The sequence below is a fragment of the Kitasatospora sp. NPDC089913 genome, from assembly GCF_044748625.1.
Classification (GTDB): domain Bacteria; phylum Actinomycetota; class Actinomycetes; order Streptomycetales; family Streptomycetaceae; genus Kitasatospora.
Window position 1 is genome coordinate 57,672 of record NZ_JBIVGI010000004.1, and the last position, 54,786, is coordinate 112,457.

The window sequence follows — 54,786 nt, forward strand, 5'->3', positions numbered from 1 at the left end:
GTCCTGGCGACCGTGGTGCTCCGGGTGCTCCGCCGGGGCGACCGGGACCGGCCGTGGGAGGGCGCGCTGCTCGTGACGGGCACGGCGCTGCTGCTGGTCGCGCCCGGGTACCCGTGGTACGGGCTGCTGTTGGTCGCGCTGGTCGCCCTCGACGGCCGCTGGGAGTGGCTGGCCGTGCCGGCCGCCGGGCAGGCCCTGTACCTGACCGGAGGGCAGACCGCCCAGCAACTCGCCTACGGGACGGCGCTGTGCGTCGTCCTCGTGGTCCCGCTGCTGCGCCAGTACCTCGAGGAGCGGGCGGTCGTGGCGGTGGGCGGCCAGAAATGACGGAAGTCTGACGGCGCGGGGCGGACCCTGGCCCTTCGGCCTTCCGACTGGTCGGATCGGCCGTGTGAGCGAACAGGACGAAGAGGGCCGGGGCACGCCGGTCGGCCGACGCGTGGTGCTCGGGATGCTCGGGCTCGGCGCGGCGGGAGTCGTGGCCGGTCCGTACCTGCAACGCGCCCAGGACGCGGTGGCCGGCAAGGACCCGACGGGTCTCACCGGCCTGCTGCCGGGCGGAGGCGGCTTCCGGTACTACTCGGTGGTCGCCTCGGTCCCGGCCCGGGGCGAGGACACCTACAGCCTGACGGTGGACGGGCTGGTGGAACGGCCCGGCCGCTACCGACTGGCCGACCTGCGGGTGATGCCGCAGCGCCGGATCGTGCGGGACGTGCAGTGCGTGACCGGCTGGCGGGTACCGGGCACCCCCTTCGAGGGCGTGCCGCTGGCCCACCTGCTCGACGCCGCCGGCGTGACGGCGGGCGCCCGGGCGGTGCGGTTCAGCTGCTTCGACGGCGAGTACACCGAGAGCCTCACCCTGGAGCAGGCCCGGCGGGACGACGTCCTGGTCGCGCTCAAGCTCCAGGACGCCCCGATCTCCCACTCCCACGGCGGTCCGGTGCGGCTGTACGTGGCCCCGATGTACTTCTACAAGTCGGCCAAGTGGCTGTCCGGGATCACCGTCACCGATGCGGTGCGGCCGGGCTACTGGGAGGAACTCGGCTACGACACCGACGCCTGGGTCGGCCGCTCGAACGGACGCGACGATGCGCCGACCACCTGAGCTCCTGCTGCGCTTCACCCGGGCCGAGCGCCTGGTGCACCGCGCCACCGCCGCGCTGATGCTGACCTGCCTGGCCACCGCCGCCTGCCTCTACCTGCCGCCGCTGGCCGAACTGGTCGGCCGCCGAAGGCTGGTGGTCACCGTGCACGTGTGGTGCGGCCTCGCGCTGCCGGTGCCGCCGCTGCTCGGACTGGCGTTCCGCGCGGTGCGCGCGGACGTCTCCCGGCTGAGCCGCTTCGGCCCCGCGGACCGGGCCTGGCTGCGGGCGGTACGGGCGCGCGCGGCGCACCGTCCGGCGGGAAAGTTCAACGCCGGGCAGAAGCTGTACGCCCAGTGGACGCTCGGGTCGATGCTGGTGATCGTCGGCACGGGCCTGATGATGTGGCTGGTCCACCTGACGCCACCGGGCTGGCGGACCGGCGCGACCTTCGTCCACGACTGGCTCGCGGCGGCGATCGCCGTGGTGACCGCCGGGCACGTGCGGATGGCGGTCCGCGATCCCGAGGCCCGGCTCGGGATGCGGACCGGCCTGGTGGACCGGCGCTGGGCCGAGCGCGAGCACCCGCACTGGGTGCCCGCGCCGGCCGCGGACCGGGCGGACCCCGTCCGCGGCGGCGGACCCCCTCCGTGAGCCGCCCTGCGGTGCGGTCCCCGGGTGCGGAGGGGGACGGCCTCAGCGGGCGGGTCCGGCGCGCCCGCGCAGGGCGAGGAAGTGGCGGCCGTGCGAGGTCCACCGCTCCGCCTCGACCAGCCCGGCGCCGCGGGCCCGCCGGACGGCGGCCGCTGCGCCGAGGCGCGCCCAGGCGAACGGCGGCCCGAGCCGGCCGTCCGGGCCCTCGACCCGGACGGTGACCCGCTCGTCCACCTCCCGCGGTTCCACCTCCACCAGCAGCAGACCGTCCGGGGCGACCAGTTCGGCGGCGCGCCGCAGCAGGGCCTGCGGGTTGCCGCCGATGCCGAGGTTGCCGTCCGCCAGCAGGGCCGCGCCCCAGCGGCCCTCGGCCGGCAGCCGGTCGAACACCGAACGGCAGAGCGCCGCGCCGCCCAGGCCCAGGGTGCGGCTGACGGCGGCCGGTGTCACGTCGACACCGAGCGCCGGGACGCCGAGGGCGAGCAGCGCGGCGACCAGCCGGCCGGGTCCGCAGCCGAGGTCCACGACCGGCCCGGACAGGTCGAAGCAGCGCAGCAGCAGGCTGTGGTCACCGCCGGCGGCGGGCGCGCACCAGCGTTCGATGTCGAGCGGGATCCGGTGGCCGTCCTCGTCCCGCAGCCAGAGCGGGCCGCGTCCGGTGCGGACGGCCTCGGCGAACGGGTCGTCGATCCAGGCCGTGGCCGTGCCGCTCAACCCGCCACCTCGGGGGCGGTCGGGAGCGCCGACCCGGGGGCGCCCTGGATCGAGTGGAGGAGCGCGGCGAACCGGCTGCGCGGTGCCTGGGCGGCGACCAGCCGGGCGTCCTCGACGGTGTCGACATCGGTGGCCCCGGGCAGCCGGCGGACCACCAGATCCGCCGCGGCGAGCCGGTCGAGCAGCATCCGCCCGGTGTCCGGGGTCGACATCGGCACCCCCAGGAGGAGCCGGCGGGCGAGGTCCTCGGTCGGCCGGGCCAGCCCGAGGGCCCAGAAGCCGCCGTCGGACGCGGGCCCGTACCAGGCGTCCGCCCCGGCCCGGCCCACCGGCGAGAGCGGCTCGGCCAGGGTGGCCGCGGTCACCTGCGGAGTGTCCATGCCGACCAGCAGGGCGGGCGCGTGCGGGGCGAGCCGGGCCGCGTGGCCGAAGGCCGCCGCGAGCCGTGCGTCCAGCCCGCCGCCGCTCTGCGGAACCACCTGCCAGCCCGGCGGGAGCCAGCGGCCCGGTTCGCCGTCGAGGACCAGCAGGCGCCGCCCGGCGGGCACGGTCGCCAGGGTGTGCAGGGTGTCCACGAGTGCGGCCTCGGCCAGCGCCGCCGCCTGCTCGGGCGTGCAGGCCGGGGTGAGCCGGGTCTTCACCCGGCCCGGCACGGGAGCCTTGGCGATGACCAGCAGGGTGGGCGGCGGGGCGGCCAGGACGGCCCCCATGTCGCGGACCGCCTGCCGGGTGCCGCGCAGCGTGCCGGTGACCTTCGACCGGCCGGCGCGCGGCAGGTAGTCGACGGAGGTCTCGGTGATCCGCATGCCGGCGGCCGAGGCGGCGAGCACCATCTCCAGCGGGTAGCCGGAGCGGCGGTCGCCCAGCCCGAGCGCGAGCAGCCGTTCCCGCCGCGCGGCCCGCATCGGCCCCAGGTCGTGCAGCGGGGCGCCGGTGCGGGCCCGCAGGCGGTGCGCCAGCACGGTGTTGGCGAGCCGGGCGTGCACGGGCCAGGCGTTCACGGTCACCGGCCGGCGGCGGCCGAGCACGAGGTCGGCGCTGCCGTCGGCCACCGGAGCGGTGACCCGGGGCAGCTGGGCGGGGTCGAGGGAGCCGTCGCAGTCCAGGAAGCAGACCAGCTCGGCGGTGGCGGCCAGGAGCCCGGCATGGCAGGCGGCACCGAATCCGCGCCGGGACTCCTCGACCACGGTCGCCCCGAGGGACCGGGCCAGCTCGGCCGAGCCGTCGCGCGAACCGTTGTCCACGACGACGGCCCGCCAGCCGGGCGGGATCCGCCCGAGGACCCAGGGCAGGGCCGCCGCCTCGTCGAGGCAGGGCAGGACGACATCGACGCCGGGGGAGAGCGGGGTTACGGAGGTCACGCCGGTCACGCTAGGGGCCGTCCGGCCCCGTGCGGCGGTGCCGCAGCCTTACGGAAGTCGAACGTCGCGCCGACGGCCCACCGGGGCGCCGTCGCGACGGAGTTCCGGATCTTACGGAGGTCGAACGGAAGCCGGCCGCGGCCCCCGCACCGGTGCGGGGGCACCTATCCTCGGCGGGGTGAACGAGCCCTCCGCCACCACCGGACCACCGGCCGCCGGCCGCGTCCTGGTGATCGACGACGACCCGACCGTGGCCGAGGTCGTCGCCGGTTACCTCGCCCGAGCCGGCCACCACGTCGACCACGCCGCCGACGGCCCGCAGGGGCTCGCCCTGGCCCGCGCCCACCGTCCCGACCTGGTGGTCCTCGACCTGATGCTCCCGGGCATCGACGGCCTCGAGGTGCTGCGGCGCCTGCGCGGCCAGGACACCGGCGCGCAACTGCCCGTCGTGATGCTCACCGCCAAAGGCGACGAGGGCGACCGCATCCTCGGCCTGGAGCTGGGCGCCGACGACTACGTCACCAAGCCGTTCAGCCCGCGCGAGCTCGTCCTGCGGGTCCAGTCGGTGCTGCGCCGCTCGCGGGCGGGGGCGCCGGCGCCCGGCGGCTCGGCCGGTCCGGTCCGCTCCGGGGACATCGGCCTCGACGGGCCGGCCCGTCGCGCCCACCGGGCGGGGAACGAACTGTCGCTCACCGCACGGGAGTTCGACCTGCTGGCGTTCCTCCTGCGGCACCCGGGGACAGTGTTCTCCCGGCAGGAGCTGATGGCCCGCGTCTGGGGCTGGGACTTCGGCGACCTCTCCACCGTGACCGTCCATGTGCGGCGCCTGCGCGAGAAGATCGAGGACGACCCCGCCGCACCCCGGCTGATCAGCACGGTGTGGGGCGTCGGCTACCGCTACGACCCGGCGCCGGGCGCCGAGGAGGACCGCTCGTGAAGGACCTGCTGCTGATCGCCCTGTTCGCCGCCCTCGGCGCCGGCGGAGCGGGCCTGCTCGGCTGGCCCGCCGTCCGGCTGCTGCGCCGGCGCTCGATGGCGCTCTCGCTGTTCTGCGTCGCCGTCGTCACCGTGCTCGCCGTCACCTCCGGGACCTTCGCCGTCGCGCAGGCCATGTTCCTCTCCGCCCACGACCTCGGCGTCGTGATAACGGTGCTCGCCATGGCCGCCGTCGTGTCCCTGTGCACGGCCGCGCTGCTGGGACGGCAGGTGGTCGCCGGCAGCCGGGCGCTGACCGCGGCCGCCAGGACCGTCGGCAGCGACACCGGCTTCACCGCGCCCGCCCACCCGCTGGGCCGCGAGCTCGCCCAGCTCAGCGGGGAGCTCGCCGCGACCAGCGCCCGGCTCGCCGAGTCCCGGGCCCGCGAGCAGGCCCTCGAACAGTCCCGGCGGGAGCTGGTCGCCTGGATCTCGCACGACCTGCGCACCCCGCTGGCCGGGCTGCGGGCGATGGCCGAGGCGCTGGAGGACGGTGTCGCCGAGGAGCCCGAGCGCTACCTCCGGCGGATCCGGACCGAGGTCGAGCGGCTCACCGGCATGGTGGACGATCTGTTCGAACTCTCCCGGATCCAGGCCGGCACCCTCTCCCTCTCGCTCTCCCGGGTCTCCGTCTATGACCTGGTCGACGACGCCCTGGCCGGTGCCCACGCGCTGGCCCGTCAGCGCGGAGTCCGGCTCGAGGGCCGGCAGGTGGAGCCCGAACCGGTCGAGGTGGACAGCCGGGAGATCACCCGGGTGCTGGGCAACCTCCTGGTCAACGCGATCCGTTCGACGCCCCAGGACGGTGTGGTCGCGGTGTCCGCGCGGCGGGAGGCGGACGAGGTACTGCTGTCCGTCACCGACGGCTGCGGCGGCATCCCCGCCCAGGACCTGCCCCGGGTCTTCGAGACCGGCTGGCGCGGCACCGCGGCCCGCACGCCCAGACCGGCCGATCCGGGCGAGCGGTCCGACCGGCCCGGGGCCGGTGGCAGCGGGGCCGGTGGCAGCGGGGCCGGTCTGGGCCTCGCCATCGTCCGTGGCATCGTCGAGGCCCACGCCGGGCGCGCCCGGGTCCACAACGTCGCCGGCGGCTGCTGTTTCGAGATCGCGCTGCCCTCCGCCCGGGGCTGATCCCACCAACCCGGGCCGCCCGCGGAAGCCGCGGGCCCGCGGAGACCACGGGCCCGCAGGGCCTCAGACCTGCAGGACCTCAGACCCGCAGCGGTGCGGCGGCGAACTCCGTCATGCCCCGCTCGAACGGAACCCGCGGCCGCCAGCCCAGTTCGGCCCGCAGCCGGGTCGAGTCGGCGGTGACGTGGCGCACGTCGCCGAGCCGGTACTCGCCCGTCACCACCGGAGCCGGGCCGCCGTGGGCCGCGGCCAGCGCGTCCGCCATCTCCCCGACGGTGCGCACCTCGCCGCTGCCCACGTTGTACGCCCGGGCGCTGCCCGGCGGCCGGTCTCCCACGGCCACCAGCGCCGCCAGGTTGGCGGCCGCGACGTCCTCGACGTGGACGAAGTCCCGGCGCTGGCCGCCGTCCTCGAAGACCCGGGGCGCCTCGCCCCGGGCGAGGGCGGACCGGAAGAGCGAGGCCACCCCCGCGTACGGGGTGTCGCGCGGCATGCCGGGGCCGTACACGTTGTGGTAGCGCAGCGTCAGGACGGCTCCGCCGCAGGCCCGAGCCCAGGCGGCGGCCAGCTGCTCCTGGGCCAGCTTGGTCACCGCGTAGACGTTGCGGGGGTCGGCGGGCGCGCTCTCCGCGACCAGGTCCGGCCGCAGCGGAGCGCCGCAGACCGGGCAGGGCGGCTCGAACCGGCCGGCGTCCAGATCGGCGGGCCGCCTCGGCCCCGGTGCCACCCCGCCGTGCCGCGCGCAGCGGTAGCGCCCCTCGCCGTAGACCACCATGGATCCGGCCAGGACCAGCCGGCGCACGCCTGTCCGCGCCATGGCGGCCAGCAGCACGGCGGTGCCGAGGTCGTTGCAGCCGACGTACTGCGGTGCGTCGTCCAGGTCCAGTCCCAGCCCGACCATCGCCGCCTGGTGGCAGACCGCGTCCACCCCGGCGACCGCGTCCTCGACGGCCGCGGCGTCCCGGACGTCCGCGTGCCGGAACTCGACGCCCGGCGGCAGCGCGGGTGCCCTCCCGGACGGATGGACCGCCGGCAGCAGGGCGTCCAGGACCCGCACCGCGTGCCCGGCCGCGACCAGGCCGCGCACCACGGACACGCCGATGAAACCGGCACCGCCGGTGACCAGGATTCTCATGCCGTCGACGCTAGCCGCCGCCCGGGTCGGCGGTGCTCCGACACGGGGCGGCGTCAGGGAACGGTAAGACGTGGGTGCCGCCCCGCAGCGGTACGGACGTCAGTAGCCGTAGACCATCCGGTAGGCGACCTCGGGCAGGAACTGGCCGCCGGTCGAGCCCGTGCCGACGCCGCAGTTGCCGTCGGACTCGCCGGGCACCTTGATCCACAGCAGCAGCTCGGCGCCGCCGCCCGTCTGCGGGCGCCGGCCGATCCGCCGTCCCGCCGGGTTGCACCACGTGCCGTCCGAGCCGTTCCCGTTGCGGCTGGTGTCGACGACGTACGGCTTGCTGAAGCCCTTCGTCGCCCTCAGGGCGGCGTTGACGGCGTTGCCGTAGGCGGTGTTCTCCGCGGTGGTGAAGTAGTTCGACACGTTCAGGGAGAAGCCGTGGGCGCCGGCCACCCCCGCCGCGGCCAGATGCCGGGCCATGGTGTCGGCGCCCAGCCAGCCGGGGTTGCCGGCGTCCAGGTAGACCCAGGCGTTCGGCGCCTTGGCCCTGAACTGCGCGAGGGCGTCGTTCAACAGCCCGTTGCGGGCGGCGATCTGGGCCGGGGACATGCAGCTCTCGTCGCCGAGCGAGTCGGGTTCGAGGACGACCAGCGCGGGCCGGCTGCCGATCCCGGCGGCGAACGCGCCGATCCAGCTCCGGTACTCGGCGGCGCTGCCCGCCCCGCCGCCGGACTGTCCCGCGCAGATGTCCCGGTCGGGGATGTTGTAGGCGACCAGGACCGGCCGTTTCCCGGCGGCGGCGGCCGCGCGGGTGTAGGCCGCGGTGGCCGTGCCGACGGCGCCGCTCCAGTTGCCGAACCAGCGTGCCATCGGCACGTCGGCGATCGAGGACTGGATCGCGGGGGCGCGCCCGTCGCCGCGGTTGGCGTTGACCCACAACTGCGGTCCGGAGCCGGGGTCGACGTAGAAGTCGTCGGCGAGGGGAGCGGGGCCGACGGCGTGGGCGGGCCCGGGGACGAGCGCGAGCAGGACGGCGGTCAGGGCCGGTGCCACGAGCAGGGACGTCCTGCGGTTCGATCGGCGCATGGGGGAGCTCCTCCGTGACGGGGCGGGGCGCGGGTACGAGCTCGGCGGGTCTTCGTCGCACACCCTGCCCCTGCCCCTGTCACCGAGTATGTCGAGCAGGTGGCCGCATGCTGCGGGAAACCTAGGGCTGTCCTGACTGTTCGTCAAGTGATTCGTCAAGTGATCCGACCGGGTGGAGCCGACCCTCGTGGCGGCGTCGAACGGACGGCGTGGCCGGTGGTGCCGGTCCGGTCGGCGGCGGTGCCCCGGCGGCGGTTCAGCGGTTCACCGCGCGCATCCCGTCCTCGTCGTAGCGCTCGCCCTCGACCTCGGGCAGCTCGGCGTCGATGCGGGCCAGGTCCTCGGCGGTCAGCTCGACGTCGACCGCACCGGCGTTCTGCTCCAGATAGCTGCGGCGCTTGGTGCCCGGGATCGGCACGAGGTCCTCGCCGCGGGCCAGGACCCAGGCGATGGCCAGCTGGGCCGGGGTGACGTCCTTCTCGGCTGCGATCTCCTTCACCTTCGCGGCGAGCCGGAGGTTGGCGGCGAGGTTGGCGTCGGTGAAGCGCGGGTTGGTGCGGCGGAAGTCGTCCTGGTCGAGCTCCTCGGGGGAGCTGAAACGGCCCGCGAGGAAGCCCCGGCCGAGCGGGGAGTACGGCACGAAGCCGATTCCGAGCTCCCGGCACGCCGGGAGCACCTCGGCCTCCACGTCCCGGGTCCAGAGCGAGTACTCGCTCTGGACGGCGGTCACCGGGTGGACGGCGTGGGCGCGGCGGATGGTCTCGGCGCTCGCCTCGCTCAGCCCGATGTGGCGCACCTTGCCCTCGGCGACCAGTTCGCCGAGCGCGCCGACGGTCTCCTCGATCGGCACGGTCGGGTCGACCCGGTGCTGGTAGTACAGGTCGATGCGGTCGGTCCCGAGCCGGGCGAGCGAACCGTGGACGGAGCTGCGGACGTGCTCGGCCGAGCCGTCCTGGCGGCCCACCGTCGACATGTCGCCCGGAACGGCCTCGTCCATCCGGTAGTTGAACTTGGTGGCGATCACGTACTCGTCACGGTGGCCCCGGACGGCCTCGCCGACCAGGGACTCGTTGGTGAGCGGCCCGTAGACCTGCGCCGTGTCGAGGAAGGTGATCCCGAGGTCCAGCGCCCGCCGGACGGTCGCGATGCCCTCGTCCTGGTCGGCCGTGCCGTAGAAGGCGGACATCCCCATGCAGCCGAGGCCGATGGCCGAAACCTGGAGATCCCGCAGACTGCGCTGTCGCATGTGGCGTGCCGGTCCTTCGTCTCGTTCGTGCCGTGTGCTCTTGATCGTGCGTTCCCGACGTGGCCCGACGCCCTCCGGGCGCCCCGTCCGGTCGACCCCGTTCGGCCACGTCCCCCGGAGACCTTACGGGGTGCTCCGCCGAAGGGAACTGACCGGGCGTCGGTTCGGCGTGCCGCCCGCAGCCCGGCTAGCCTGGAGTCGTGGTTGCCGTCTACCAGGAAGAAGTGGCCATGAGCGAAGCGGAGTTCATCAGCGCCCCCGCCCTCGTCCTGCGGTCCCTCGCCCGGGACCCCGACCGGCCGGCGGTCACCACCGCCGACGGTGCCACCCTCACCGCCGGAGAGTTCGCCGCCACCGCCTACCGGCTCGCCCACGAGCTGGTCGCCCGCGGCGTCACCCGGGGCGACACCGTCGCCCTCCTCACCGGCAACACCGCCGAGGCACTCGCCGCCCGTTACGCCGTCGGCGTCGCCGGTGCCCGGGTGGTCAACCTCTACGACGGGATGAGCACCGCCGTCCTCGCCGGGATCGTGGCCGGCGTCGACACCGCCGTCCTCCTCGTGGATTCCGAACGGTACGCGGAAGTGGCGGAGTTGACGGCTCTGGTCGACGTGCCGACGGTGCTCGCCCTGGGGCCGGGCCCGGCCGGGGTCGGCGAGGACGCGATCGCGGCCTCGGCCCACCGGCCGGCCGAACCCCCGGCCGTGCCGATCGGCCCGCAGGACCACCTGGGCATCCGCCACACCGGCGGCACCACCGGCATCCCCAAGGGCATCCTCAGCCTGCACGGCCCCTACCGCCGGGTGTTCGACGTCCCGTTCGGCCCGGACGGGACGGCTCCCCGGTTCCTCGCGGCCACCTCGATCGCCCATCTCGCCGGTGTGCTAAGCGATCTGACGCTCCACCACGGTGGAGCGGTGATCCTCCAGCGCTCCTTCGAGCCCGGCGAGGTACTGGCCGCCGTCGAACGCGAGCGCATCACCGACCTGTGGGTCCTGCCGCCGCTGCTCCACCGCCTGCTGGACCACCCGTCGATCTCCACTGCCGACCTCTCCAGCCTGCACCGCGTCAGTTACGGCGGCTGCGTCGCCTCCCCGGCCCGGGTCCGCGAGGCCATCAAGGCGTTCGGCCCGATCCTGACCGGCGGTTACGGGATGTCGGAGGCGCAGAACATCGCCGTGCTCGCCCCGCAGGACCACGACCGGACCGGGCCCGGCGGACAGCTCTCGGTCGGCCGGCCCCTCCCGGGAGTCGAGGTGGAGATCCGTTCCGCCGACGGTACCCGGCTGCCGAGCGGGGAGCAGGGCGACATCCACGTCCGCTCGCGCTCCCTGATGGCCGGGTACTGGAAGCGCCCCGAACTGACCGCCGAGGTGCTGCGCGACGGCTGGCTGCACACCGGTGACATCGGCCACCTCGACCAGGACGGCTACCTCTACCTGGCCGACCGGCGCACGGACCGGATCATCGTGGTCGGCGGCCACGTCTACCCGTCCGAGGTGGAGGAACTGCTGCTCACCCACCCGGACGTGGCCCAGTGCGCGGTCCTCGGCGTGCGGGACGCGCAGCAGACCGAGCACGTCCACGCCGTGGTGGTCCCCGCGCCCGGGAGGCGACCGGACCTCGGGGAGGTGCGCGCCTTCGTCAGCACCCGCAAGGGCCGTATCTACGCTCCCGAGGCGCTGCACCTGGTACCCGAGATCCCGCTCACCTCGGCGGGCAAGCCGGACAAGAAGCGCCTGCGGGAGACGCTCGCTCCCGTCGCGCGGTAGCCGGGGTCCGCTTCCCCGCCGGGGTCCTGACGCTCTCTCGGCGGTCCGGCGGTCCGGCGGTCGGCAGCGGGGCGGGGTGCGAAAACGACTTGTCCGCCTCGCGAGGCCTGTGCCACTGTTCCGACTCGATCAACAGTGGATCACTGCCGACTGCCGACCGGCGGCTGCCGGGCGCCCCGGCGTCCGCCGGGTCATGGATGGGGAAATATGAGCCTTGGCGCGATGGACCAGCAGTACGCGGACGAGTGTCGGCGGTCCTTGGCCACGGAGCAAGCGCGGAGCCTCTCGGAGACGGACAACTGGGGGCATGTGGACAAGGAGCAGGTCCATCGGGACTGGGGCGTCCTCTACACCGAGGTCGCGGCCCGGCTGGAGGGATCCCTCCCGGAGGACGAGCACATCCAGGAGTTCGTCCGCAGGCACTTCGCGATCATCTGCCGCTTCTACACCCCTACCAGGCAGGCGTACATCGGCATGGCTCTCCTGTACGCGGAGGACGACGCGATGAGGGAGTACCACAACTCCTTCCACCCGCGGATGGTCGAGTTCCTGGGCGACGCGATGAAGGTCCACGCCGAACAGGGCGCCGGCTTCCCCGCGTAGCGACCGGGCCCGCCCGCGCGCAGCGGCCGCCGCGCGGGCGGGCGACCACCACCGCCAGGCAGGGCGTCCCGTCTCACAGCGGGGCGAGGACGTCCTGGGGGGCTCCGTCGAGGACGAGGCCGTTGTCCCAGCGGACCCGGACCGTCACCCGGTCGCCCCGCTCGCGGTGGGCGGCCCATTCCGGCTCCAGCGTGGCGATCTCGGCCTCCAGCCGCTCCCGGCTGCCCGTCGGCATGGTGTGCCCGTAGTCCTCGAACAGCGCCTTGAGCCGCTGGTACTCGCGTACCTCGTGGCTCTCCGGGAGGACGCCGTCCACCCGCTCGACGGTGCCCTCGATCCCGGCGCCCAGCGAGAGGAACCCGGCCGGGGCCCCGGACTCCCCGGCGAACGCCTCGCCGATCCCGAGGTCCTCCGTCAACCGGACCCGCCGGCCCTCCTCCAGGGTCATCCGTCCGCTGCCTCTCCGTCGTTCTCCGGTGCCGCCGTCGGCCCGGCGGGCCCGCGACCCGGTCATTATCCGCCCCCGCGAGCCCCGCTCCCGTCCGGGCTCCGTGCCTGTCCTGGCTCTGTCCGGGCTCCGTCCCGGTCCGGATCCTTCGCCGGGCCGGGACGACGTACGACCGGCCGTCACGCGAAATTCACAAACCGGCATCTACTCGCATAGACCGGCGATGGGCCATCCTGGTGCGGCATTCGCGGTCGAGTCCGAGGTCCACCACATCCTCACCAGGAGTAGCCGATGAAGCCGATGAAGCCACGTACCGCCGCCACCGCGGCCACCGTCCTGGCCCTGGCCCTGGCCGGCCTCGCCGTCTCGGCGCCCACGGCCGGTGCCAGCGGCACCAAGCTGTCGCAGGCGACGGCGGCCGGTCAGTTCCGGAGCGCCGGCATCACCTGGAGCTCCAGTGGCGGCTGCACCACCCGCTCCAACTCCACCTGCACCTCGTTCGAGCAGATCAACTCGGGCACGGTGAGCACGATCATCACCCTCAAGCAGTCCAGCGGCTGCGCGATCAACATCACGGGCGGGACCGAGGTGGGCCACGCCTCCGGCACCTACAGCCACTACAACGGCTACAAGGTCGACATCTCCCGCAGCTCCTGCATCGACGGCTACATCCAGAACAGCTTCACGTACATCGGCCTGCGCGGCGACGGCTACCCGCAGTGGAAGGCCGCCTCCGGCAACCTCTACTGCAACGAGGGCAACCACTGGGACATCACGGTCTACTGACACCGCGCCGGTCCACCGGCACCGCTCCACGGGGCCGGTCCACGGGGCCGGCCCCTCCGGCGGGCCGATCACTCGCCCTCGGTGAACGCCTCCCGCAGCCGGGCCTCCTCCTCCGCCGAGAGGTTCGTCTCCAGGAGCTCGGCCTGCCGGCCGGTGAACTCCGCCCGCACCCGGTCCACCACCGCGTCCGAGCTGAGCACGAACAGCGCCGAGGTGCCCGGGGTGACCTTCTCCCGCACCTGCCGCACGAAGTCGTCGTCGATACCGACGTGCGCGAGGTGTCCCCCGAGCGCACCTCCGGCCGCGCCCAGCGCCGCGCCGAGCAGCGGGACGAAGAAGATCAGCCCGAGGATGAAGCCCCAGAACGCGCCGCCCACGGCGCCCATTCCGACGAGGTCGCCCAGGTGGCGGGTCCGGGGCTTCCTGGCGCCGTCCGGCCAGCTGACCACGGCGCCGTCCTCGACCTTGATCAGTTCCTGCCGCTGGAGCTTCTGCAGGGTGTCGAGGGCTTCGTCCGCCCCGGTCGCGGTGGGAAAACGCCAGACCGTCAGGGTCGCCATCATGGTCTCCGATCGCACGGGAATGTCCGAAGCCCCATCGTCGTCCCGGGCACCGGCCGCCGCCACGCACGGCCGTCGGACGGGCGACCGGGGCGGCCCGGACCACCGGAACCGGCCCCTGCGGCCCTCCGGGCCCCGACTACCGGCGGCAGCCCGCCCCGGACGGCCGAGGACGGATTGACGCGGCCACCGGGCGGCCGCAGCGTGGCAGACGGCACTCCCTCCACGGACGGGGCTCCGGCCCCCGCCGGCCCCCGCCTGCCGTCCGGGCCCACCCGGCCGTGCGGACGGAGCGACCGGCGGACTGCGAAAGGAACCGGTGCGGGCGATGTCGGAGGGACGTGCGGCCGAACGCGTCGCGGAGTTCATCGAGCCACTGCGGGTGAAGCCGGGGTCGACGGTGGACCTCACGGAGGACTTCGACCCCCGGTACAAGGCGGGCCTGAAGAAGAGCGAGAGCGTCGAACTGCTCCGCACCGGGGTGTCGCTGCTGGCCGACCACCAGGCGCGACTGGCCGCCCAGGACACCTACGGCGTGCTGTTCTGCCTCCAGGCGATCGACGCCGGCGGCAAGGACGGGACGATCCGCCACGTCATGAGCGGCGTGAACCCGCAGGGTGTCCGGGTGAGCAGCTTCAAGGTGCCGTCCGCCGAGGAACTCGACCACGACTACCTGTGGCGGTACGCGCGGCGGCTGCCGGCGCGCGGCGAGATCGGCGTCTTCAACCGCTCGCACTACGAGGAGGTCCTCGTCGTGCGGGTCCATCCGGAGAACCTCGACCGGCAGAAGCTGCCGGGGGAAGCGAAGGGCCCGGACGTGTGGCAGCGCCGCTACCGGGAGATCAACGACTGGGAGCGCTACCTCACCGACAACGGCATCAAGGTGGTGAAGGTCTTCCTGAACCTCTCCAAGGAGGAACAGCGCCTGCGTTTCCTGAAGCGGATCGACCGGCCGGAGAAGAACTGGAAGTTCTCCGCGGCCGACGTCCGTGAGCGCGAGCACTGGGACGACTACCAGGAGGCCTTCTCGGAGATGCTGTCGGCCACCAGTACGCCGTGGGCGCCCTGGTACGTGGTGCCGGCCGACCGCAAGTGGTTCGCCCGCATCTGCGCGGCCGCCGTGCTCGCACACACGCTGATCGGGATCGACCCGCGGTACCCCTCGCTCGACGCGCAGGCGCGCGAGGAACTCCTCGCCGCCCGGCGCAGGCTGGAGGCGGAGGCCCCCTGACCGGAGGGTCGGAGCGACCGGCGCGTCGGCCGCGGCGGCCTCCCGGCCTGAGCGGCCGGGAGGCCGCCCGGGCCGGGCGTCAGTGCTCGGGGGATCCGGTGTGCCACGTCAGTTCGACCTCCAGCTCGACCTTGCCGTCCTCCAGCTCGACCTCGATCTCGACGGCGAGCTCGTCGGGGATCCGCAGGGTGAGCCGGCCCGGTCCGAGTTCCAGCTCGGCCTGGCCGCCGCGCCTGAGCGCGGCCGCGAGGGCCTCCAGCTGATCGGCGGCCTCGGCGCGCGACAGGGTGCGCTTCTGGGTGAACTCGAGATCCTTCACGGGTGCCTCCTGCTCCCGGCGGAATCGGCGGCCACACCCCATTCTGGTTCCGTTTCTCCCGGTCGGCCCGGTGGGAGGAGCAGGAGCAGGAGCAGGAGCAGGAGCAGGAGCAGCGGAGCAGGGGGCGGGAGCGCGGACGGGCCGGGAGGGAGGGAGCGTGCCAGACTCGCAGTACCGGGCCCGGTCCACGGTCCGGTGGCGGGCCGGGGAGGCTGGTCCGGCCGGGGCCCGCCGGGTGCGACGGGAGGTACGGCGTCATGTCCTTCGAGGGCGCGATCCCGGATGTCTACGAGCGGTACCTGGTCCCGCTGTTGTTCCGCCCCTATGCCCGGGACCTGGCGCGGCGCCTGGCCGGGCGACGGCCCCGGGACGTGATCGAGACCGCCGCCGGAACCGGTGCGGTCACCCGGGAGCTGGCCGCGGAGCTGCCCCCGGAGACTTCGATCACGGCGACCGACCTCAGCGGGCCGATGCTCGACCGCGCCCGGGCAGTGGTGCCCGACCGCCCGGTGCGCTGGGTCGAGGCGGACGCGACGGCGCTGCCGTTCCCGGACGGTTCCTGCGACGCGGTGGTGTGCCAGTTCGGGGTGATGTTCTTCCCCGACCGGCCGCGTGCCTTCGGCGAGGCGCTCCGGGTGCTGCGGCCCGGCGGCGTCCTGCTGTTCAACGTCTGGGACGCCATCGGGGCGAACGGGTTCACCGCCGTCGCGGAGGCCGCGGTCGCGGAGGTCTTCCCCGCGGACCCGCCGGACTTCATGAGCCGGGTCCCGTTCGCCTACCACGATGCCGCCGTGATCGCGCGCGACCTCGCGGCCGGAGGGTTCACGACCCCGCCGCAGATCGAGACCGTCGCCGAGCGAAGCCGTGCCGGGGCGGCCCGGGACGCGGCGGTGGCCCTCTGTCAGGGCACCCCGCTGCGCACCGAGATCGAGGCGCGGCCCGGGCGCTCCCTGGACGAGGTGACCGGGGCGGTCGAGGCGGCGCTCGCCGACCGTTTCGGCACCGGGCCGATCGAGGGCCCGCTGAGCGCCCTGGTGGTGACCGTCACCCGCTGAGCGGGCGGGGGAGGGGAGGGCCGGGGAGGGGAGGACGGGGGGAGGGCGGGGGGAGGGCGGGGCACCCGTCGTGGTCGGGCGGTGGCGCTCCGGCACGCTCGCGGTGATACGCCCGGACCTGCCGTACCCGCCTGTCCGGGTGGGGAGTTGCGCCGGTCGGGGTGACGGTTCGGGCCCGGCGTCACGGTGCTCCGGAAGTTGAGGACTTGGTTCCATTCAACGTCTTCCGCCGCAATGTGAAGTATGCCATTGTACATGCCACACTCCACCGCACCGATGGTGTGCCGATCCCCGCGGCCTGCCCTTCGACGGTCCCCACCCATGCCCGGTCGTGACCCCACGACGTCCGGGTACAGCTCGGAGGCCCCCACTTGAGCCCCACCCGCATACCCGGCCTGCCACAACTGGCAAGGCTGCTGACCCTCCTTCTGGCACTGTGCACCGTGCTCGCCGTGTTCGCCCCCGGCAGCCACGCCGCCCCGTCGGCCACCCCCACGGCCCCGGCCGGCGCCGGCACCCCGGCACCCCAGCCCGCCGCCGGAACCTCCCCGTACACCGGCGAGGCCGACCGGGGCACGCCCGTCCCGGCCAGGAACCGGGCACCGTTCAACGCCCCGCTGGACGCGGTGGCTTCGGCCCAGTCCCTCGGCCTGAACACCAGTACCACCGGCCGCTCCCCGTCCTCCGGGACCGCCGCGAAGTCAGTCGGCAGCGCCGCGCCCTCGGCCACCGCGGCCGCCGAAGTCGCCTGCAACGCCTCGGACTTCACCTCCCGCACCGGCGGCGCCCTGGTCCAGGCGGTCAAGGCCGCCACCAGCGACTGCGTCAACCAGCTGTTCAACCTCACCGGCAACGACGCCTACTGGGCCTTCCGCGAGGCCCAGATGGTGAGTGTCGCCGACGCGCTGCGCTCCTCGGCGTCGGCCTACCCGGGCGACAACAGCACCTCCGTCGCGCAGTTGGTGCTCTACCTGCGGGCCGGCTACTTCGTGCAGTGGTACCACGCGTCCGATGTCGGCACCTACGGCACCGCCCTGCAGAGCTCGATCCGCGGCGCGCTGGACTCCTTCTTCAACAGCGCCCGTTCGCGCGACCTGACCGCCGCCAACGCCGCGATCCTCGGCGAGACGGTCACCCTGATCGACAGCGCGCAGGAGAACACCCGCTACCTGCCGGTGATCAAGAGGCTCCTGACCGACTACGACCCCGCCACCCACAACGGTGTCAAGGGCATGGCCGGAGCGGTCAACAACGTCTTCAACGTGCTGTTCCGCGGCCACCAGCTGGCGAACTTCCAGACGGCCGTGGCGGCCGACCCGTCGCTGCTCGACACCCTCTACAACTTCGCCGCCGTCAACAGCTCCCTGTACGGAACCGACTTCGGCTACCTGCCCTACAACGCGACCCGCGAGCTCGGCCGTTTCGTCCAGTACGCCGCGCTGCAGCCCAAGGTCCGCCCGCTGCTCAAGGGCCTGGCCCAGCAGAGCTCCCCGAGCGGACGGACGGCCTACCAGTGGGCCGCCGTCGCGGAGATGGCCGCCGAGTACGACGCCGCGAACAGCGCCTACTACGGCACCACCGACGCGGCCGCGCGCCTGCGGTCCGGCCTCCTGGCCACCACCTCCACCTGCTCCCCGAGCATCCGGATCATCGCCCAGCAGGCGACCACCGACAACCTGAACGCCGCCTGCCGCAGCCTCACCGCCCAGGACGCGTACTTCCACGCGGTGGCCAAGGACAACGGTCCGGTCGCGGACGACCGGAACACCACCATCGAGGTCGTCGTCTTCGACAGCCCCTTCGACTACCAGGTGTTCGCCGCCTCGATCTACGGCATCAACACCGACAACGGCGGCATGTACCTGGAGGGCAAGCCGAACGTCGCGGGCAACCAGCCGCGCTTCCTCGCCTACGAGGCGCCGTTCGCCAAGCCCGCGTTCGAGGTGTGGAACCTCAACCACGAGTACACCCACTACCTCGACGGCCGCTTCGACATGTACGGCGACTTCGACTCGGGCGTGACCACCCCCACCATCTGGTGGATCGAGGGCTTCGCCGAGTACGTCTCCTACTCCTACCGCAAGCTGAACTACGACGCGGCGATCACCGCGGCGGGCCTGCACACCTACAAGCTCTCCACCCTCTTCGACACCACCTACGAGAACACCAACACCGAGCGCACCTACCGCTGGGGCTACCTCGCCGTGCGCTACATGCTGGAGCAGCACCGGGGCGACGTCGACGCCGTGCTCGCCAAGTACCGCACCGGTGACTGGAACGGCGCCCGCGGCATCCTGAAGAGCACCATCGGCACCCGCTACGACGCCGACTTCGACACCTGGCTCACCGCCTGCGCCGCCGGCGCCTGCGCCAACACCACCCCGCCCGCCAACCGGCCCCCGACCGCGGCCTTCACCGCCTCGGTCAACGGCAGCAGCGTCAACCTGACCGACCTGTCCACCGACCCGGACGGCACCGTCGTCGGCCGGACCTGGAGCTTCGGCGACGGCACCGGGTCCACCGCCGCCAACCCCTACAAGACCTACCAGAGCCCCGGCACCTACACCGTCACCCTGACCGTCGTCGACGACAAGGGCGCCAAGGCGAGCACCAGCCGCAGCCTGGTGATCACCGCCGCGAGCGAGTGCGCCAACCCGGACGTCCGCGTCCTCGACCGCAACTGCGCCCGTAGCAACGTCTCCGCGACCACCGGGAACTACGCCCACTTCTACCTCTACGTGCCGGCCGGCACGCAGAACATCACCGTCAGCACCAGCGGCGGAACCGGCAACGCCGACCTCTACTACGACTGGGGCAGCTGGGCGACCAGGAACAGCTACGTCACCCGGTCGGCCAAGGCCGGCAACACCGAGTCGCTGACCATCACCAACCCCCCGACCGGCTACGTCTACTTCAGCCTCCTCGCGGAGGAGGGCTTCAACGGAGTGACCGTCACTTCCCGCTACTGACCCCCGGCCCCCCGGCACCGGCCCCTTGACGCCGGTCCCTCGACGCGGGTCCCGTGACCCGGGCCACGCAGGTCCACCCCTTCCCCGGCAGGCGGCCGGGGAACGGGCCCCCGGGACACCACCGGCCGCCCGCCCCTCCCCGGGGCCGGGCGGCCGGTGCCGTGCGCTCCCGGGTACGGGCCGTCAGACGCGGGCGGTGAGGATCGCGACCCGCACGTGTTCGGTGAACGTCTCCCGGTCGGCGGGCAGGCACCGCCGGACGTACTCCGCGAACGCGGGCCGGTCCGCGGGCGCGGGCAACCGGTCGGCGGGCACGGCGGAGCAGACGCCGCCGACGATCTGCTCCGGGGTGAGTTCGTCGGTGTACTCGACGACGGTCTCCCGGATCTCGGTGAGGCCGGCCGCGCGCAAGGCCTGCCGGTACCGGTCGCGGTCCTGGGCCAGAGTGCCGCACGACGCCGCCAGGGTGGTGCCGAAGTGGCGTTCCAGACCTGCCCGGAGCGGCGGCGACCAGCTGTTCTCCTGGAGCCAGAGCGGGGTGCCGTTGGCCACCACGGCGATCCCGCCGCCGGGCCGCAGGAGCGGGACGAGCGCGTGGAACAGTTCCTCGTGCCGCATCCAGTGGATCGCGTTGCCGATCACGGTCATCGCCAGTGAGTCCTGGCCGAGCAGGGTCCGGAGGGCGGGGACGTCGCGGTCGCCGCCGAGTATCCAGGTCGCGTTGTCGACGCCCTGCGCGGCCGCCGCGGCGCCCGCGAGGCGGAGCATGTCGGGTTCCGGGTCCATGCCGATGACCGACCGGACCCTGCCGGCCAGGGGCAGGGCGAGCTGCCCGGTGCCGCAGCCGAGGTCCAGGACCGCGTCCTCCGCACCGAGCCCGAAGGCCTCCTGCAGCGCGTCGACGGCCTGTGGCGGGTAGCCGCGACGGTACTTCGCGTAGTAACCGGCGACGTCACCGCTGAATCCCCGAGTCATGGCCGACACCCTGCCACCCCGGTGCCGGGCGGGACAGGCCTCCGGTCCGGTGATCGCTGACGGCGCAAACCCCGTGCGAGGGTGCGCAGGACGTGCCGTCATCGGGTGGGGTGGGCGCCGCGGGGGCGTCGGTGCGGGCCGGTAGCGTCGCGGACACCGCCCGCCGGGACCCGGCGGGCCCGTTCCCGGAGGTTCCCTTGCCGCAGATCCTGGTCGACCACTCGGCCGATCTCGACTTCGACCGCGCCGTCCTCGCCGAGAGGGTGCACCGGGCGATCACCGAGGTGATCGACACCGCCGTGCCGGACTGCAAGACCGTCTTCCGCCCGGCCGCGCGGTACGTGGTGGGTGACGGGACGACGGGGGAGGCGGTGGTGCTGGTGGAGATCAAGATCCTGGCCGGCCGCAGCGCGGAGCAGCGGGCGGAGCTGACCGCCCGGGTGCTCGCCGTGCTGGAGTCCTGCGTCACCGTGCCGGCCGCGATCGGGGTGCAGGTCACCGAACTGGACCGCGCCACCTACCGCTTCGTCCACCACCGGTAGCGGCTCCGGCCCACCCGCCCGTCCGCCGGTTGCCCGGCGTCCGTGGATCGCCGTCATGCGTGGGCGGGCGGGCCGTCGGCGGCGGGCGGGTCCGGGCGGCGGGTGAGGGCCTGGCGGGCGACCTTGGCGAGGACCGAGGGGCGCATCAGCAGCGAGGACGGCGCGGTCATGTTGACCACCTTGACGAAGCGGGTCCAGACGTCGGCGTCGTGCCGGGCCAGCCAGAAGACCTGCTGGTTGTACCAGTGCGCGAAGCGGGCGGCCAGTGGCCGGCCGGTGGGGTTCCACATCAGGTCCGAGGTGGTGGACAGCGACCACGGCGCCTTGATGATCCCGGCCGCCGCGCGCAGGTACTCCCGGCTCAGACCGGTCGGGCCCGTGCCGGTGGAGCGGCGGCGGAGCAACGAGCCGAGCGCCTCGGCCTCGATGGCGGGCACGGTCAGCCCCTGGCCGTAGACCGGATTGAAGACGCAGAGCGCGTCGCCGATCGCGATCAGCCCCTCCGGCCAGCCGGGGTTGCGGTGGTGCAGGCGCCAGACGCTCCCGGGGTTGGTGTAGCGGTGCAGCGCGTCGTGGCGGCCCCGTCGGGCGATCTGCTCGGCCAGCCGGGGGTTGTCCAGGCTGCGCGCGTAGTCCAGGAAGCCGTCCGGGTCGGTGGGAGGGTGCTGCTCGAAGCCGAACAGCGAGCAGACCCAGCGGCCGTGCTCCACCGCGAGCATGGCGCCGCCGCGGCGCACCGCGGGGGCGAAGGTCATCTGATAGGCGAGGTCGTAGTCCTTCTCCTCGGGGGTGCGGTCGAAGACCATCGTGGTGTAGGTGATCCTCGCCTTCACCGTGCTCTTCGCCGAGACCGGCAGCCCGGCTTCGCCCAGCCAGTCGTCGATCGAGGTGGTCCGCCCGGAGGCGTCCACCACCAGATCGGCCGAGACCGCCTGTTTCCCGCCTGCCCCGATCCAGTAGTGCACCTGGTCGATCCGGCCGTCCGGGCCCCTGCCCAGGCCGCTGACCCGGGCCCCGCCGAGCAGCCGAACCGGTGCCAGGTCGAGTACCCGGCCCCGGATCCGTCGTTCGAGTTCGTCCCTGGTGAAGGACTGGATCCGCACCCCGGTGGTGGCGCGCACGGCGAAGCCGGTGGGCAGCAGGAAGCTGATCCGCTCGCCGTAGTCGTAGACGGGCGCGCCGAGCTGTTCCAGCTCCGCCCGCAGGCCGGGGAAGAGCAGCTCCAGCGTCCGGGCGCCCCTGGCCATCATCGCGTGCGCGTGGTACGACTGCGGCGCGCTCGGATGTGCGCCGGTCGTCCGGTCGACCGTGTCCCGCTCCAGCACCAGGACCTCGGTGAAGTGATCGGCCAGCACCCTGGCCGCCAGCAGGCCCGCGTAACCACCACCGATCACCACGGCCCGTCCCCAGCCCGGCCCGGTCCGGTCCGGGTTCGTGCGCTCGCCCGCGTCGGTGCGGGCGTTCTTCCCCGGTGCCGGAGTGCCGTGGTCCGCTTCCGCCATGCCGATCCCCGTTCGTCGGGCCGTCGGAGGCCCCGTCGGGTCGCCGTCCGCGCACCACTTCACCGCGTCGCTCCAGGGACGATCAAGCGTGGCGGAGGGGCGTGCGGAGGCGTACCAGGGGCGCTGGCGGCGGGCGGTTCGCCCGCGGTGGATCCCGCGGGGGCTTCCTGCCGGAGGCGGGGTGCTCCTGCGATCGCAGCGGTCCTGGCGGACGGGCGGCGCGGGGTGCGAGCTCGCTATCGTCGATTCATTTCAGTTTATATTCTGGCGCGGTGGTCGAGCCCGTCGGGCCCTCGGGGCCGGACTTCGAGCGAATCGGTCGACGCCCCGGGGCCGTATCCCTGACCTGGGTACTCGACCGAACTTTGCCCAGGGCTTTGCCGATCGGCGGTGTGTCGTTCTCTTGACGCGGGTGACACGCGTTCATCACTCTTGGCCTCGGCCAGCTGGTGTGGCTGAGATGGAGAACATCATTCATCTCAGCTCATGCCCCCTCATGGCCTCGACCACGAGTCGTGGAAGGAGGTGTCCGTCATGAAGAAGATCGTCGTCCGCAAGGCCGGCCCGGTCCGCCTGACCAGCACGGCGCGTGCGCTGTACCTGCCGTGGGACTGCATGGTTCAGGTCTGATCCGATCCCCCAGGCAGGGGACGGCGGTGCCGGTCGGGCGCATCACGACCGGCACCGCTCCCTCGGCCGGCCCCTTCCGTTCCACCCGTTCCACCCGTTCCACCTGTTCCACCTGTTCGCCGCTCCGCCCGCCCGTTCCCTCCGCCCGCCCACCTCCCGCAAGGAGGCCCCGTGCACTCCCCGGTGGACAGCAACTCCGACGCCCCGGGCCTCGACCTGGACCGACCGCTGCCCCTGCGCCGGCTCGTCTACCTGGAGGAGGCCGACGAAGTCACCATCGGCAGCCCGGAGACCGACACCTACGCCGTCTTCCCGGCCGACGGCGCGGAGCTGGTCCGGATGCTGGCCGACGGCCTCACCCCGCGCGCGGCGGCCGAGCGGTACCGGATCGCGCACGGCGAGAGCGTGGACATCGCCGACCTGGTCGAGGTCCTCGCCGAACTCGACCTGCTCCGCCCGGCCGACGCACCGACGGCGGCAACCGCGCCGGTCCGCTGGCAGCGCCTGGGCGGACTGCTGTTCGGCCGGCCGGCGCTGTTCGGCTACGCGCTCGTGACGGCGCTCGCCGTGGTCGAGATGCTCCGGGTGCCCGGGCTCGTCCCGCGGACCGACAACCTGTTCTTCACCACGTCCTACACCCTGGTCGTCCTGCTCCTGTTCTTCGGCCAGGCGCCGCTGCTGGCACTGCACGAGGCGTTCCACGCGCTGGCCGGCCGTCGGCTGGGGCTGCGCTCCCGGCTCTCGGTCGGGCACCGCCTGGTGTACCTGGTGCTGGAGACCTCGCTCGACGGCCTGGTGAGCGTGCCGCGCCGACAGCGCTACCTGCCCATTCTGGCGGGCATGCTGGCCGACGTGCTGGCGATCTCCGTGCTCACCCTGATCGCCGACGTGACACGCGGGGGCGCCGCGACGGTCTCCCGGCTCTGCCTCGCGATGGCCTGGGCCACGGTGCTGCGGCTGGCCTGGCAGGGCTTCTTCTACCTGCGCACCGACCTCTACGTGCTGCTCAGCACCGCGCTGGGCTGCGTGAACCTGCACGCCGCCGCCGTCGACGTGCTCCGCAACACCGTCCGGCGGTTCACCGGGCGGCCGCCGGTGGACCTGGCGGTCCACCACCCCGTGGACCGGCGCGTCGCCCGCTGGTACTCCTGGCTGATGGTGGTGGGTTACGCGTTCACCCTGACGATGTTCGCCGGGGTCGTCGTACCGACGGCGTACCGGCTGCTGCACGACGTCTGGCTGCGGATGACCGGGCAGGGGTCGACGGCCGCCCGGCTGGACTCGATCGTCCTGCTGCTGCTGAGCCTCGCGCAGACCACCGCCGTCGTGGTCCTCGCACTCCGGGAACGCCGCGCTGCCCGGCGCCCCGCCCCCGCCCGGACCGCCTGACCCCGGACCCCGGACCGCCTGACCCCGCAGCTTGTCGCCACCCGCACCTCGTCGCCACCCGCGCCGCGTCGTCACCCGCCCCACCTCCCCGTCACCGCACGAAAGGCAGCTGTGCCATGGCCGAACACCGCCACCACTGGGTCCGCGCCGCCGGGCGCCACGCCCGCGTCGCCGCCCGCGCGACGCTCGACCTGCCGCCCGTGCTCGCCGTGGTGAACGCCGACCGCCGCCTGCGCGGGCCCTACACCGCCGTCGGCTCGGTCCTGCGGGCGACCCTCCCCGACGCGCTCGCGCGCTGCCCCGAAGCCGTCACCCGGCACGACATCGAGATCCTCTCCACCACCCCCGAGCTGCGGGACCTGGTGCCCGCCACCCGCGAGACGCTCACCTCGCTGGCGGTGCCCAAGGAACGCACCCGCTTCTACTCCGCGCTGCGCACCCTGCGGATCGCGCACGGCCTGGTGGAGTTCCTGGACGCGTACCTGCGCGCCCTCGGCGCGGGCCCGCACACCCTGGTGGTGGAGGACGCGCACCGGGCCGATCCGACCGACGGCGAGTTCCTCGCCGTCCTGCTGCGGCGGATCGACCCGGCACTGCTGACCGTGGTCGTGACCACCGGCACCGAACCGCTGGAGCGCCCCGAAGGTCCGGGCCGCGAGACGCTGCCCGAGGCGCTCGCCGCCCACTGCGCGGTGCTCGACCCGGTCGAAGGGGAGTCCGCCGGACCCGGGCAGACCGGGCACGGGCAGGGTGAGCACGGGCAGGCCGGTCCCGCGCAGGCTGGACTCGGCCGCGCCCACATCGCCGCCGACGGCATCGGTGACGACGCCGACGCCCTCGCCGCCTACCTCGCGCTCCCGGCCGACGAACGCGCCCGCCTGCACGACCTGCGGCGCGCCGAGCTGGAGACGGCCGGCGAGTCCTCGCTGCGGCTGGGGGCCATCACCTGGCACGCGGAGCACGGCAGCGACCCCGCCGGCGTCGGGGCGGACGTCCTGCGCCACGCCCTCGACCACTGCATGGACCTCGGCTACTACCACGCCGTGGTGGACCTCGGCGAGCGCGGCCGGCGGCTGGTGACGCACGAGAGCAACCCGAACCACTGGTGGGCCTTCACCACCAAGATGACCACCTCCTTCGCCGCGCTCGGCCTCGCGGAGCGCGCCCTGCCGCTGTACGACGAGGCCCGTGCCCTCAGCGCCTCGCCCGAGGTCCACATGCAGGCCGCGTACGCCACCGCGATGCTGCACACCCGGCACTTCGAGGCCGGGCGCCGCGACCACAGGCTGGCCCGCGCCTGGGTCAACCAGGCCATCGCCTTCGCCCGTTGGCACCCGGACCCGAAGGAGCGCGAGGCGCGGGTCGTGTTCAACCGCAACGGCCTCGCGCTGATCGAGGTCCACCAGGGTCGCCCGGCCGCGGCGCTGGAGCTGTTGGACGCCTGCATCGCCCGGCTGGACGAGACGCTGGAACCCGACGAGCACGCGCTGCACCGCTCGGTGCTGCTCTACAACCGGGCCCAGGTGCACGCCGCACTCGGCCACCACGCCCAGGCCGTCGCCGACTACACCGCGGTCATCGAGTGCGACCCCAACTACGCCGAGTACCACTTCGACCGGGGCATGCTCTGGCGCGACCTCGGTGAGCCGGAGCGGGCCCTGGCCGACTACGAGCACGCCATCCGGCTCTCCCCGCCTTTCCCCGAGGCCTACTTCAACCGGGCGGACGTGCTCGCCGAGCTGGGCGAGACCGAGGCCGCGGCGGTGGACTTCGGGTATGTGCTCCAGCTCGACCCGGAGTTCGACGAGGCCCGGATCAACCGGGCCTCCCTGCTGCTGGAGGCGGGCTCCCACGACCTCGCCCGGGCGGACATCGCGGCCGGACTGGAACGGAACCCCAGGAGCGCCCGACTCCTCTGCCTGAAGGGGCAGTTGCTGGCAGCGGAGGAGGACCTCGCGGCGGCGGCCGGGGCCTACGCGGAGGCCGTCGACGTCGATCCCGGGTCCGCCGAGGCGTGGGCGCTGTTCGGGGAACTCCGCTACCAGGAAGGTGACTTGGACGGCGCTGGCAGCCACCTGGCCCGCGCGGTCGAGCTGTCCGCGGAACCGGGCATCCGGTTCAACCTGGCGGTGGTCCACCACGACGCCGGCCGGTACGGGGAGGCGGTCCGGCTGCTGGACGAGGTGGTGGAGGCGACCGAGGACGTGGACGCGCGCCTCCAGCGCGCCCGTTGCCTGCTCGGGCTGGACCGTCCCGAGGCGGCCAGGGCCGATCTGCTCGCCTGCCTGGAGGCCGACTCCGGTGCGGCGGAACAGGTGTACGGGCTGATGCCCGAGCTGGCCCGGGGCTGAACCGCCCGCCCCCACGCCCTGCCGTTCGTCCCCACGCCCTGCCGCGCGCCCCAAGGTCACGCCCCGCCGCCCCGCCGGTCTCACAGCGGTGCGGCGGGGCGGCACGGTGCGGGCGGGCCTCACCGGGCCGTCGCGACCCCGGCCAGCTCCGCCCGCACCCGGCGCCGGACATGGGCCATGACCGGTGAACGGCGGTAGGCGGCGGCCACCTCGACCAGCCACGCCGCCTCCTCGCGGAGACCGGCGGCGAGCGGGTGCGGCACCCACCCCTCGGCGGGGCCGACGGGGAACCGGTGCCCGGCGCGGGCCGCCTCCAGCGCGGCGGCGATCGCGGCGGCCTCGACCACGATCGCGAACCTCTCCGTCCCGGCCGGGCGGACCACCTCGGCCACCCAGAACGGCACCCGGGGGTGCAGATGCGGGCGCAGGGACAGCTGGCCGTCGCGGATCTCGATGATCCGCCGGAAGAGCGCGAAGCGGATGTCCCCGCGCCGGCCGCCCCCGGTGCCGAACCACGGTTCCGGCGTGACGAGTTCGATCTCCGGCCGCTCCGCGCGCAGTGCCGACCAGAGGGGGCCGAGCCGGCGGAGGTCGGCCCAGTCGCGGACCGGCCCGCCCCCGTCACCCATGCCGCACCGTCCCGCGCGCCCGCGGTCCGCCGAGTCCGATCCCCCGGCGGAGGACACCGTCCGCCAGCTGCCCGAGCACCGAGGACCGCCGGCGCCGCAGCACCCGGTGCAGCGCCAGGGAGGCCACGAGCTCGGCCTCCCGCTCCTGCCGCTGTGTGTACGCCGACCGCCCGAGCACCCGGTGGACCAGCTCGCCCGACAACCGCGGCGTCAACGCCTCCCGGACGTCCTCGCCGATCCCGGCTCCGCCCCCGGTGTGCCGGCACAGTAGATGGCCGATCTCGTGCAGCACGATGTGCTGTTGGTGCAGCGCGGTGGTGTCGACGGCGTAGCCGATGTAGTCCGCGCGGTCGGTGCAGACCAGTACACCGCAGGGCGAGTGCGCGGGGCCGGAGAGCGGGACCAGTTCGATGGGCCTGCCCCGCAGCCGGGTGAGCGAGTCCGTCAGCGCCCCGATGTCGAAGGGCTCCGGAAGCGGTATCGAGTCCGCGACGCCGCGACATCGGAGCCAGAGCCCCCGCTCGACCCCACCCGGATGCCCCATGTCCGTACCCCCGATGCTCCACCGCCCAATTCGGGAGGCGATCCTACGGACGGGGGAGCCCCGGGAGAACCGCTTCGACAGCGATTGCCGCTACCTGCCGCCGTGCCCACCGCCGTGCCCACTGCCGGACCCGCCGCCGGACCTGTCGTCGGTCCGGCCGACTGACCCACTGTCGGTCCGGCCGCCGGACCCGCCGGACCCGCCGGACCCGCCATCCGGCCGGCCGGCGGCCTCGCGGCGGGCGATCGCCTCGATCATGTCGCTGATCGTGCCGAGCCCCTCGGGCGACAGGGCCACCGCACGCAGCGCCACGTCCCGCACCCCGGCGTCCCGCAGCGCGCCGAGCAGCGCCAGTTCCTCGGTGATCCGCACGCTCTGCCGGTCGTCGAAGAAGTACGCGGGCGGCACCTGGAAGAACTGCGCCAGCGCTTCCAGATGACGCTTCGTCGGATTGTCCCGCCGGCCGGTGCGGAGCTGCCACAGATAGGTCGCCGAGAAGGTCTCGCCGGTCGCCTCCCGGCAGGCCCGGGCGACCTCCTCGTGGGTGTACGGTTCGCGGTCGGGACGGCGGACCACGTCGAACAGCCGGTCCAGCTTCGCCGAGAGCGTGGACGCACCGGAGTCTGCTTCGGGCACGGCGCACCTCTTCCCTCACCCCGCGGGCACGCCCCGTGCGTGTGCGGATCCACCACTCGCGACCGGTCACCCATTCTAGGGGCCGCGTCCAGCGGGCTCCCCCCGTCGGGGAGCGGCGGCCGGTGCGACTCGATCGGTGCGTCCGCCGCACGGCGTCGGCCACCGTGCGCGCCGCAGCCCGGACCGCCGGCGCCCCCGCCGTCCGGCCCCGCCCCCGCCGTCCGGCCCCGCGTCCTCCGGGATCCTCCGGGCCCGCGGACTCCGGCAGGTCCTGGCCCCTGGGCGGCGGAGCGGCCCGCGCGGGAGTGCGCGGCGGGCGTGAGAGAGTCGGGCGGTCAGCCCGGACGCGCGTGAGGAGGGCCCGGTGGCGGGATCGGAGTGGCAGGTCCACGGACGGCGACAGGTCTACGGCTCCCCGTGGGTCGAACTCTGGCTCGACGATGTCGACATCCCCGGTCACGGACGCGTCGAGCACCACGTCGTCCGGATGCCCCGGGCGTCCACCACCGCCGTCGTCACCGACGAGGAGGGGCGGTTCCTGCTCATCTTCCGGCACCGGTTCATCACCGGCCGGTGGGGGTGGGAGGTCCCGGCCGGCTGGGCCGAGCCGGGCGAGGAACCGGCCGCCGCCGTCGCCCGGGAGGTGGAGGAGGAGACCGGCTGGCGCCCCGGGGCCGTCGAGCCGATGACCGGGTACGACGCCATGTCCGGCATCTCCGACGCGCGTTTCCACGCCTTTCACGTGACCGGCTGCACCCGGATCGGCGAGCCCGTGGACGTCTCCGAGGCCGACCGGGTGGAATGGCTCCCCGAGGCCGAGGTGGTCGGACTCCTGGTGGACGGCCGGATCCCGGACGGGCCGTCGCACGCGGCGCTCTCCTACTACCTCGGCCCCCACCGCCTCGCCGGCAAGGGCCGCTGACCCGTCCTCCCGGAGTCCTCCGCCACGGTACCGGCCGGGCTGCTGCGGTTCCCGGCGCGGCCGCCACGCCCGCCGTCCTCCCGTGGGCCGCCGGCCGGAGCGGCTGCCTACCAGTCCAGCGGCTTCCCGTCGCGGAAGAACCCGCCGGTGGGGCCGGAGTCGGGCAGGGTCGCGGCCCAGAGGACGCCGGCGGCGCCCCGGTCGACGGGCGCGCCGCCGGGGCCGCCCATGTCGGTGGCGATCCAGCCCGGGCAGACGGCGTTGACCAGGATCCGGTCGTCCCGCAGTTCGTCCGCGAGCTTGCGGGTCAGGGCGTTGAGGGCGGCCTTCGAGACCCCGTAGGCGGGCGTCCCGCCCGACATGTGGGTCAGCGATCCGGACTCGCTGGACACGTTGACCACCCGGGGGTGCGCCGACCGGCGGAGCAGCGGGAGGAAGGCCTGCGCGGTGCGCCACGCGCCGAACAGGTTGGTCTCCAGGGTCCGGGCGACCTCGTCGAGGTCGACACCGGTGGCGCGTTCGCCGGTGTCGTAGTTGACGGCGGCGTTGTTGACGAGGACGTCGAGACGGCCGAACCGCGCGTCGACGGTTCGGGCGAGGTCGGCGACGCCCTCGGCGTCGGTGACGTCCAGCCGGTACGGCAGCAGGGTGCCGGGCACGCCGGGAGCCAGGTCGGCCGAGGCCCGTTCGGCGTCGGAAGCCCGGCGGGCGCACAGCAGGACGGTGTGGCCGAGCGCGGCGAGCTGACGGGCGGTCTCCCGGCCGATTCCCCGGTTGGCGCCCGTGACCAGCGATACCGGCGCGGTGGTGCTCATGGGCTTGCTCCTCGGCAGGGACGATCGGAACCGGAGGCACGACGTCCGTCCCCCGGCGGCCCTCGCAGTGTGCCACGCCGCACGGGCGGGACGATCACGGCCCCGGCGCACGGCGGATCGTGGCGGGATCTTGGCACCCGTGGGCGCTGACGCCACTCGTGCGGACCGGACCGGGGCCGCAGGATGGGGCCGTGGCCGCCCGGGGGAGTCCGGCGCGGCCCCTCATCCCGCCCCGACCAGCAGCCCGCCCCGACCACCAGGTCCCCGACCACCAGGAACGCGAGGCTCCCCGATGCCCGTCGCCACCCCCGCCCCGCCCGCTGCGGTCCGCCCGGCCACGGTGGCCGACCTGCCGGCGATCGCGCGACTGTGCGCCGCCCACGCCGCCTTCGAGAAGGCCGGGCCGGTGCCCGCCGACCTCGCCTCCCGACTGGGACCGGCGCTGTTCGGGCCGGGCCCGAGGGCCCGTTGCCTGGTGGTCGACCGCGGCGGCGAACTGGTCGGCTACGCCACCTGGTCCCGGGAGTTCGCCACCTGGCAGGGCGCCGAGTACGTCCATCTGGACTGTCTGTTCGTCACCGAGCCGCACCGGGGCGGGGGCTGGGGGCGCGCTCTGCTCGAGGCGGTGGTGGAAGCGGCCGCGGCCGCCGGCGCCGCCGAGGTGCAGTGGCAGACCCCCGACTGGAACGCCGACGCCGTCCGCTTCTACCACCGCGCGGGGGCGCGGGGCCGGCCCAAGGTCAGGTTCTCGCTCCCGCTCTGACCACGGTCCGCCCCGCCCCGCCCCGGTTCAGCGGTACCAGGCGCGGATGGCGGTGGCGGTCTCGCGGACGTCGGCCCGGCCGTCGCGGATCCGCGACGCCAGTTCGACGGCCGCCTTGGGTTCGGCGGTCACGATGACCCCGGAGGCACTGAGGTAGGACGCGGCGACGACGGCCGCGAAGTGCTCGTTGGCGAACTCCAGCGCCGGGACCCGGATGAGCTGGTGCATGAGGGCGGCCGCGCGCTGGTGCACAGCGCCGTACACCGCCACGTCCATCACTTCGTCGACATGCCGGGCGACCGCCGCGGCGAGGGTGCCGTAGTCCGTGACATCGGGATCGGCGCGCAGGAACTGCTGGGCCACCTCCAGCAGCCAGGTGCGGTCGACGCGCAGGATCACGCCGCGTCCGCCGTCCCGGACCGGTGCCCGGCCCCGCCCTGCGGGTACGGGCCGAACTCGGCCTCGAACGCCGGCGCCCACACCTGGGAGAAGTGCGCGGCGGCGGTCAGGAACCGCTCGCGCCGCTCGTCGGCCTCCTCCGCCAGGACCTTGCGGGCGTAGTCCGGCAGGCTCATCCCGGCCGCCTCCGCGCGCTGTTCCAGGGCCTCGTGGGTTTCCTCGTCGATGCGCAGGTTGAGTTGCTTCACGGGTGGCAGCGTAGCGGTGCGTACATCGTGCTACAAGACGGACGTGCCGGACGGGAGCCCGATGCGCTCAGGCCGGGGCGTCGAGGTCCCGGGTGCCCAGGACCGGCGGCCGCCAGTCGTACGTCGGCCCCGAGCGCCCGAGCAGGACGCGGGCGGGCAGCAGGCCGGCCAGGGCGAGGGCGGTGTCGCGCAGGAAGGCGGCGGCGGGGTTCCGGAGGGCGACGAGGTCGCCGATGCGCCGGGACCCGGCGACGATGCCGGTGGTGCGCGGCAGGCGGGCGGCGGTGTAGGCGGGGAGGCCGGCGGCCGGGTCCGTGGACGGGGTGAGCGGGGCGGCGAGGACGACGGCGTCCTCGATCGCCTGGCAGGCGCCCTGGCCCTGGAACGGGCACATCGCGTGGGCGGCGTCGCCGAGCAGGGCGACCCGGCCGAAGTGGTGGGCGGGCAGGGGGTCGGCGAGGTCCCACACGTCGTGGCGCAGGACGCGCCCGGGTTCGGCGAGCGCGAGGAGCTGGGGCACGGGCGCGCACCAGGTGCCGAACCGGCGCAGGAGTTCGGCCCTCTCGTCGCCGTCGGCCGCCCGGGCGCCGGCCGGGGCGAGCGCCGCGCCGTACAGGTAGACCCTGCCGTCGGCGAGCGGGACGACACCGGCGAGCCGGCCGCGCCCCCAGACCTCGCCGGCGGCCTCCGGGCGGCGGGCGGGGGTCACGACGGTGCGCCAGCTGGTGAAACCGCTGTAGCGGGGGCCTGGGTGCCCGGGGAAGAGCAGGTCGCGGGTCGCGGACCGGATGCCGTCGGCGGCGACGACCAGTGCGGCGGCCCGTTCGCCGTCGGCGGTGCGGACGACGGCGGGCTCGGTGCCGCTCCCCGGGGTGACCAGGGCGGCCGGCGAGTCGGTGCGGACGGTGCCCGCGGGGAGGGCGTCGACCAGGGCCGCGACGAGCTCGGCGCGGGCGACGGCGGCGACGGTGTCGCCGAATCGGGCCTCGAAGGTCGCCGTGTCGGTGCGGGCGAGCCAGCGGCCGGAGGGGTGGCGCAGGCCGATCGCCGGATGCGGGGCGGCCAGGGCGCGCAGGCGCTCGCCGACGCCGAGCCGGTCCAGGGCGCGCAGGGCGTTGGGGGCGAGGGCCAGTCCGGCCCCGACGGGTTCGAGCGAGGCGGCGCGCTCGTGCACGGTCACCGGGATGCCCTGCCGGTGCAGGGCGAGGGCGGCCGCGAGGCCGCCGATCCCGCCGCCGATGACGATGGCCGGGTGCGCGTTCGTGGTGGACATGGTGAGCCCCTTCTCCCCGCCACTACGGCTGTAGTGACCTCCGGGCAGTACCGTACTACAGCTGTAGTGAAAGTGGACTACTCTTGTAGTGAGAACACGTCGAGCCCCGGCCGGGGCAGCTCGCAGGAGGGGCCATGATCGGATCCATGACGCCGCACCGTCCGACACTGATCGCCGACGCCGCCATCGCCCTGATCGCCGAACGCGGTCTGCGCGGGCTGACCCACCGCGCCGTGGACGAGGAGGCCGGACTTCCCGCCGGCTCGACCTCCAACCTCGCCCGGACCAGGGCTGCGCTGCTCGACCTCGCCCTCGCCCGCATCGTCGAACGGGAGACCGAGGGGAGCCCGGTCACGGCCGGCCCGCTCCCCGACGGCGCCGCGGCGCGGGACCTTCTGGTCGAGGGCGGCGCGGACCTGCTGCACCGGGCGCTCACGGTCGGCCGCACGCTCACCCTGGCCCGGCTCGAACTCGCGCTGGAAGCCACCCGCCGGCCCGAGCTGCGCACCGGCTACGACCGGCTGGGCGCCCGCTTCACCGACCTGGCCACCGCGCTGCTGGCGCGGTGCGGCTCCGCCGACCCGGCGGGCGACGCCCGGCGGCTGATCCGCTGGTGCGACGGGGTGCTGTTCAACTCGACGGCCGGGAGCGGTCACCGTCACGTCCCGACGGCGGAGGAGCTGCGCGGGGAGACGCGGCGGTACCTGGCCGCGCTGCTCGACCGCGACTGAGCGGGCGCCGGGGCTCCGCCGCACACCGCTTGCCGCCGCCCGCCCCCGCCGCCGGGGCGCCGGGCGGAACGGCATCGCCCCGGCCGGAGCGGCCGGGGCGATCGGAGCCGAAGGGCTCAGGGGTGACAGGAGCCGGGGATCAGACGGCGACCCGTTCGGGACGCTCCGCCGCCGCGTCGGCCGGCCGGTCCGCGTCGGTGGACGTGTTCTCCCGGGGGACGGGCAGCACGGCCATGATCACGCCGGAGACCACGATGGTGGCCGCCCAGGCGAGCCCGTACCGGCCGACCGGGGTGTCGGACAGCGGGCCGGCGAACCAGTCGCACTTGGTGAAGGCCAGCCCGACCAGCAGCGCCAGCACCCACGACACCATCGCCTGCCAGCAGAAGCCGCCGACGTACCAGTACCGGCTGGTCCGGCCGGTGTCCATGAGCGCGGCGGCGTCGTAGCGCACCGCGCGCGAGCGACGGCGGAACATGTCCACCGCGTAGACGCCGATCCAGGCCGAGAAGGAGACCGCGAGCAGGATCAGGAAGGTGATGAAGGAGCCCAGGAAGCTCGTCGCGACCAGCATCAGCAGCAGGCCGCCGACCAGCGAGATCACGGCGTTGATGCTGACGGCCATGGCGCGCGGCAGCTTGACGCCCATGGTCTGGGCGGTGAAGCCGGCCGAGTACATCGAGAGGCTGTTGATCAGCAGCATGCCCACGATCGCGGTCAGCAGGTACGGCACGGCCAGCCAGGTCGGCAGCAGGTCGCCGAGGAAGGAGACCGGGTCCGCGGCCTCGGCCAGACCGGGGGAGGCCACCGCCATCACGGCGCCCATCAGCACCATCGGCACCATCACCAGGCCGGCGCCGGAGACCGTCACGCCGACGATCTTCCGGCCGGAGGCGGAGTGCGGCAGGTAACGGGCGAAGTCGGGGCCGGTGGGGACCCAGCTGATGCCGCCGGCGGCGATGGTCCCGATGCCGGCGACCATCATCGCGGTGGTGCCCGCGGGCTTGGCGAAGACCTCGCTCCAGTCCATGGTCGCGACCAGGTAGCCGAGCACCAGCACGCTGAAGACGCCGAAGAGGTAGGTCGACCACGTGTTGCAGACGTTCAGCGCCTTCCGACCGAGGCCGGAGACCAGGAAGGTGCAGGCGACGAAGAGGAAGAGCGTGACGACGATCAGCGCGGTGTTGCTCCGGACGCCGAAGAGCAGGTCGAGCACGGTCAGGACGGCGTAGGCGCCGGTGACGGCGTTGATCGTCTCCCAGCCGAACCGGGCGATCCAGAGGATCGCGCCGGGGAAGAGGTTGCCCCGCACACCGAAGGTGGCCCGGGAGAGCGTGGCACCCGGAGCCCCGCCCCACTTGCCCGAGACCGAGAGCAGCCCGACCATCCCGAAGGAGGCGAGCGCGGCGCACGCGGCGACGATCAGGACCTGCCAGAAGTTCAGCTGGTTGAACACCACCAGGGCCGCGCCCATGGTGAGCAGCAGGACGCTGATGTTCGCCGCGACCCAGGTCGGGAAGAGTTCGCGGACTCTGCCCCGGCGCTCGTGGTCCGGGACGGGTTCGATACCGCGGGTCTCCATCGCGCCGTCGGTGTCGGCGGTGGACGGGTTGTCCATGAGGGTGGCTCCGTGCGTGTGAAGCGGGAGATTAATCGGGCATAGTTGAACATTTATGGAAGTCTTCGCGCGTAGCGCGAAGGTTGGTTCATCCTACTTGTCGGCTTCGATCCGGGATGCGACCTGGATGCGACCCTGGGCGCGACCCGGGCTCCGGCCTCGGCTCAGACCCGGCGCCGGTCCCGTCCTCGCCCCGGCCTCAGCTCCCGCCCCGCTCCCGGCTCCGGAAACGCCCTGGTCGGACCGTGGGCCCGCTCATATGATCTTGTCCATGGCAACACGACTTGTGCAGATCAACATGAAGGCCCTGGACGACTCCGCGCTGGGCCGGTTCTGGGCGGAGGCGCTCGGCTGGGGGATCGACAACGAGGGTCCCGGGGTGACCTGCCTCGAACCCGCGGGAGTCCCCTACCCCGACCCGTCGACGATCTTCATCGACCTGGTGGCCCGTCCGGAGCCCAAGACCGGGAAGAACCGGGTGCACCTCGATCTGGCCACCACCTCGGCCGCCCACCAGGCCGAGCTGGTCGCACGCCTGAGGGACCTCGGCGCGACCCTCGCCGACGTCGGTCAGGGCGACGTCCCCTGGACGGTCATGGCGGACCCGGAGGGCAACGAGTTCTGCGTCCTGGAACCCCGCCCGGTCTACGGGGACACCGGGCCGGTCGCGGCGGTGGTCGTCGACTGCGCCGACCCGCGGGAGATGGCGCGCTTCTGGGGCGCCGCGACGGACTGGACGGTGCACGAGGTCGCCGACGACCACGCGACCATGCGGTCCGCCCACGGTGTCGGCCCGTACCTGGAGTTCGTCCGCACCCCCGACCCCAAGACCGGGTGGAACCGCGTCCACCTCGACATCCGCCCCTACCCGGGTGACGACCTCCAGGCGGAGGCGGCGCGGCTGCGCGCCCTGGGAGCCACCGATCCGGGGTTCGACGCGTCCGCGATCTCGTGGACGGTCCTGGCCGACCCGGAGGGCAACGAGTTCTGCCTCCTCGCCCCGAAGTGACACCGGGCGCCCCCGGTGGCCGTCCTGACGGGGGTGGCCGTCCCGACGGGTCGTCGGGGGAGTTCAGCGGCCGGGGGCACCCGTCGGCGTGCCCTCGAGCACCCGGAAGGAGATCCCGGCCGAGATCAGCCGGTCGATCAGCGGGCGCCCCATCGCCACCGCCGTGGTCAGCTGCCCGGCCGTGGGAGGCAGGTCGTCGTGGGCGAGGCAGAGCGCGGACTCGGCGAGCATGACCGCGGTCTCCTGGTAACCGGGATCGCCCCCGGACACCTCGGTGACCAGCGGCCGGCCGAGATCCGTCCGGGCCACGAACCGCACGGTGAACCAGGACCCGGCCCGCTGCCCGGCGCCCGGGCCCTCGCCGGGCTTCCGCAGTCGCTCCACTGTGCGGCGCAGCGGCCGCAGTTGGGCCGCGAGGGCGATCGCCGCGACGGCGGCGACGCCGCCGACCGCGATCGGCAGTCGCCGCACGGCGGCGTAGTGCGTGTAGCCGAAGTCCGGGCCGTAGGCCTCCAGGGCGGCGGCCGAGCGCCCCACCACCTGCGGGTCGATGGTGGGCAGCGGCAGCGCCCAGGCCCGGGCCGCCCGTGAGCGGTGCGGGCGTCCGGCCGGTGTGCGGACGCGCCGTCCGGCCGGTCGCGGATCGGCCGCGCGGCGCTCCCGGGCGGCCCGCGCCATCGCGCGCGGCCTGGAGAAGGCGGTCATCGCCGAGGCCAGGGTGCCGCCGGAGACGGTGCCGGCGACGCGGACGAAGCCCTCGACCGAGATCCGCTGCGGCGCCGTGCCGCGGCGCAGCAACTCCTCGACGGTGAACAGCACCCCGAGGTCGTGCGGCACCGAGTCGAAGCCGCAGGCGTGGACCAGCCGCGCGCCGGTGGCCACCGCCCGTTCGTGGTGGCGCAGGTACATCCGGTCGACGAACTCCGGCTCGCCGGTGAGGTCCACGTAGTCGGTGCCGCTGTCCGCGCAGGCGGCGACCAGCGGTTCGCCGTACCGGAGGTAGGGGCCGACCGTGGACACCACCACCCGGGCCGAGGCGGCCACCTCTCGCAGGGCCTCGCGGTCCCCGGCGTCGGCGACCAGCAGCGGCAGTCCGGCGCAGCGCGGATCGATCCCGGCCAGTCCGGCGCGGACGGCGGCGAGCCGGTCCGCGTCCCGGCCGGCGAGCGCCCAGCGGCAGCCCTCGGGCGCGGCCAGGGCCAGGTACTCGGCGGTGAGCCGGCCGGTGAACCCGGTGGCTCCGAACAGGACGAGGTCGTACGGGCGCGCTGCGGCCATCAACAGTCCCTACTCGTGGGTAATCGCCCGCGCCACGCTAGGAGTCCGTTGCGGCACTGTCAACGACCCGCTCCGGGAGCGTGCGGAGACGTCCCGCTGTCCGGCGGCCCGGCCGCGCTCGCGGAACGCCGCGCTCGCGGGTGCTCCGGAAGATTCTTCCGCCGGGAGCGATGAGTTTCGGTCCGTCGGCCGGTCCGACCATGTGAAAGCAAGCAACCGACCCGGTGCCCGGGCACTGGGAGACGCAGGGAGATCCTGATGCGCAAGCTCACCGCAGGTCTGTTCATCGCTGCCGACGGCGTGGTGGAGAGCCCGGAGCAGTGGCACTTCCCCTACTTCGACGCGGAGATGGGCGCGGCGGTCGGCGCCCAGATGGCGGCGGCGGACACCGTGCTGCTCGGCCGTGCCACCTACGAGGGCTTCGCCGAGGTCTGGCCGGGCCGGGAGGACGCCGGCGGCGAGGAGGGCGGGATGGCGAAGGTGCTCGGGGACGTGCGCAAGGTCGTCGTCTCCCGCTCGGCGCCGGAGCTGACCTGGCGCAACTCGGAGCAGTTGAAGGGTGACCTGGTCGAGGGTGTCACCGCACTGAAGCGGGAGGAGGGCGGCCGGATCGGGATGTCCGGCTCGGTCTCGGTGGTGCGGGCCCTGCTGGCGGCCGGGCTGATCGACGAGCTTCACCTGCTCGTCCACCCGATCGCGGTCGGGCGCGGCATGCGGCTGTTCGAGGAGGGCGCGGACCCGATCCGGCTGAAGCTCCTGAGCAGCACGGCCTTCGCCAGCGGCGTCCTGAACACCGTCTACGGACCGGCCGACGAGTAGCGGGGACGGTCCGTCACGGTCCGTCCGGCCGGTGGCGGAAGCGGTCCATGACGACCCGTCCGGCCGGTGGCGGGTACGGCCCGTACGGCAGTGCTATCAGCCGCTCACAATAGATATGCATAAAGCGGTCCGCATTCACCCTAATAGGGAGTGGCGCTGTTCGATTGTCGGGGTGAATGATTCAAGGCGCCCGCCCTGCGCAATCCCGCACGGGATTGCGCAGCGGTGCCACCAGGGCACTTCTCCGTGCGTATGAAGATCGGAGGAGCGGGCGCCCAGCGGACAGTGGAGATGGCTGATCGTGATCGACTACTTCAACGGCATGCCGGCCGACGTCATCGAGGCGACGGACGGCTGGCAGAAGGCCCGGGCCAGCCAGGGCACGGGCGCCTGCCTCGAGCTGCGGAAACTGGACGACGGCCAGGTGGCCCTGCGCAACAGCCGCTTCCCGAGCGGTCCGGCCCTGGTCCTGACCGCGACGGAGATCGCGGCACTGCTGAGCGGTGTGAAGAACGGCGAATTCGACCGGCTGGCGGTTTGAGTTCGTCATACCGGCACCCGGGTCCAGCGGTCCGGCGTGACGGCGGCGCCCCCCTTGTGTGAAGCTGATCCCGACCGTTCGGGGTGAGTTTCGGAATCGTGCCCAAGGGGGGCCCTTTGGCCATGGAGGACCGTGCAGTTCCGTTCGGGCGGCCCGCGCCCGACCCGCCGGGTTCCTGGGGCGTTCCCGCCCTGCTCCTCGGCGCGGAGCTGAAGATCGAGCGCGGCACCCTGACCCAGCGCCAGGTGCTGGAGCGGACCAGGGTCAAGGTCTCCACGTCGGTCTACAGCCGGATCGAGAACGGCGAGATGCGGATCGACAAACCGGCCGTGGTCGAAGCCCTCCTGGACGCCCTCGGGGTGCGGCCCGGGCCCCGGCGCGCACAACTGCTCCAACTCGCCCACGACGCCTCGGCGGAAGGGTGGGCGAACTCGGTGCGGGCCCGATCCCGCGCCGCCTACCGCGAGGCCGTGCCGGACTCCATGCTGAGGCTGACCAGTCTGGAGGAGTGGGCCGCGCGGCAGGTCATCATCGACACCAATGTGATCCCCGGGGTGCTGCAGATCCCCCGGTACCGCGAGCTGGTGACGGGCCGGACCCTGCTCGCCAGCCAGCGGAGGCTCGCGGACCGGATCATCGAGGTCCGGGGGCTGCGCGCCGAACGGTTCGCGGCCAGACTCCCGAGGTCGACCTTCTTCGTCCAGCGCAGCGCCCTCTACGCCGACTTCGGCGATCCCGGGATGATGGTCGACCAGCTGTCGGTGCTGCTGCGGCACGTGGACGAGGAGCGTTCGCCGGTCGCGGTCCGGGTGATCGCGGTGGAGAACCCCCTCGCGCTCCAGGTGACTTCGCTGATCCGGCTCAGCTTCGAGCAGGGCTCCTTCGCCGCGCCGGACGTCATCTACACCGAGGCCGGAGGGCGGGGCGAGTTCCATCGGGGCCCGATCGCCGGGGAGGAGGCCGACAGCGACTACCTCGACTACCAGGACCTCAGTGACATGGTCATCCGCCAGGCTCCCGGGCCGGTGCCGAGCCGCGAACTGGTCGTCGAGGCACTCGAGCGGCACCGCTCCCGACTCTGACGCCGCCACCGCATGCCCGTCGCCCCGGCCCCGCCGGGCCGGTGGGCGGCCGGGTCGGCGGCACCCCGGCGGAGCGGGGCCGGTGGGCAGCCGGGCCGGCGTGCTCAGTCGACGGTGGCCAGGCCTCCGAACTCGATCCACTCCTGGGTGGCCTGGCGCCGGACCAGATCCGTGTCGGGTCGCCAGTCGGTGACGTCGAGCAGGCCGACCTCCTCCTCGATCCGGAGCCGGGGCACGGTGAAGAGTTCGGCCACCTCGGCCTCGGTCCGTACCCGGCCCCAGCGGTTGCCGGTCTGTTCCCGCATCAGCTCGGTCACCGCGTCGCGGATCCGGGCGTCCTCGCTCACGAGTTGGCAGATCACCACGACGCTGCCGGGAGCGAGCAGACGCACGGTGTCCTCGACCATCCGGCGCGGGTTGCCCCGGTCGTCGTCCGGGACGCAGTGCAGCACGGACACGAAGAGCGCGGCCACCGGCCTGCTGAAGTCGATGATCCGTGCCGCGTCGGCCGCGATGGCCGCGGTCTCCCGCATGTCCGAGGGCAGGATGAGCACGTTCCGGTTCTCCTCCAGGAACGCGCGTCCGTAGCCCAGGACCAGCGGGTCGTTGTCGATGTAGACCACCTTGCTGGCCGGATCGACGCTCTGGGCGACCTGGTGCACGTTGTTCTGGGTGGGCAGGCCCGACCCGTGGTCGAGGAACTGCCTGATCCCGTAGCGCCGGGCGATGTGGCGCACCACCCGCTCCAGGAAGGCCCGGTTGTTGAGCGCCAGCTCCCGGGTGCTGGGGGCGGTCAGCAACAGTTGGTCGCAGGCCTCGCGGTCGCACGGGTAGTTGTAGTGCCCGCCCAGGAGGTAGTCGTACATCCGCGCCGCGCTAGGCGTGTCCGCGTCAACATAGTGCTCCCGCGATTCGGCCCTCGCGTCGTTCACGGTATCCCCTTGGGTGCGCCGAAGTTCCCTGCCGACAAGTCATTGTGACGACACGTCATCCTAGGTCGGCCCGATCGCGGTTGAAACAACCCGGGTGGGTGAACTGTGGCGGGGCATGGCGATGCCGTGGCGCACCGGCGTCCGCGGGGGAGCGGTCGGGTGCGCCACGGCGGGGCGGGCGCCTGCGATGGGGCGTGCGGTCAGGCGCCCCCGTTCCGGCCGCCGGGGTCGAGTCCGGCCAGGATCCGGCGGGCGGCCCGCAGCTGGACCTGCAGTTCGGGTTCGCCCAGGCCCATCAGGGCCGCGGCGTCCTTGGGGGCGAGGCCCAGGCGCTCGTGCAGGAGCGCCGCGTCGGCCGGGCGGTCGGGCAGTGCGCGGTGCAGGTCGTCCGCCGGGGCGTCGGCGGCCTCGACGCGGGCCGTGGTGACGCTCTCCCGCAGCACGTCCCAGGTGAAGGCGGCGGGGTCCCCGCGGAGCGCCGCGCTCCAGCTCAGCTCGGCCCGGCGCAGGACCCGCGCGACGACCGCCGCCGCCAGCGAGCGGTCGCCCAGCCGGGCGCCGGCGTACCGCTCGTAGCTGTGGCGGTGGAGCTGGACGAAGGCCGCGTAGCCGACCGGGCCGGTCGCGGGCCTGTGCGGACCGGGCACCACGTCTCCGATCGGGGTCGGGTCGCAGATGTGCGAGGGCGGTCGAGTGGCAGGGGAGGCGCGGGTGGTCGCGTGGTGCGCGGGGCGCGCGCCGGGGGCCGGAGTTCCGGGTCGGGGGCGCGCGTCGACCGGCCTCCGTCAGAAGGGGGCCGGGCGCGGTTCGCTCAGCGGTGGCGGGTCCGGCGGCCCGGCTCCGGCGCGGTCCGGGAGCCGCGCCCCGCGCTCAGCAGGCCGGGAATCATTCCGAGGCGTTGCCGCCCGCCCGCGCCGTCGGCGTACGCCGCGCGGTCGGCCGCGAACAGGACGGGCGGACGGTGGAGTCGGGGCCGTCCGGGGTGGCGCGCAGGCCACGAAGTCCCGTGGGCGCGCTGCCGCCCCTGCTAGCGTGGGAGATCACCGGGGGCGGGTCCGCCCACCCCCGGGAGGGTCGGTCATTCACAGGTGTGCCTCATCTTCTGTGATCGACCCGTGCGCCCCACTCGGTGTCCGACCACTGGGTGGGGCAACCCCATTACGGGAAAAGGCCGTTGAGCAGAACCGTACCGCCCTGGTGGGCGCGTTCCGGCCGTTCCGGACCGCGCGGGATCCCCCGGTCGGATCCGGTCGCCACCCGGTCGGATCCGGGCCGGCACAGGCCCCGACCGCCCCGCCCCGAGCAGGTACGATCGCCCGCCGTGCCACGCCCGAGCCCGCGCCGGCGACCGGGCCCCGCCGCCCCGGCCTCCGGACACCGGTGGGCGGGGCCGCTCCGGCCTGGGCTAACCTCCCCTTCGTGGACGATCACCCCGAGCCCTCGACCCTGCGCGTCTTCGTGGCCCTCGCCCCGCCCGACGACGCCAAGGACGAACTGGCCCGGGCCCTGCGCCCCGCCTACGAGACCTTCCCGGGACTGCGGTGGAACCGGATCGAGGACTGGCACATCACCCTGGCCTTCTTGGGCGAACTGCCCTCCACGGCGGTGCCCCCGCTGCGCGCGGCACTGGCCGCCCCGGCGGCGTCGCGCCCCGCCCTGGACCTGCGCCTGCGCGGCGGCGGCCACTTCGACGAGCGGCTGCTGTGGAGCGGGATCGACGGCGACCTGGAGGGACTGCACGCCCTCGCCGCCGACGTCCGCGAGGTGATCGGCTCCTGCGGCATCACCTTCCGGGACCGCCCGCTGCGCCCCCATCTGACCCTGGCCCGCTCCCGCCGCGACGACGCCACCAGCGTCCCGCTCGCCGCGGCCGGGCTCACCGGGTTCGAGGGCCGGACGTGGCCGACGGAACGCCTGCACCTCGTCGGCAGCAACATCGGCCGGGGCCCCGGCCCGATCCGCTACCGCGACATCGAGGCGTGGCGGTTCGGCTCCGCCGTCCCGAGCGACGGCGCGGGCACCGCCACCGCCCGGTAGCGAGGAGGTCACCGCGGCGGCGCACGGGCGACCGAACCGGGGGAGGGGCCCGGGTCACGGTCGCCATTCCCGGCCGGGAATTGAGCGGAGAACGGGGCCGGCGGCACGCTGGAGGCACACACCGAACGCCTCACCACCGGGGGACCGATCATGACCACCACCGCGCCCGCCACGGCCGTCGCCGCGCCCGCCACGGCCACCGCCGTCCCGACGGCCACCGCCGCGTTCCCCTCGACGGTGCGCAGTTACCACCTCGGCGCGGGCAGCGGCCCGGAGCGGCTGACGCTGCGCACGGCCCGACCGCGGACCCCCGGGCCGGGGGAGGTCGCGGTCGCGGTCCGCGCGGTCTCGCTGAGCTTCCGGGAGCTGCTGGTGCTGCGCGGGCAGTACGTGCTGCCGGTCAAGCCGGACCTCGTCCCGGTCTCCGACGGCGCCGGGGAGGTGGTCGCCGTCGGACCGGGCGTCCGGTGGGCGCGCCCGGGGGACCGGGTCACCGCCACCCTGTTCCCGCACTGGCGGGACGGCCGGCTGGCGGCGGACCTGCTTCCGCAGCTCGGCGGCTCGCTCGACGGCATGCTGACCGAGCTGGCCGTCCTCCCCGAGCAGGCCCTGCTGCCGGTGCCCGCGCACCTCTCGTACCAGGAGGCGGCCACCCTGCCCTGCGTCGGCCTCACCGCCTGGAACGCGCTGACCGGCGACGGCCGCGGCCTGCGCCCGGGGGAGACCGTCCTCACCACCGGCTCCGGGGGAGTGTCCCTGTTCGCGATCCAGTACGCCCACGCCCTCGGCGCGCGGGTGATCGCCACCACCGGGAGCCCGGCGAAGCAGCGGCGACTGCGCGACCTGGGCGCCGACGAGGTGATCGACTACCGGGAGCGGCCCGACTGGCACACCGCGGTCCGGGAACTGACCGGCGGACGCGGTGTCGACCGGGTCGTCGACACCGCCGGATCGCTGGAGCAGTCGCTGAAGTCGCTCGCCGTCGACGGTCACCTCGCCCTCGTCGGCTCCGTCTCCGGCGACTGGCCGGCGGTCGACCCGCGCCTGCTGTTCGGCGCTGCCGCGACCGTCCGGGCGGTGGCGGTCGGCAGCCACGCCCAGTTCGCGGCCATGAACGACTTCGTGGCCGAGCACGCCCTGCGCCCCGTCGTCGACCGGGTCTTCCCGTTCGAGGAGGCGGCGGCGGCCTACGCCTACTACGAGCGGGCCAACCCGCTGGGCAAGGTCGTCATCGCCGTCGGCTGACCGGTACTCCGTCCCGACCGGCCACGGGGGTGCCGACCGGCCACGGGGGTGCCGGGCGGCCACGGGGGTGCCGGGCGGGCGGCGGGGGTGCCCGACGGGGCGGCCGTGGGCACCCCGCCCCGTCACGGGCGAGCCCCACCGGCCTCCCCCGGCCGCAGCAGGGCGTCGATCCGGGCGGCCACGGCCAGCAGCTCCCGGTCACCGCCGCGCGGTCCGACCAGCTGGAGACCGACCGGCGGCGAGCCGTCGACCGGCAGCGGCACCGTGACCGAGGGCAGCCCCGCCGTGGCCGAGGGGGAGGTGTTGCGGATCAGGGTGGGGAACGTCGGCACGTCCCGGCCGTTGAGGGGGAGCGACTCCTCGTGCCGGTGCAGCGGCCGGGCGCACACCGGCACGGTGGGGCTCAGCAACGCGTCCACGCCGTTCGCCGCGAAGAGTTCGGCGTAGGCGGCCTGCAGCGCTCGGCGTTCCACGAGCGCCCCGCGCAGCGCGTCCGGCCCCGGGTACCCCGGGCCGGTGGGCAGTGCGGCGGCCCGGAGCAGTCCGGCGACGGCCGGGTCGGCGGCCGCCTCGACCACCTCGGCCGCGGTGCGCCCGACGCCGTGTTCGGCCAGGTAGCGCTCGAGGGCGGTGGCGAACTCCCCGAACACGAGGTGCATCCCGGCCCGGGCGTCGGACTCGACCAGGTGCCCGGTGTCCACCGGGACCCGGACGGTCCGCGCCGTGCCGAGCCGTTCCACCGCGGCCTCCCAGGCCGCCCGGACCGGGGCCTCCAGGTCCTCGGCGAACACCTGCCTCGGCAGGCCGAGCCGGAGCGGGCGGTCCGGCGGCGCTGTCCCGGTGCGGCCGGTGACGAAGGCGTCCAGGGCGGCGAGCCGGTCCAGGCTGCGCGCCATCGGTCCGGGGGTGTCCCGGGTGACCGACAGCGGTGTGACACCGGCGGAGGGATAGCGTCCGGCGCTCGGGCGCAGGCCGTAGATCCCGTTGAGCGCGGCCGGGATGCCGACGGACCCGCCGGTGTCGGTGCCGAGCCCGGCGTCCACGACGCCCGAGGCCACCGCGGCGGCCGTACCGCCGCTGCTGCCGCCGGCGAACAGGGCCGGGTCGGTGCCGTTGCCGACCGCGCCGAACGTGGGGTTGCCGGAGGTGACGCCCAGCGCCAGCTCGTGCATGTTGGTCTTGCCCAGGACGATCGCGCCGGCCGCGCGCAGCGCCGCGACGACGGGTGCGTCGGCGGCGGGGACGAACCCGGCGAGCCCCGGGGTGCCCGCCGTGTTGGGCAGGCCCGCGACATGGACGTTGTCCTTGACGGCCAGGCACCAGCGGCGGGCACCGCCGCCGCGCCGGTCGTGGCGGGCCGCCTCCGCCCCGGCGCCGTCGGCGTCGAGGGTGATGAAGGCGTTGAGGTGCGCGACGGCGGCCGCCCGCTCCAGGGCCGCCGCCACCGCCTGCTGCGCGGGCCCTCGGCCCGCTGCGCCCTGCCCGACCATGTGCCGCTCCCTCCGTACGACCGGTGCGTGCGCGGTACGACCGCGCTCCAGTCTGACGGGAGGCCGGGCCCGGCACGGCCGGTTCCGGGTGGACTCGCCCGCGAGGGCCCCGCCCGGGGCACCGTCAGGCCGGGATCACCCGGTAGCTCCGCGCCGCGGCCGGAAGGTCGGACTGGGCCAGGGACCCGGTCGCCCACGGGGTGGTGCCGGTGCAGCCGGCACCGGGGTAGAGCAGCACGGACGCCGAGCCGGAGACGACCTGGACCGACCGGGCCGGCGTCGCCAGGGTGTGGCAGGTACCGAGGTCGGAGAGGTCCACCGCGGTGACCGTCCCGGTGCCGGTGGTGCCGGAGTACAGGTACCCGCCCTCCTGCAGCGGAGGCCAGCCGGTGGCATGGGCGGCCCCGGTTCCGACGGTGGCCAGGGCGGCGGCCGCGGCGGCGGCCGTGAGCGTGCCGCGCAGTGTCGTCCTCAGGGTGGCCAAGCAACTCACCTCGTCGTCGGTGGGTGGGCGCGGTGGCTCCCGGCGCGTTCGGCGCGCAGTACGCGACGGACCCGGCGGGGGCACCGCTCCGGCCGGACCCGGCCGGCCACAGCCGAGCCTGGCACGGCCGATCATGGGCCCGGGAGTGCAGAACCGGTCAAACCCGGGCGTCGCCCCGCGCGGCGGTGCGCGGCCCGGCGAGGCCGGCTCCCGGTCAACGCTTCCCGCGAGCCGTTCGTAGGCGTAGCGTGGCCACACGGTGGCGCGTCCGCCGGGGTGCCGCCGGGTCCGTGTCGGCACGCCCTGCCGGAGGCCGCGATGGCAGCAGACCGGATGGCCTTCCTGACCACCCCGCGCGCCGAGCGCGCGCGGCGGGACGCGCGGGAGCGGCTCGAGGACTGGCGGGAGGTGTACCGCCCCGGGGCGCTGCTGCCGATCGTCGGCGGGCAGGCGGCCCGCTGCATGGACTGCGGGCTGCCGTTCTGCCACAGCGCCTGCCCGCTCGGCAACCTCGTCCCGGACTGGAACCGGCTGGTCGCCCTGGACGGCTGGCGCGCCGCGGCGGTGCGCCTGCTGGCGACGAACAACTTCCCCGAGTTCACCGGGCGGCTCTGCCCGGCCCCGTGCGAGAGCGCCTGCGTACTGGCCGTCGACGGCGGAGCGCCGGTCACGATCAAGAACATCGAACTCGCCCTGGCCGACCGCGCCTGGGAGGAGGGCTGGGACCTCCCGCAGCCGCCCGCCAGCGGCACCGGCCGCCGGGTGGCCGTGGTCGGCTCCGGTCCGGCGGGCCTCGCCGCCGCCCAGCAGCTCACCCGGGCCGGCCACACCACCACCGTGTACGAGCGGGACGACCGGCCCGGCGGGCTGCTGCGCTACGGCATCCCGCCGTTCCGGCTGGAGAAGCACCGGCTGGACCGCCGGCTCGACCAGATGCGGGCCGAGGGCACCACGTTCCGCACCGGTCTGCGCGTCGGCCGGGAGGTCTCGGCCGACGAGCTGCGGGCCGGCTGCGACGCCCTGGTGGTCGCGGTCGGCGCCGGGCACCGCCGCGACCTGCCGGTGCCCGGGGGCCGGCTCCCGGGCGTCCACCAGGCGATGGCCTACCTGACCGGCGCGAACCGGGTCGACGAGGGCGAACTCCCGGCCGCGCCGGTGTCCGCCGAGGGTCTCCGGGTCGTCATCGTCGGCGGCGGCGACACCGCGGCGGACTGCCTCGGCACCGCGCTGCGGCAGCGGGCGGCGGCCGTGACCCAGCTCGACATCAACCCGCGCCCGCCGGTGCGCAGGGATCCCGGGCAGCCCTGGCCGGTTCACCCCAAGGTCCGCCGGGAGACCACCTCGCACGAGGAGGCGGAAGCCACCGGCGGCGGGGTCCGGGTGTTCGCCGCCAGTACGGTCGCCTTCGAGCCGGGCCCGGACGGACGCCTCGCGGCGGTCCGCTTCGCCGACGCCGAGCCACCGGACCGTACGCCCCGGGCGGGAACCGAGCGCAGCATCCCGGCCGATCTCGCGCTGCTCGCGCTCGGTTTCACCGGCCCCGAGCCGGAGCCCTGGCTGACCGGCGGGCTCGGTCTCACGGTCGGCCCGGACGGCGCCTTCGCCCGCGACGACGGCTTCGCCGCCGGGACGGCCGGCGTCTTCGTCGCGGGCGACGCGGGGCGCGGGCAGTCGCTGATCGTGTGGGCGATCGCCGAGGGCCGCTCGGCCGCCGCCGCGGTGGACCGCTACCTTCGCGGCCGCACCGAACTCCCCGACCCGATCCGGGCCTCCGCCCGCCGGCTGGCGCTGTGACGCGGGGAGCCGAAGGGCCCGTGGGTCAGAGCTTGTCGGCGCAGGCGAACGGCCCGAACGTGGCCCTGTAGTCGGCGTGCAGCAGGAACTCGAAGGCCGTGCCGGGCGCGCACTTGTCGGGGGTGGCGCCCCGGGCGACGAGCACCGTGGTCACCACCTTGACCACCTTGTACTCCGGTTCGGACGAGCCCGTTCCGTCGCACTTGGTCTCACGGCCGAAGGCTCTTCCGTCGGTGCCGGTCGCTTTCACGACGCAGTCGCCGACGCCGATCATCGGGCCGCCGCCCTGCCCGGGGTCGCCGGGGTGCGGGGCGTTCAGGTTGCGCAGGCAGGCGTACGCCTCGTTCAGGCCGGGGCGGGCGATGCCGCCGCTCGCCCGCACCAGGTTCGGGCCGAGGTCCAGCACGAAGTCGGTGTCGTCCTTGCAGGCGGGCCGCTGCACGGCGGGCACGGTGCGGGGGTCGAAGGCGCCACGGGGGTCGGAGGCGGCGTGGTCACCGCGGGCGGTGCGGGGGACGGTGCGGTCGTCGCCGGAGGGACCGCGGACGGTGGGGACGGTGCGGTGGCCGCCGGTGCGGCGGTCACGGCGCGTACCCAGGATTCTGACGAAAGGTCAGAACGACTGCCGGTGCTGGCCGGAGGGCGTTCTCGCCGGCCGCTCCGGGAGGGTGGTTTGCCGGCGCCGATCCGGGTCAGAAGAGGGCCGGTGGCACGAGCGAGGTCCGGACGGCGAAACTCCCCCCGCCGCCGTCCGGACCCGCGCCACCGGACGATGCGCCCGGCCGTCGTGGTGATGACACCGGCGGCCGGGCGTGCTCCGTCTGCCGCCTGCCGTGCTCAGGTTGTGGCGTCGGCGGTCGTGCCGACGCGGGCCGAGCCGGTCGTACCGGTGCCCGCCCCGGCGGCGAGGAGCAGTCGGGCGGCCTCCCGGGCCTCGGTGGCGGGGGCCGGGGTCCGGGTGAGGGCGGCCAGGGTGATCGCACCCTCGGCGAGCAGGGCCAGATGGACCCCGGTGCCGTCCGGAGCGCCGGCGTCCTCGGCGAGTCCGGCGAGGTAGTCGCGCAGGGCCTCCTTGTGCCGACGCGCGGCCCCGGCGACGCCGGGCGCGGTGGCGCCGAGTTCGCCGTAGGAGTTGACGAAGGCGCACCCCCGGAAGCCGGGGCGGGCGAACCAGTCGGCGAGCCAGTCGTACACGGCGAGCACCCGCTCGGCCGGAACGTCGGCGGAGGCGTCCACGTGCGCGGCGAGCTCGGCCAGCCACCGCCGGTCGCGGCGCTCCAGATAGGCCTCGACGAGGTCGTCCTTGGACGGGAAGAGCTGGTAGAGGCGGCGCAGGGTGACCCCGGCGGCGGTGCGGACGGCGTCCATGCCGACGGTCTGGACGCCCTGGGCGTAGAACAGCTCCTCGGCCGCGTCGAGGATCCGGGTACGTGCGGCGTCGGTGTCCATCGGCCCTGTCCTTTACATGAGAACCACGGTTCTCATAGAGTAGCGGACATGGTGAGAACGATCGTTCTCGCCAGCTTCCGGCACCATCCAGAAGGAGACCGGCATGTCCGAGCAGCGCCCGCCCCTGCCCCCGTTCACCGAGGAGACCGCCCGCGTGAAGGTCCGGGCCGCCGAGGACGGCTGGAACACCCGCGACCCGCGGCGGGTCTCGCTCGCCTACACCCCGGACAGCCGGTGGCGGAACCGCGCCGAGTTCGTCACCGGGCGCGAGGAGATCGCCGCCTTCCTCACCCGCAAGTGGCAGCGTGAGCACGAGTACCGGCTGATCAAGGAACTCTGGGCACACACCGGCGACCGCATCGCGGTCCGCTTCGCGTACGAGTGGCGCGACGATTCCGGTCAGTGGTACCGCTCCTACGGCAACGAGAACTGGGCCTTCGACCAGGACGGCCTGATGGCGCACCGGCACGCGTCGATCAACGACCTGCCCATCGGCGAGGCCGAGCGCCTGTTCCACTGGCCGCTCGGTCGCCGCCCCGACGACCACCCGGGGCTGACCGACCTCGGGCTCTGACCCCGGGTCCGGAGCCCGCGGTTCCCGGGCGCCTCAGTTGATCGAGTAGGACAGTTTGACCCGGTCGAAGCTGTCGCTGATCCGCAGGCGGAGGTAGTAGACGAACTGGGCGTCGTCGCCGTCCGGATGGGTGGAGAGGGTGCAGGCGTCGCGGAGGGTCACGGTCAGGGGTGTGACCTCGGGCGATCCCGCCGGTCCGATCCTGCCGACCGTCTGCTGTGCGGTGATCTGGGAGTCCGACACGTCGCAGCACTGGTGCACGCTGACGCCCACCGAGCCGTTGCCGGGGATTCCGTTGGGATCGTCGAGCTCCGCCACCAGTTGGATGTTGATCGTGGTGCCGGCGGAAGCGCGGAACGCCGGCGAGAACAGGGTCGCCGTCGTGGAGGCGGTGAACGACTCGTTGATCGGCAGGCTGCGGGAGCCGCTGCACGACTTGTCCGTCCTCAGATCGAGTTCGTCGGACACGGGAGCGTCCTCTCGTGAGGTGGAGGAAATGCCGGATGTCGAGGAAGGGCCAGATGCCGGGGAGGTGTCGGGTGTCGAGGGAGGTGTCGGGTGTCGAGGGGGGCGCCGGGTGTCGAGGGGGGCGCCGGGCGTCGTGGAGTTGGTGGGCATCGCGAGGCGGGCCCACCTTCTCAGCATCGCCGCAACGGGCCCGGGTCGCATCTCTGTCGGTCCGGGGCGACTCCCCGGTCCCCGCCCGGTCCCCACCGGGCCCCCGCCCGGTCACCCGCCGGCCGGGAGGTGACCGGGGTGCGGCCCTGCGGTCCGCGTGGGGTCAGGCGCGGCAGCGCAGCATCGTCAGCGGGGGATTGGCGGCGTAGTCGTCCCAGAACTCCTCGCCGTACTCCCGCACGCCGGCCGCCGAGATCTCCAGCGGCACCCAGGTGATCCCGGTGAACCCGGCCGCCCGCAGGCTCCGCTCGTAGACCTCGCGGCCGGGCGGGTTCGCGACGAAGGAGATCGGCGGGTCGAGCAGCGCGGTGATCCGCACCCGGGGCCCGATCTCGGTGTCCTCGCCCAGCGATTCGCAGAGGAAGCCGTACTTGGCGAGCGACGGTCCGTCGAAGCGGAAGTCCGGGTGCTGCCCGAAGGCGAAGAACTCCGCCCCGGCCGCCATGCTCCGGTGGATGTTGCGGCACATCCGCTCGATGGTGGCGACGCCGTCGGCGTAGTTGAACAACTGGACGGCGACCGCGATGTCGAAGGGCTCCTCGAACGCGCGCAGTTCGGCCACGTCGCCGAGCTCGTAGCGCACGCCGAGCGGTTCCTCGTCCTCCCGTGCCCGTGCCGCGTCGACCATCGCGGCGGAGATGTCGACACCGAGGACACGGGAGGCGCCGCGGCGCTTGAACTCCCGGCTGTAGAAGCCGGTTCCGGAGGCGAGGTCGAGGACCGACCGGCCCTCGACGTCGCCGACCAGGCCGAGGAAGCCGGGCACCTCCCCGTAACGGGTGAGCGGAAGGGTCTTGAAGCCCTCGAACGCCTCGCCGATCCCGTCGTACAGCTGACCGCTCATCGTGGCGGTCCCCCCATCTGTTCCGGTCCATGACGGCGGCCGTCGAACCGGCCGCGCCCCTTGGCGGGAAGTCTTCCTCCCGTCCGCCGGGTCGGCGAACTGGTGGAAACCCCGAACCTGGTGCGGCCGGGGGCGGTTCGGTTCTCGTGATCGTCCCGGCCGGGGCCGTTCGCCCCGGTGGCACCCGTCAGTCCAGCAGCACACCGGGGTTGAGGATGCCGTGCGGGTCGAGGGCGTCCTTGACGGCGCGCAGGGCCAGGGCGAACGGCTCCGGACGCTGGCGGTCGTAGCCGGGTCGGTGGTCGCGGCCGACGGCGTGGTGGTGGGTGACCGTGGCGCGGTGGCGGTGCAGGACGTCGGTGGCGACGGCCTTGACGTCGTCCCAGACGGCGACCTCGTCGCCGGGGCGTCCGGCCACGGCGACGGTGAAGTAGGGCGCGGCGCCGTCCGGGTAGACGTGGGTGAGACGGCAGTTGACGGTTGCCTCCCGCCCGGTGGCCGCACGGGCGGCGGCTCCGACCTCGGCGCGCACGGCTTCGACCAGGGCCGGGATCCGGTCCCAGGTGGCGGCGGTCTCGAAGGTCTCCACGACGGCGCCCATCCGGGCCAGCCCGTCACGGAGATAGGGCATCCGCAGGAACGCCGAACGCCAGGCACCCACGGCGCCGCCGCCCGCGCCGCCGTCCGCGGTGTCCGCCCCGACCCGTCCGCCGTGGTCGCGGGCCAGGCCGACGGCGGCGGCGAGCCGGTCGCCGACGGGCCCGGTGGCCGATTCGAAGCCCAGGACCAGGATGCTCGATCCGTCCTTCGACGCGCCGGAGAACAGGGCCTCGCCGGGGTCCAGCAGGCGGCAGTTGGCCGGGCCGAGGTCGGTCTGCGCGACGGCGCGCACGGCGTCCAGCGCGCGCCCGAAGTCGGTGAAGGACAGTGCGGCCGAAGCCTTGTGGCGGGGGCGTTCCTGCACCCGCATCCAGGCCTCGGTGATGACGCCGAGGGTGCCCTCGGACCCGAGGAACAGCCGGTCGGGCGAGGGGCCGGCGCCGGAGGAAGGCAGTCGCCAGGAACTGCTGGTCCCGGCGGGGGTGACCACGCGCAGCGACTGCGCGAAGTCGTCGATCCGGGTGCGTCCGGTGGCGTAGTGCCCACCGGCGCGGGTCGCCAGCCAGCCACCGAGGGTGGAGAACTCGAAGCTCTGCGGGAAGTGACGCAGAGTCAGCCCGTGGGGCCGCAGCTGGTCCTCCAGCACGGGGCCGAGGGCCCCGGCCTGGATGCGGGCGGAGCGGCCGGCCGGGTCGACCTCCAGGACCCGGTCCATCGAGGTCAGATCGAGCGACAGCACGGCGCGGTGGGCGTCGCCCCGGTACTCCACCCCGCCGACCACCGAGGACCCGCCGCCGAACGGGACGACGGCCACCCCGTGCGCCCCGGCCCAGTCGAGCAGGTCGGCCACCTCCCGGTCGCCGGTCGGACGGGCGACCAGGTCCGGTATCCGGCCCGGGCGGCCGCGGAGGGCCCGGGCGACGTCGCGGTAGGCCTTGCCCATGGCGTGGGCGGCCCGGTCGCCGGGGTCGCCGCTGACGAGACGCGCCAGGGAGGGCGGTGGCGTCACGGCCGGTCGGCCGACGGCGAGGTCGGCGATCCGGGGGACCGGAAGCGGGCGGGCCAAAGTGCCCGGCAGCAGGGCGCCCAGCGCGAGGCACTCGGCCTCGTCGGGCTGCGCGTCCTGATAGCCCCAGCCCCACCAGGACCGGAGGCGGGGGGCGGTCTCGGCGGCGGGCGTCATGAGGCGGCTCCGGGGATCCGATGAACTTACTGGTGAGTAAATTACCCTAAGGTAAGATCAGTTCTATGACAATGCTTCCCACCAGGGCCGGCACCAAGGGCATGCCCAGGGCCGAGCGCGAACGACAGGTTCTCGCCGCGGCCACCGAGGAGTTCGGCCGCCGCGGCTACGAGGCCACCACCATGGCCGCCGTCGCCGCCCGGGTGGGCGTCACCAAACCCCTGCTGCACCAGTACTTCGGCAGCAAGCAGGACCTCTTCCTCGGCTGCCTCGAACCGGTCGGCGACCGGCTGCTGACAGCCGTCCGGACCGCCATGGCCGATCACGACAACGGCGCGCCCCCCACACCCCTGCGGGTGCTGCGTGCCCTCTTCGACGCCCTCGACGGGCAGCGCGAGGCATGGTTCGTCCTCTACGACCCCTCACTGCCGACCGGCAGCGAGGCCGCCCACCGCGCCGCCCACTACCGCGACGCCATCGACGAACTCGCCGCCACCGGCACCGCCGACCTCTTGCGCAGCACCGGATCCGACGACCCCCTCGACGCCGACGCCCTCAAGTACGCCTGGCGCGGCCTGTGCACCACCCTGGTCCGCTGGTGGATCGAACACCCCGACCAGAGCCCCGAGGCCATGGCGGGACGCTGCGCCCGGATCTTCGCCACGGCCCGGGCCGTCGGTCCGGGCTGAGGGCCCGGACGCGAGCCGCCGCCGGGCGACACCGCACCGACCCGCCGCCGGGCGGCACCCGCACCGACCCGCCGCCGGGCCGCACCGTACCGACCCGCCGCCGGGCGGACGGCAGAGCCGACCGCCCGGCGGCGCGAGGCGGACGTCAGCGCCGCGAGCGCCGCGCCGCCACCAGCAGGCCGCCGAGGGCGAGGAGCAGAACGGTGACCAGCAGCGCGGGCTTCGGGCTGCCGCTGCCGGTCGGAGGCAGCGGCGGCCGGATCGTCGGAGAGGGGCTCGGCAGCGGCGGCCGGGTCGTCGGACTGGGGCTCGGGCTCGGCGGCCTGCGGACCGTGGTGGTGGTCGAGCAGTCGCCGCCCGTGCCCACCGCCGCCGCCCGCCGCGCTCCGGCGCCGTTCCCGTCGGCGGTGGAGCAGTTGGACCCGTCGGCCGAGAGCCGGTTGACGAGCGTCGCGCCACCCGCCCCGGGCTTCACGGTGACGGTGTAGCTGAGCGTCGCCGTCGCTCCGGGGCGCAGGTCCAGCGTCCACGTCAGCCGGGGCGCCGCGTAGGCCGTCCGCCCGGTGTCGGCGCCGGCGTCCAGACCGTAGACCGCTCCGTCCAGGACCCCGGAGAGGTCGTCGGTGACGACGGCGCCGAAGTACGTGCCACTGGCCCGGTTGGTGGCGGTGACGGTGTACGTGACCCGGTCACCGGGCTTCGGGGCCGCCGGCGTCGCGTGCTTGGTCAGCAGCAGGTCGTGCCGCACGGTGATCGGCACGGTCGGGGTGGCCACCGCAGTGCGTTCGGTCGCGTCCGGGTCGGGCCCGCCGGTCACCACCACCGTGTTGACCGGGACGGCCGTGACATCCGCGTCCAGCGTGCCGGTGAGCGTCCAGCCCACCGTGCCGCCGACCGGGATCTCCACGGCGGGGCAGGTCGCCGTCCCGTCCGCGACCGGGCAGGCGGCGCCGTCGTCCGCCGCCATCGAGGCGTC

The 54,786-nt window shown here is 74.4% G+C and carries 54 protein-coding genes and 2 pseudogenes (2 of these 56 running past the window's edge); 26 read left to right on the forward strand and 30 right to left on the reverse strand.

Annotation, left to right across the window (positions count from 1 at the left end):
• From ACIPYS_RS08445 to ACIPYS_RS08455, 3 genes are all read left to right on the forward strand, one after another.
• Window positions 1-327: the 3' end of a glycosyltransferase 87 family protein gene (locus tag ACIPYS_RS08445; protein ID WP_400744796.1), read on the forward strand. 1,023 nt of this gene lie to the left of the window's left edge; 327 of the gene's 1,350 nt are visible here — the last part of the coding sequence; its start codon lies off the left edge, out of view; its stop codon occupies window positions 325-327.
• A 124-nt stretch (window positions 328-451) separates the two neighbouring features.
• Complete coding sequence (locus ACIPYS_RS08450) at window positions 452-1,105, forward strand: molybdopterin-dependent oxidoreductase (protein ID WP_400745195.1); 654 nt, start codon at window positions 452-454, stop codon at window positions 1,103-1,105.
• Entirely contained in the window at window positions 1,089-1,736 is a 648-nt protein-coding gene (locus ACIPYS_RS08455; RefSeq protein WP_400744798.1) for a cytochrome b/b6 domain-containing protein, read from the forward strand. Before ACIPYS_RS08450 ends, ACIPYS_RS08455 begins: the two co-directional genes overlap by 17 nt.
• A gap of 42 nt (window positions 1,737-1,778) precedes the next feature.
• Here the strand turns inward: ACIPYS_RS08455 and ACIPYS_RS08460 are convergent, their stop codons facing one another.
• The 3 genes and pseudogenes from ACIPYS_RS08460 to ACIPYS_RS08470 form a co-directional block, all read right to left on the reverse strand.
• Entirely contained in the window at window positions 1,779-2,450 is a 672-nt protein-coding gene (locus tag ACIPYS_RS08460; protein ID WP_400744800.1) for a methyltransferase domain-containing protein, read from the reverse strand.
• Window positions 2,447-3,103 (reverse strand): DUF2064 domain-containing protein, encoded by a 657-nt coding sequence (locus tag ACIPYS_RS08465; protein ID WP_400745197.1) that lies wholly within the window; start codon window positions 3,101-3,103, stop codon window positions 2,447-2,449. Before ACIPYS_RS08465 ends, ACIPYS_RS08460 begins: the two co-directional genes overlap by 4 nt.
• A pseudogene (locus tag ACIPYS_RS08470) lies at window positions 3,098-3,811 on the reverse strand (glycosyltransferase family 2 protein); the annotation flags it as partial. The pseudogene ACIPYS_RS08470 and the gene ACIPYS_RS08465, both read right to left, overlap by 6 nt.
• 178 nt (window positions 3,812-3,989) lie before the next feature.
• On the opposite strand from ACIPYS_RS08470, the gene ACIPYS_RS08475 reads away from it, so the two are divergent.
• Together ACIPYS_RS08475 and ACIPYS_RS08480 are read left to right on the forward strand one after the other, a co-directional pair.
• A complete protein-coding gene (locus ACIPYS_RS08475; protein ID WP_197698698.1) occupies window positions 3,990-4,748 on the forward strand; it encodes a response regulator transcription factor in 759 nt (252 codons plus the stop codon).
• The gene (locus tag ACIPYS_RS08480) at window positions 4,745-5,917 is read left to right on the forward strand and encodes a sensor histidine kinase (protein WP_400744802.1); all 1,173 of its coding nucleotides are present in this window, start codon (window positions 4,745-4,747) and stop codon (window positions 5,915-5,917) included. The genes ACIPYS_RS08475 and ACIPYS_RS08480 overlap by 4 nt, the downstream gene beginning before the upstream one ends.
• 79 nt (window positions 5,918-5,996) lie before the next feature.
• Here the strand turns inward: ACIPYS_RS08480 and ACIPYS_RS08485 are convergent, their stop codons facing one another.
• The 3 genes from ACIPYS_RS08485 to ACIPYS_RS08495 form a co-directional block, all read right to left on the reverse strand.
• Window positions 5,997-7,052 (reverse strand): NAD-dependent epimerase/dehydratase family protein, encoded by a 1,056-nt coding sequence (locus ACIPYS_RS08485; RefSeq protein WP_400744804.1) that lies wholly within the window; start codon window positions 7,050-7,052, stop codon window positions 5,997-5,999.
• Between the two features lie 99 nt (window positions 7,053-7,151).
• Window positions 7,152-8,126: a glycoside hydrolase family 6 protein gene (locus ACIPYS_RS08490; protein WP_400744806.1), complete on the reverse strand. Its 975-nt coding sequence runs from the start codon at window positions 8,124-8,126 to the stop codon at window positions 7,152-7,154.
• A gap of 256 nt (window positions 8,127-8,382) precedes the next feature.
• A complete protein-coding gene (locus tag ACIPYS_RS08495; RefSeq protein WP_093858434.1) occupies window positions 8,383-9,372 on the reverse strand; it encodes an aldo/keto reductase in 990 nt (329 codons plus the stop codon).
• Window positions 9,373-9,602: 230 nt separating this feature from the next.
• Between ACIPYS_RS08495 and ACIPYS_RS08500 the strand changes: the two genes are divergently transcribed.
• Window positions 9,603-11,144, forward strand: coding sequence for an AMP-binding protein (locus ACIPYS_RS08500; RefSeq protein WP_093858433.1), 1,542 nt, complete (start codon window positions 9,603-9,605; stop codon window positions 11,142-11,144).
• A 207-nt stretch (window positions 11,145-11,351) separates the two neighbouring features.
• Window positions 11,352-11,747, forward strand: a complete 396-nt coding sequence (locus tag ACIPYS_RS08505) for a TipAS antibiotic-recognition domain-containing protein (protein WP_231978216.1) — start codon at window positions 11,352-11,354, stop codon at window positions 11,745-11,747.
• Window positions 11,748-11,820: 73 nt separating this feature from the next.
• Here the strand turns inward: ACIPYS_RS08505 and ACIPYS_RS08510 are convergent, their stop codons facing one another.
• Window positions 11,821-12,195 (reverse strand): hypothetical protein, encoded by a 375-nt coding sequence (locus tag ACIPYS_RS08510; RefSeq protein WP_093858432.1) that lies wholly within the window; start codon window positions 12,193-12,195, stop codon window positions 11,821-11,823.
• Between the two features lie 291 nt (window positions 12,196-12,486).
• Between ACIPYS_RS08510 and ACIPYS_RS08515 the strand changes: the two genes are divergently transcribed.
• On the forward strand, window positions 12,487-12,981 hold the full coding sequence (locus tag ACIPYS_RS08515) for a hypothetical protein (protein ID WP_400744810.1): 495 nt from the start codon (window positions 12,487-12,489) through the stop codon (window positions 12,979-12,981).
• Window positions 12,982-13,049: 68 nt separating this feature from the next.
• Here ACIPYS_RS08515 and ACIPYS_RS08520 read toward each other — a convergent pair whose 3' ends face one another.
• Window positions 13,050-13,559 carry a DUF1269 domain-containing protein gene (locus tag ACIPYS_RS08520; protein WP_231978214.1) on the reverse strand — a complete coding sequence of 170 codons (510 nt, stop codon included), beginning with the start codon at window positions 13,557-13,559 and terminating at the stop codon, window positions 13,050-13,052.
• A 310-nt stretch (window positions 13,560-13,869) separates the two neighbouring features.
• Here ACIPYS_RS08520 and ACIPYS_RS08525 point away from each other — a divergent pair, with 310 nt between their 5' ends.
• Window positions 13,870-14,772, forward strand: a complete 903-nt coding sequence (locus ACIPYS_RS08525) for a polyphosphate kinase 2 family protein (RefSeq protein ID WP_093858430.1) — start codon at window positions 13,870-13,872, stop codon at window positions 14,770-14,772.
• Window positions 14,773-14,851: 79 nt separating this feature from the next.
• Here the strand turns inward: ACIPYS_RS08525 and ACIPYS_RS08530 are convergent, their stop codons facing one another.
• Window positions 14,852-15,091: an amphi-Trp domain-containing protein gene (locus tag ACIPYS_RS08530; RefSeq protein WP_093858429.1), complete on the reverse strand. Its 240-nt coding sequence runs from the start codon at window positions 15,089-15,091 to the stop codon at window positions 14,852-14,854.
• A gap of 257 nt (window positions 15,092-15,348) precedes the next feature.
• On the opposite strand from ACIPYS_RS08530, the gene ACIPYS_RS08535 reads away from it, so the two are divergent.
• Both ACIPYS_RS08535 and ACIPYS_RS08540 read left to right on the forward strand, forming a co-directional pair.
• Window positions 15,349-16,146, forward strand: a complete 798-nt coding sequence (locus tag ACIPYS_RS08535) for a class I SAM-dependent methyltransferase (RefSeq protein WP_400744813.1) — start codon at window positions 15,349-15,351, stop codon at window positions 16,144-16,146.
• A gap of 371 nt (window positions 16,147-16,517) precedes the next feature.
• Window positions 16,518-19,115 (forward strand): collagenase, encoded by a 2,598-nt coding sequence (locus tag ACIPYS_RS08540; RefSeq protein WP_400744815.1) that lies wholly within the window; start codon window positions 16,518-16,520, stop codon window positions 19,113-19,115.
• A gap of 183 nt (window positions 19,116-19,298) precedes the next feature.
• Here the strand turns inward: ACIPYS_RS08540 and ACIPYS_RS08545 are convergent, their stop codons facing one another.
• Window positions 19,299-20,090 (reverse strand): class I SAM-dependent methyltransferase, encoded by a 792-nt coding sequence (locus tag ACIPYS_RS08545; RefSeq protein ID WP_400744817.1) that lies wholly within the window; start codon window positions 20,088-20,090, stop codon window positions 19,299-19,301.
• A 197-nt stretch (window positions 20,091-20,287) separates the two neighbouring features.
• Between ACIPYS_RS08545 and ACIPYS_RS08550 the strand changes: the two genes are divergently transcribed.
• On the forward strand, window positions 20,288-20,632 hold the full coding sequence (locus ACIPYS_RS08550; RefSeq protein ID WP_093864580.1) for a 5-carboxymethyl-2-hydroxymuconate Delta-isomerase: 345 nt from the start codon (window positions 20,288-20,290) through the stop codon (window positions 20,630-20,632).
• A gap of 53 nt (window positions 20,633-20,685) precedes the next feature.
• Here ACIPYS_RS08550 and ACIPYS_RS08555 read toward each other — a convergent pair whose 3' ends face one another.
• Entirely contained in the window at window positions 20,686-22,134 is a 1,449-nt protein-coding gene (locus ACIPYS_RS08555; RefSeq protein ID WP_400744818.1) for an FAD-dependent oxidoreductase, read from the reverse strand.
• An 801-nt stretch (window positions 22,135-22,935) separates the two neighbouring features.
• On the opposite strand from ACIPYS_RS08555, the gene ACIPYS_RS08560 reads away from it, so the two are divergent.
• Complete coding sequence (locus tag ACIPYS_RS08560) at window positions 22,936-24,153, forward strand: hypothetical protein (RefSeq protein ID WP_400744820.1); 1,218 nt, start codon at window positions 22,936-22,938, stop codon at window positions 24,151-24,153.
• Window positions 24,154-24,269: 116 nt separating this feature from the next.
• Complete coding sequence (locus tag ACIPYS_RS08565; RefSeq protein WP_400744822.1) at window positions 24,270-26,504, forward strand: tetratricopeptide repeat protein; 2,235 nt, start codon at window positions 24,270-24,272, stop codon at window positions 26,502-26,504.
• Between the two features lie 119 nt (window positions 26,505-26,623).
• On the opposite strand, the gene ACIPYS_RS08570 is transcribed toward ACIPYS_RS08565, so the two are convergent.
• From ACIPYS_RS08570 to ACIPYS_RS08580, 3 genes and pseudogenes are all read right to left on the reverse strand, one after another.
• Window positions 26,624-27,133 (reverse strand): DUF6545 domain-containing protein, encoded by a 510-nt coding sequence (locus tag ACIPYS_RS08570; RefSeq protein WP_400744824.1) that lies wholly within the window; start codon window positions 27,131-27,133, stop codon window positions 26,624-26,626.
• On the reverse strand, window positions 27,126-27,677 hold the full coding sequence (locus ACIPYS_RS08575; protein WP_400744825.1) for a ParH-like protein: 552 nt from the start codon (window positions 27,675-27,677) through the stop codon (window positions 27,126-27,128). Before ACIPYS_RS08575 ends, ACIPYS_RS08570 begins: the two co-directional genes overlap by 8 nt.
• 201 nt (window positions 27,678-27,878) lie before the next feature.
• Window positions 27,879-28,313, reverse strand: a pseudogene (locus ACIPYS_RS08580) (XRE family transcriptional regulator); the annotation flags it as partial.
• Between the two features lie 364 nt (window positions 28,314-28,677).
• Between ACIPYS_RS08580 and ACIPYS_RS08585 the strand changes: the two are divergent.
• Window positions 28,678-29,235: an NUDIX hydrolase gene (locus ACIPYS_RS08585; RefSeq protein WP_400744827.1), complete on the forward strand. Its 558-nt coding sequence runs from the start codon at window positions 28,678-28,680 to the stop codon at window positions 29,233-29,235.
• A gap of 107 nt (window positions 29,236-29,342) precedes the next feature.
• On the opposite strand, the gene ACIPYS_RS08590 is transcribed toward ACIPYS_RS08585, so the two are convergent.
• Window positions 29,343-30,050 carry an SDR family oxidoreductase gene (locus ACIPYS_RS08590; protein ID WP_400744828.1) on the reverse strand — a complete coding sequence of 236 codons (708 nt, stop codon included), beginning with the start codon at window positions 30,048-30,050 and terminating at the stop codon, window positions 29,343-29,345.
• A gap of 292 nt (window positions 30,051-30,342) precedes the next feature.
• On the opposite strand from ACIPYS_RS08590, the gene ACIPYS_RS08595 reads away from it, so the two are divergent.
• Window positions 30,343-30,813, forward strand: a complete 471-nt coding sequence (locus ACIPYS_RS08595) for a GNAT family N-acetyltransferase (RefSeq protein WP_400744830.1) — start codon at window positions 30,343-30,345, stop codon at window positions 30,811-30,813.
• A gap of 27 nt (window positions 30,814-30,840) precedes the next feature.
• Here the strand turns inward: ACIPYS_RS08595 and ACIPYS_RS08600 are convergent, their stop codons facing one another.
• The 3 genes from ACIPYS_RS08600 to ACIPYS_RS08610 all read right to left on the reverse strand — a co-directional run bounded on the left by ACIPYS_RS08600 (window position 30,841) and on the right by ACIPYS_RS08610 (window position 32,733).
• Window positions 30,841-31,212, reverse strand: coding sequence for a fic family toxin-antitoxin system, toxin component (locus ACIPYS_RS08600; protein WP_093858420.1), 372 nt, complete (start codon window positions 31,210-31,212; stop codon window positions 30,841-30,843).
• Window positions 31,209-31,460 carry a plasmid mobilization protein gene (locus ACIPYS_RS08605; protein ID WP_030397208.1) on the reverse strand — a complete coding sequence of 84 codons (252 nt, stop codon included), beginning with the start codon at window positions 31,458-31,460 and terminating at the stop codon, window positions 31,209-31,211. Before ACIPYS_RS08605 ends, ACIPYS_RS08600 begins: the two co-directional genes overlap by 4 nt.
• A 67-nt stretch (window positions 31,461-31,527) precedes the next feature.
• Window positions 31,528-32,733 carry an FAD-dependent monooxygenase gene (locus ACIPYS_RS08610; protein ID WP_400744831.1) on the reverse strand — a complete coding sequence of 402 codons (1,206 nt, stop codon included), beginning with the start codon at window positions 32,731-32,733 and terminating at the stop codon, window positions 31,528-31,530.
• Between the two features lie 134 nt (window positions 32,734-32,867).
• Between ACIPYS_RS08610 and ACIPYS_RS08615 the strand changes: the two genes are divergently transcribed.
• The gene (locus ACIPYS_RS08615; RefSeq protein WP_093858418.1) at window positions 32,868-33,464 is read left to right on the forward strand and encodes a TetR/AcrR family transcriptional regulator; all 597 of its coding nucleotides are present in this window, start codon (window positions 32,868-32,870) and stop codon (window positions 33,462-33,464) included.
• A gap of 139 nt (window positions 33,465-33,603) precedes the next feature.
• Here ACIPYS_RS08615 and ACIPYS_RS08620 read toward each other — a convergent pair whose 3' ends face one another.
• The gene (locus ACIPYS_RS08620) at window positions 33,604-35,082 is read right to left on the reverse strand and encodes a purine-cytosine permease family protein (RefSeq protein ID WP_400744832.1); all 1,479 of its coding nucleotides are present in this window, start codon (window positions 35,080-35,082) and stop codon (window positions 33,604-33,606) included.
• A gap of 271 nt (window positions 35,083-35,353) precedes the next feature.
• Between ACIPYS_RS08620 and ACIPYS_RS08625 the strand changes: the two genes are divergently transcribed.
• Window positions 35,354-36,091: a VOC family protein gene (locus ACIPYS_RS08625; RefSeq protein ID WP_400744834.1), complete on the forward strand. Its 738-nt coding sequence runs from the start codon at window positions 35,354-35,356 to the stop codon at window positions 36,089-36,091.
• Between the two features lie 63 nt (window positions 36,092-36,154).
• Here ACIPYS_RS08625 and ACIPYS_RS08630 read toward each other — a convergent pair whose 3' ends face one another.
• Window positions 36,155-37,369: a saccharopine dehydrogenase family protein gene (locus tag ACIPYS_RS08630; RefSeq protein ID WP_400744836.1), complete on the reverse strand. Its 1,215-nt coding sequence runs from the start codon at window positions 37,367-37,369 to the stop codon at window positions 36,155-36,157.
• A 258-nt stretch (window positions 37,370-37,627) separates the two neighbouring features.
• On the opposite strand from ACIPYS_RS08630, the gene ACIPYS_RS08635 reads away from it, so the two are divergent.
• The 3 genes from ACIPYS_RS08635 to ACIPYS_RS08645 all read left to right on the forward strand — a co-directional run bounded on the left by ACIPYS_RS08635 (window position 37,628) and on the right by ACIPYS_RS08645 (window position 39,811).
• On the forward strand, window positions 37,628-38,188 hold the full coding sequence (locus tag ACIPYS_RS08635; RefSeq protein ID WP_400744837.1) for a dihydrofolate reductase family protein: 561 nt from the start codon (window positions 37,628-37,630) through the stop codon (window positions 38,186-38,188).
• Between the two features lie 298 nt (window positions 38,189-38,486).
• Window positions 38,487-38,729 (forward strand): DUF397 domain-containing protein, encoded by a 243-nt coding sequence (locus ACIPYS_RS08640; RefSeq protein WP_400745199.1) that lies wholly within the window; start codon window positions 38,487-38,489, stop codon window positions 38,727-38,729.
• A gap of 122 nt (window positions 38,730-38,851) precedes the next feature.
• Window positions 38,852-39,811, forward strand: a complete 960-nt coding sequence (locus ACIPYS_RS08645) for a Scr1 family TA system antitoxin-like transcriptional regulator (RefSeq protein ID WP_093858414.1) — start codon at window positions 38,852-38,854, stop codon at window positions 39,809-39,811.
• A 104-nt stretch (window positions 39,812-39,915) separates the two neighbouring features.
• On the opposite strand, the gene ACIPYS_RS08650 is transcribed toward ACIPYS_RS08645, so the two are convergent.
• Window positions 39,916-40,743: an SAM-dependent methyltransferase gene (locus tag ACIPYS_RS08650; RefSeq protein WP_286158614.1), complete on the reverse strand. Its 828-nt coding sequence runs from the start codon at window positions 40,741-40,743 to the stop codon at window positions 39,916-39,918.
• Between the two features lie 200 nt (window positions 40,744-40,943).
• A complete protein-coding gene (locus ACIPYS_RS08655) occupies window positions 40,944-41,390 on the reverse strand; it encodes a hypothetical protein (protein ID WP_093858412.1) in 447 nt (148 codons plus the stop codon).
• A 772-nt stretch (window positions 41,391-42,162) separates the two neighbouring features.
• Between ACIPYS_RS08655 and thpR the strand changes: the two genes are divergently transcribed.
• Window positions 42,163-42,780 (forward strand): RNA 2',3'-cyclic phosphodiesterase, encoded by a 618-nt coding sequence (thpR, locus tag ACIPYS_RS08660; protein WP_400744840.1) that lies wholly within the window; start codon window positions 42,163-42,165, stop codon window positions 42,778-42,780.
• 150 nt (window positions 42,781-42,930) lie between these two features.
• Entirely contained in the window at window positions 42,931-44,025 is a 1,095-nt protein-coding gene (locus ACIPYS_RS08665; protein WP_400744842.1) for an NAD(P)-dependent alcohol dehydrogenase, read from the forward strand.
• Window positions 44,026-44,147: 122 nt separating this feature from the next.
• Here the strand turns inward: ACIPYS_RS08665 and ACIPYS_RS08670 are convergent, their stop codons facing one another.
• Entirely contained in the window at window positions 44,148-45,515 is a 1,368-nt protein-coding gene (locus tag ACIPYS_RS08670; protein ID WP_400744844.1) for an amidase family protein, read from the reverse strand.
• Window positions 45,516-45,639: 124 nt separating this feature from the next.
• On the reverse strand, window positions 45,640-45,999 hold the full coding sequence (locus ACIPYS_RS08675; protein ID WP_400744846.1) for a hypothetical protein: 360 nt from the start codon (window positions 45,997-45,999) through the stop codon (window positions 45,640-45,642).
• Between the two features lie 318 nt (window positions 46,000-46,317).
• On the opposite strand from ACIPYS_RS08675, the gene ACIPYS_RS08680 reads away from it, so the two are divergent.
• Window positions 46,318-47,793, forward strand: coding sequence for a glutamate synthase subunit beta (locus ACIPYS_RS08680; protein WP_400744848.1), 1,476 nt, complete (start codon window positions 46,318-46,320; stop codon window positions 47,791-47,793).
• Window positions 47,794-47,818: 25 nt separating this feature from the next.
• Here ACIPYS_RS08680 and ACIPYS_RS08685 read toward each other — a convergent pair whose 3' ends face one another.
• Window positions 47,819-48,235: a hypothetical protein gene (locus ACIPYS_RS08685; protein ID WP_400744850.1), complete on the reverse strand. Its 417-nt coding sequence runs from the start codon at window positions 48,233-48,235 to the stop codon at window positions 47,819-47,821.
• A gap of 395 nt (window positions 48,236-48,630) precedes the next feature.
• Entirely contained in the window at window positions 48,631-49,242 is a 612-nt protein-coding gene (locus ACIPYS_RS08690) for a TetR/AcrR family transcriptional regulator (RefSeq protein ID WP_400744852.1), read from the reverse strand.
• Between the two features lie 103 nt (window positions 49,243-49,345).
• On the opposite strand from ACIPYS_RS08690, the gene ACIPYS_RS08695 reads away from it, so the two are divergent.
• Window positions 49,346-49,816 carry a nuclear transport factor 2 family protein gene (locus ACIPYS_RS08695; protein ID WP_093858405.1) on the forward strand — a complete coding sequence of 157 codons (471 nt, stop codon included), beginning with the start codon at window positions 49,346-49,348 and terminating at the stop codon, window positions 49,814-49,816.
• A 33-nt stretch (window positions 49,817-49,849) separates the two neighbouring features.
• Here ACIPYS_RS08695 and ACIPYS_RS08700 read toward each other — a convergent pair whose 3' ends face one another.
• From ACIPYS_RS08700 to ACIPYS_RS08710, 3 genes are all read right to left on the reverse strand, one after another.
• A complete protein-coding gene (locus tag ACIPYS_RS08700; RefSeq protein ID WP_400744854.1) occupies window positions 49,850-50,284 on the reverse strand; it encodes a hypothetical protein in 435 nt (144 codons plus the stop codon).
• A gap of 313 nt (window positions 50,285-50,597) precedes the next feature.
• A complete protein-coding gene (locus ACIPYS_RS08705; RefSeq protein WP_093858403.1) occupies window positions 50,598-51,338 on the reverse strand; it encodes a class I SAM-dependent methyltransferase in 741 nt (246 codons plus the stop codon).
• 187 nt (window positions 51,339-51,525) lie between these two features.
• A complete protein-coding gene (locus ACIPYS_RS08710; RefSeq protein ID WP_400744857.1) occupies window positions 51,526-53,121 on the reverse strand; it encodes an FAD-binding oxidoreductase in 1,596 nt (531 codons plus the stop codon).
• Window positions 53,122-53,186: 65 nt separating this feature from the next.
• On the opposite strand from ACIPYS_RS08710, the gene ACIPYS_RS08715 reads away from it, so the two are divergent.
• Entirely contained in the window at window positions 53,187-53,810 is a 624-nt protein-coding gene (locus ACIPYS_RS08715; protein ID WP_400744859.1) for a TetR/AcrR family transcriptional regulator, read from the forward strand.
• A 145-nt stretch (window positions 53,811-53,955) separates the two neighbouring features.
• Here the strand turns inward: ACIPYS_RS08715 and ACIPYS_RS08720 are convergent, their stop codons facing one another.
• Window positions 53,956-54,786, reverse strand: partial view of a hypothetical protein gene (locus ACIPYS_RS08720; RefSeq protein ID WP_400744861.1) — the 3' end only. 9,588 nt of this gene lie beyond the right edge of the window; the window shows 831 of its 10,419 coding nt (coding positions 9,589-10,419); the start codon falls outside the window, past its right edge — the gene reads right to left on this strand; it ends in the stop codon at window positions 53,956-53,958.

Bases quoted from the DNA above. Each gene is read 5' to 3' on its own strand.
- ACIPYS_RS08450 (WP_400745195.1), top strand. From the start codon at position 452: ATGCTCGGGCTCGGCGCGGCGGGAGTCGTGGCCGGTCCGTACCTGCAA.
- ACIPYS_RS08455 (WP_400744798.1), top strand. From the start codon at position 1,089: ATGCGCCGACCACCTGAGCTCCTGCTGCGCTTCACCCGGGCCGAGCGC.
- ACIPYS_RS08485 (WP_400744804.1), bottom strand. From the start codon at position 7,052: ATGAGAATCCTGGTCACCGGCGGTGCCGGTTTCATCGGCGTGTCCGTG.
- ACIPYS_RS08490 (WP_400744806.1), bottom strand. From the start codon at position 8,126: ATGCGCCGATCGAACCGCAGGACGTCCCTGCTCGTGGCACCGGCCCTG.
- ACIPYS_RS08495 (WP_093858434.1), bottom strand. From the start codon at position 9,372: ATGCGACAGCGCAGTCTGCGGGATCTCCAGGTTTCGGCCATCGGCCTC.
- ACIPYS_RS08500 (WP_093858433.1), top strand. From the start codon at position 9,603: ATGAGCGAAGCGGAGTTCATCAGCGCCCCCGCCCTCGTCCTGCGGTCC.
- ACIPYS_RS08505 (WP_231978216.1), top strand. From the start codon at position 11,352: ATGAGCCTTGGCGCGATGGACCAGCAGTACGCGGACGAGTGTCGGCGG.
- ACIPYS_RS08510 (WP_093858432.1), bottom strand. From the start codon at position 12,195: ATGACCCTGGAGGAGGGCCGGCGGGTCCGGTTGACGGAGGACCTCGGG.
- ACIPYS_RS08515 (WP_400744810.1), top strand. From the start codon at position 12,487: ATGAAGCCGATGAAGCCACGTACCGCCGCCACCGCGGCCACCGTCCTG.
- ACIPYS_RS08525 (WP_093858430.1), top strand. From the start codon at position 13,870: ATGTCGGAGGGACGTGCGGCCGAACGCGTCGCGGAGTTCATCGAGCCA.
- ACIPYS_RS08535 (WP_400744813.1), top strand. From the start codon at position 15,349: ATGTCCTTCGAGGGCGCGATCCCGGATGTCTACGAGCGGTACCTGGTC.
- ACIPYS_RS08545 (WP_400744817.1), bottom strand. From the start codon at position 20,090: ATGACTCGGGGATTCAGCGGTGACGTCGCCGGTTACTACGCGAAGTAC.
- ACIPYS_RS08555 (WP_400744818.1), bottom strand. From the start codon at position 22,134: ATGGCGGAAGCGGACCACGGCACTCCGGCACCGGGGAAGAACGCCCGC.
- ACIPYS_RS08565 (WP_400744822.1), top strand. From the start codon at position 24,270: ATGGCCGAACACCGCCACCACTGGGTCCGCGCCGCCGGGCGCCACGCC.
- ACIPYS_RS08570 (WP_400744824.1), bottom strand. From the start codon at position 27,133: ATGGGTGACGGGGGCGGGCCGGTCCGCGACTGGGCCGACCTCCGCCGG.
- ACIPYS_RS08575 (WP_400744825.1), bottom strand. From the start codon at position 27,677: ATGGGGCATCCGGGTGGGGTCGAGCGGGGGCTCTGGCTCCGATGTCGC.
- ACIPYS_RS08590 (WP_400744828.1), bottom strand. From the start codon at position 30,050: ATGAGCACCACCGCGCCGGTATCGCTGGTCACGGGCGCCAACCGGGGA.
- ACIPYS_RS08595 (WP_400744830.1), top strand. From the start codon at position 30,343: ATGCCCGTCGCCACCCCCGCCCCGCCCGCTGCGGTCCGCCCGGCCACG.
- ACIPYS_RS08610 (WP_400744831.1), bottom strand. From the start codon at position 32,733: ATGTCCACCACGAACGCGCACCCGGCCATCGTCATCGGCGGCGGGATC.
- ACIPYS_RS08615 (WP_093858418.1), top strand. From the start codon at position 32,868: ATGATCGGATCCATGACGCCGCACCGTCCGACACTGATCGCCGACGCC.
- ACIPYS_RS08620 (WP_400744832.1), bottom strand. From the start codon at position 35,082: ATGGACAACCCGTCCACCGCCGACACCGACGGCGCGATGGAGACCCGC.
- ACIPYS_RS08625 (WP_400744834.1), top strand. From the start codon at position 35,354: ATGGCAACACGACTTGTGCAGATCAACATGAAGGCCCTGGACGACTCC.
- ACIPYS_RS08630 (WP_400744836.1), bottom strand. From the start codon at position 37,369: ATGGCCGCAGCGCGCCCGTACGACCTCGTCCTGTTCGGAGCCACCGGG.
- ACIPYS_RS08635 (WP_400744837.1), top strand. From the start codon at position 37,628: ATGCGCAAGCTCACCGCAGGTCTGTTCATCGCTGCCGACGGCGTGGTG.
- ACIPYS_RS08645 (WP_093858414.1), top strand. From the start codon at position 38,852: ATGGAGGACCGTGCAGTTCCGTTCGGGCGGCCCGCGCCCGACCCGCCG.
- ACIPYS_RS08665 (WP_400744842.1), top strand. From the start codon at position 42,931: ATGACCACCACCGCGCCCGCCACGGCCGTCGCCGCGCCCGCCACGGCC.
- ACIPYS_RS08670 (WP_400744844.1), bottom strand. From the start codon at position 45,515: ATGGTCGGGCAGGGCGCAGCGGGCCGAGGGCCCGCGCAGCAGGCGGTG.
- ACIPYS_RS08680 (WP_400744848.1), top strand. From the start codon at position 46,318: ATGGCAGCAGACCGGATGGCCTTCCTGACCACCCCGCGCGCCGAGCGC.
- ACIPYS_RS08690 (WP_400744852.1), bottom strand. From the start codon at position 49,242: ATGGACACCGACGCCGCACGTACCCGGATCCTCGACGCGGCCGAGGAG.
- ACIPYS_RS08695 (WP_093858405.1), top strand. From the start codon at position 49,346: ATGTCCGAGCAGCGCCCGCCCCTGCCCCCGTTCACCGAGGAGACCGCC.
- ACIPYS_RS08705 (WP_093858403.1), bottom strand. From the start codon at position 51,338: ATGAGCGGTCAGCTGTACGACGGGATCGGCGAGGCGTTCGAGGGCTTC.
- ACIPYS_RS08710 (WP_400744857.1), bottom strand. From the start codon at position 53,121: ATGACGCCCGCCGCCGAGACCGCCCCCCGCCTCCGGTCCTGGTGGGGC.
- ACIPYS_RS08715 (WP_400744859.1), top strand. From the start codon at position 53,187: ATGACAATGCTTCCCACCAGGGCCGGCACCAAGGGCATGCCCAGGGCC.